Below are 57,135 nucleotides of genomic sequence, written 5' to 3' on the forward strand. Positions count from 1 at the left end.
CGACCACACCACGGGCGGCTTCGACGACCACACCACCGGTGGCGCCGACGACCACACCACGGGCGGGTCGGACGACCACAGCACCCTGGTGCCCAGGCTCGATGCCGCCGGAGAGTCCCGCTAGGGACGGCTGCTGCAGCAGCAGCGGTGCTGCAGCTCAGCTCGCGCCACCCAGGTCGGCCGAGAGCCAGTGCCGCGGCCGCATCCTGATCGCCACGACCGCTTCCGGGTCGGCCATGATCCTCTCGACGTGCGCCTCCACCGCCGACTCCGTCGGCAGGTAACGGGCAGCGATCTCCCTCGCCAGCTCTTTCGTCGCCGTTTCGACCGACACGAGCTCGCCCTCGACGGAGACATACCGGTACGTCGGAGACGTCTGGTCCACCAAAAGCGTGAATCGCCCGGCATCGGCAATGAGCTGTGTCTTACGGGAGGCGCGGCCGGTGACGAGAACGACCTCACCGCCCGGACGGTAGACGTACCAGACGGGCACGTTCACCGGGCCGCGCCCTTCCTCGCCGGAATCGATGGCAAGCGCCGCAACGTGCGGGCCGACCAGGAATTTCTCACGCTCTTCGACGGAAAGCGGCATCCATCCACCTCGTTCACGGTCGTGCGGAATCGGGGGTCCGGGAGAGCCCTGCCGGGTTTTCCGGATCGCATCTTGGTCTTCCGGATCGCATCTTGGTCTCCCGGCCCACTCGGCGCCGCTGACCGCGCCGCTGTTCCCCCGTTATTCGGCCGTCATTCCGCCTGCTTGCCGCAATCCGCGCTTGACCACCTTGCCGGAGGCGTTGCGCGGCAGCACGGGAACGAACTCCACCTCCCGCGGCACCTTGTACGCGGCCATCTCGTGCCGCGCCCAGGCGATCAGCTCCTCGGCCGACACGGGCGGCCCACCGCCCCTGCGGACCACGAAGGCCTTGCCGACCTCGCCGAGCCGCTTGTCCGGCACGCCGACGACCGCGACCTCGGCGACGCCCGGGTGCCCGGCCAGCGTCCGCTCCACCTCCGCCGGATAGACGTTGAAGCCGCCGGCCACGAACATGTCCTTGATCCGGTCGGTGATCCGCAGATTGCCGTCGCCGTCCAGCACCCCGATGTCGCCGGTGTGCAGCCAGCCGTCCACGTCGACGGTCTCCGCCGTGGCGCGCGGGTCCTCGAAGTAGCCCTTCATCACCTGGTACCCGCGCACGAGGACCTCGCCCGGCCGCCCCGGCGGCAACGCCTTCCCGCCGGCCCCCACGACCTTGACCTCGGTGTCCGGCAGGGCCCGCCCGGAGGTGCCCGCGACGACCTCGGCGCGGTCGTCGCGGCGGCACATGGTGACGACGCCGGTGGCCTCGCTCATCCCGTAGGCCGTCAGCACCGTGGGGATGCCGGCCTCGTCCCGCAGCCGCTCGACCAGCCGCGGATCGACGTCCGCCGCTCCCGTCACCACCAGCCGCAGCGAGGACACCCCACCGGCGGTACAGGCCGGGTGGTCCAGCAGCGCCTGGAGGAGGGTCGGCGGACCGGGCAGCACCGTGATGCGCTCCGCCGTGAGGTGGGCCAGCACCGCGTCCACGGCGAAGACGGCCTGCGGCACCATCACCGCGCCGCGCATCAGGCAGGCGAGGACGCCGGCCTTGTAGCCGAAGGTGTGCGAGAACGGGTTCACGATCAGATAGCGGTCCCCTCTCCGCAGCCCGGCCAGATCGCTCCAGGCCGCGAAGGTGCGCAGGCTCTGGGCGTGCGTGACCACCACGCCCTTGGGCTCGCCCGTGGTGCCGGAGGTGAAGACGATGTCCGACGGCGCGTCGGGGCCGACGGCGTTCGCCCGCGCCCGTACGGCCCAGGCCGGCACCGCATCGCCCGCCGCGAGGAACTCCTGCCACGTCCGGAAGCCGGACGGCGCGTCCTCGGCCAGCACCACGACCTCCCCCAGGTGCGGCAGCCCGGGCAGGGGGACGGCCGGGCGACGGTCGCGGCCTTTGCCGTGCCTTCCGCCGGTGCCGCCGGTGCCGGAGGTGCCGCCGGCACCTCCGCCGACGCCTGCCGCGCGGCGTAGGGCGGCGACGTAGGAGGTGCCGAGGAACGTGCCGGTGACGAAGAGCAGCTTCGCCCGGGTGCGCGCGAGCACCTGCACCGCCTCGGCGCCCCTGAGCCGGGTGTTGACCGGGACGAGGACGGCGCCGGCCGTGACGGCCCCCAGGGCGGAGACGATCCAGTCGAGCGTATTCGGCGCCCAGACGGCCACGCGGTCACCGGCCTCGACGCCCGCCGCGAGGCAACCGGCGGCGGCCCGCTCGATCCGGGTGGCGAGCTGCTCGTAGCCGATCCTGGTCCGGCCCTCGACCACCGCCTCGCGGTCGCCGTAGCGCGCCGCGGCCGTTCGGACCAGCCGGGGTATGGACATGAACTCCAGGTCTCCGCGCATCGCGTGCCCTTCCCGCCGCCCCGGCCCGCCCACTGCTGACTGTTCGTCAGATTAGCGATAGCCTTCCGCGCTGTCAGCAGCGGTAGCAGGGGGAGCAAGCGGAGCACGAACCGGAGCACGAACGCGACGGAGGGGACGATGGCCGCGAGACGTACGACACCGGCAGCACCGACGGCGCACGCGACCACCACGACCACCACGGCGCCGACGGCGCCCCTGACGCCCACTGCGCCCAATCCGTCCACGGCATCCACCGTGTCGACGGCGTCCACGGCATCCACGGCATCCATGGCGCTCAAAGACGCCACCGCGATCGTCGGCATAGGACAGACCCCCTTCGCCCGCCGGCTCGATGCTTCAGAAAAGACCCTGGCCTGCCGCGCGATCCTCGCCGCGCTCGACGACGCGGGCATCCCTCCTTCCCAGGTCGACGCCTTGGCCTCCTACACCATGGAGGAGACCGACGAGGTCGAGGTCGCCAAGGCGATCGGCGCGGGCGACGTGACCTTCTTCGCCAGGACCGGCTTCGGCGGCGGCGCCTCCTGCGCGACCGTCGCCCACCTCGCCACGGCGATCGCCACCGGGCAGGCGTCCGTCGGCGTGGCCTGGCGCTCCCGCAAGCGCGGCTCCGGCCCCCGCCCCTGGACCGACACCCGCAGGCAGCTGCCCACCCCGGCGCAGTGGACCCGCCCGTACGGCCTCCTGCGCCCGGTCGACGAGATCGCCATGCTCGCCCGCCGCTACATGCACGAGTACGGCGCCACCCGCGACCACTTCTTCAACGTCGCCCTCGCCTGCCGCAACCACGCCGGCCGGAACCCCGCCGCGATCATGCACGGGCGCCCGCTGACCCGCGAGACCTATATGACCTCCCGCTGGATCAGCGAGCCGCTCTGCCTCTTCGACAACTGCCTGGAGACGGACGGCGCCCTCGCCTGCGTCGTCGTCTCCGCCGACCGCGCCCGCGACTGCCGCCGCTCCCCCGTCTACGTGCACGCCGCCGCCCAGGGGCTGCCGGCCCAGCACCACGGCATGGTCAACTACTGGAACGACGACCCGCTCACCGGCCCCTCCTGGACCGCCGCCCGGCAGCTGTGGAAGACGGCCGACTTCGGCCCGGACGACGTCGACGTCGCCCAGATCTACGACGCCTTCACCCCGCTCATTCCGCTCTCCCTCGAAGGCTACGGCTTCTGCGGACGCGGCGAGGGCGCCGCCTTCACCGAGGACGGCGCCCTCGAACTCGGCGGCAGGCTCCCGGTGAACACCGGCGGCGGCGGGCTCAGCGAGGCCTACGTCCACGGCTTCAACCTCATCACCGAAGGCGTCCGCCAGCTGCGCGGCACCTCGACCGCGCAGGTGCCCGGCGCCGCGACCTGCCTGGTCACGGCGGGTGAGGGCGTGCCCACTTCGGCTCTGCTGCTGAGGAGTTGACCTCATGTCCTCCATGATGAGGGGCACCACTGACAACGGCCTGCTGGCGCCCGAGCCCGACGACGACGGCGCGCCCTTCTGGGAGTTCGCGGCCCGCGGCGAGCTGCGCATGCAGGCCTGCGGCCGCTGCGGTGAGCTGCGGTTCCCGCCCCGCCCGTGCTGCCCGCGCTGCGGCGCCTTCGACAGCGAGTGGCGGCGCATGACCGGCCGCGGCAGCATCTGGTCGTACGTCCTGCCCCACCCGCCGCTCCTGCCCGCCTACGCGGCGCGGGCACCGTACAACGTCGTGGTCGTGGAACTGGCCGACGCCCCGCACCTCCGCATCCCCGGCAACCTCGTGGCGGCGCCCGATGCGGACATCGACTCCGTCGACCCCGCCCTCCTGTGCATCGGCGCACCCGTGCGCGTGACCTTCGCACGGCTCGCCGGCGGCGTCGTCGTGCCGCGGTGGCTGCTGGAGACGTCATGAGCGGCGACGGCGCGAGCAGCGAGGCGGAGGACGACGCACGACGCCCACCGGGGACGGCACAGGCGCGCGGAGAGGCCGGCGCCGGCGTCCGTACGGAGGTGCGCGCGGACGGCGTCGCCCTCGTCACCCTCGACCGGCCCGCACGCCACAACGCCATCGACCTTGCGACCGCCGCCGAACTCACCGCCGTCTGGCGCCGGTTCCGCTTCGACGACGACGTCCGGGCCGTCGTACTGACCGGCGCCGGGGACCGGGCCTTCTGCACCGGCATCGACCGCTCCGCCACCGTCCCCCAGCCGGGCTCGCCCTACTCCCTGGACGACCCGCTGCGCAGCGTCGGCCCCAAGTCGTGCGACCTGTGGAAGCCGGTCGTGGCGGCGGTCGGTGGAATGGCGTGCGGCGGGGCGTTCTACCTGCTCGGCGAGGCGGAGTTCATCGTGGCCGCCGAGAACGCCACGTTCTTCGACCCGCACACGACCTACGGCATGGTCAGCGCCTACGAGGCGATCCACATGGCGCAGCGCATGCCCTTCGGCGAGGCCGCCCGCCTGGCCCTGATGGGCACCGCCGAGCGGCTCACCGCGCGGCGGGCGTACGAGATCGGCCTGGTCTCCGAGCTGACCGCACCCGGCGGCGCCGTCGACGCCGCCCTGCGCGCCGCCGCCGTCATCGCCGCCTGCCCGCCGGAAGCGGTGCAGGGCACGGTGCGGGCCCTGTGGGCGGCGAAGGAGGCCACGCTGGAGCGTGCGCTCTCGCTGGCCCCGCACCTGATCTCCCTCGGCAACCTGCCGCCGGAGCAGCAGGCACGGCTCTTCGCCTCACGTGAGCGGGGGCACCGCCTGCGCTGAATCGCCTGCGCTGAATCGCCTGCACTGAACGGCCTGCACTGAACCGCCACCGCGGGAATCGCCACTGCAGGAATCGCCGCCGCGCGAGGGGTGCCCGAGATCCTCACCGCCGTGAGGACATGCCCGTCCCCTTCGCCGCGTCCAGCGCATACACGCAGCGGTCCTTGCTGCACGCGTACACCACGCCGCCCGCCACCACCGGCGAGCCCGTGATCTCCCCGCCCGTGGCGAGCTTCCAGCGCAGCTGCCCGCCCGCCGCGTCCACCGTGTACAGACAGTGGTCGGCGGAGCCGAAGTGGATGCGGCCGTCGGCGACGACGGGAGCGCCCACCACGTCGCCGCCTGCGGCGAACCGCCACTTGGGCGTGCCGGTGACCGCGTCCAGGGTGTAGAGCGCCCCGCCGCTGCCCAGGTGGATGGAGCCGGCCGACACCAGCACCGGCTCCGTGGACTGCCGGGCCTCCGTGGCGATGCGCCAGCGGTCACGGCCGGTGGCCGCGTCCAGGGCGTAGACGGTGCCCAGGTAGTCGGCGATGTAGACGCCGCCTCCGGTGACCGCGGGGCCGGGGGCGAACGCCGGCGGGCTGAGGAAGACGGCGGGCGCCTCGAAGCGCCAGCGCACGTCGCCGCGCGCCACGTCGATGGCGAGCACGCGCGTACCGGCGGCGACGTACACCACGCCGTCCGGGCCCGTCAGGAGCCGGACGGGCACGCCGCCGCAGGAGGCGGTGTCGCCCACGGGGTACGACCAGCGCTCGGCGCCGGTGCGGGCCTCGAGGGCGCGCAGCCGGGCGTCGGCCCAGACGTAGACGGTGCCGTCGTGGACGAGGGGGCCGCAGTCGGGCGTCTCGAAGTCGGTCTGGGCGCCGCCCATCTCCCACAGGAGCTCGCCGTTGGCGGCTTCCCAGGCCTGGACGCCGCCGCCGCGGGTGCCCGTGACGACCGTGCCGCGGTCGGCCCGCAGGGAGTAGACCCAGCCGTCGGTGGCGAGCCGCCAGCGCTCGGAGCCGTCGGAGGCGTCGAGGGCGTAGAGGGTGGGGCCGTCTGAGGCGTGGATGCGGCCGTCGGTGACGGCCATCGCCCAGGCCACGTCCCGGGTCTTGAACTGCCGCCGTCCGGTGGCCACATCGAGGGCGTGCACCTCGAACGACGTGACGTACAGCAGCTCGCCGGCCACCGTGGGCGTGCCCCAGACGTCGTTGGACATGCGGAACCGCCAGGGCCGCCAACGCCCCTGGTCGCCGGGCGCATTGGTGGCGCCGTCGGCCGCGGCGCCGGTCGTCTGGGCGGGGACGGACGTGGGGGCGGCCCCGCCGCCGGCCACACCTGCGGGCGGGCGCACCCAGCCCGTGGCGGGCCCGGTGCCCGCCGGGGAGCGGGTGTCGCGGCCGTCGGCGACGCGCGGGCCCGGGCCGATGGGGACCTGCGCCCCCGCCAGCCGTACGGCTCCGTCGTGCGCGGGCGCCGGCACCGCCCCGCTCGGCGCCCCCGGCCGCTACGCCGCGGCGCCCGCGCGGGAGTCGTGGGGCGTGCTCAGGACGCCGCGCGGGTCGTGCCCGACGGGCGCCGGGGAACGGCCCGTGCCGGCCGCGCCGCGCCCCTCCCCCCCCCCGGGCGCCCCCCGGCCCCGCCACGGGCTGGGTGCGCCCGCCCGCAGGTGTGGCCGGCGGCGGGGCCCGGCGACTGGTCGTAGGAGGGCGCGGGGGTGGGCGGCTGCGCGGGGCGCGGCGGGACGGCGGCCCGGGCGCGCCCGCGGCTGCCCGCGCCGGCAGCCGCCGGACGCTGGCCCGCGCGCCGCTGCTCGATGAGCGAGACGGCGTTGTCCGGCAGCCAGGCCGAGGCCGTGCCGCTGTCGTCGCCCCCGCCGGAGGCGAAGAGGTGCGGGGCCAGCTCGGACTGCAGGTCGGCCGGGCTGGGCCGGTGCTCGGCGGCCATCTGCATGCAGGAGTCGATCAGGGGCCGCAGCTCGTCGGGCAGGCCGCTCAGGTCGGGGCCCTCGCGGAGCAGCATGAAGACCGTCTCCACCGGATTCGCGCCGTGGAAGGGGGCGTGGCCGGTGGCCGCGAAGACGAGGGTGGAGCCGAGGGAGAAGATGTCGCTGGAGCCGGTGACGCTGCGGGAGTCGCGCGCCTGCTCGGGCGACATGTAGGCGGGGGTACCGACGGCGACGTTGGTCATCGTCAGCCGGGTGTTGGAGACGCCGGAGGCGATGCCGAAGTCGATGACGCGCGGGCCGTCCTCCACGACGAGGACGTTGGAGGGCTTCAGGTCGCGGTGGACGAGGCCCGCGCCGTGGATGGACTGCAGCGCCTCGGCGATGCCGGCCGCGAGCCAGCGCACGGCCTGGGCGGGCAGGGGACCGCACTCGTTGACGATCTCCTCGAGGGAGGGTGCGGGCACGTACGCGGTGGCCAGCCAGGGCACGGCGGCGCGCGGGTCGGCGTCGACGACGGCGGCGGTGTAGAAGCCGCTGACCGCGCGGGCCGCCTCGACCTCGCGCGTGAAGCGGACCCGGAAGAGCTGGTCCTCGGCGAGCTCCGTGCGCACCGTCTTGATCGCCACCCGCCGGCCGGACGCCGAGCGGGCGAGATAGACCAGCCCCATGCCACCGGCGCCGAGTCGGCCGAGCACCTCGAACGGGCCGATCCGTCTCGGGTCGTGCTGCGTAAGCTGCTCCACCACTGACCTGCCACCTCCCCGTCGGGGCTTGAAGGGTTTCAGCCCCGTGCAGCGTCTCACCGCGAATTATCCCGGGGTACGCATGCTGATTCTTCCTGGCGAACGACGCGGTGGCGAACCCGGGTCGCGCTTCACCCTCTCTCCACCACATGCGGAACGCCTCGCCCCGCGCCTCCTACCCCCGCTTCCCGTCCGCGATCCGCCGCCGCCCCCGGGAGCTTCCGCCATGGCCCGCGGGGTGTGTCACGACTGCCACGTTAGCGGGGGACCGCGGTCTCCCGCGGGACCTGTGGACAACCGTGCGAAGGGTCTCCGGAGGGCGTTGTCCACAGCCTGTTGATAAGAGGATTCACCGGTACGGGCCAATCCCGTGCGATCTCCCCGCGGTCCCCCGCAACCCCTCTGAGCTGGCCTTACACCCCACTCCACACCCCTGCCCCCATTTGCATGCGGCCGAATCGCGCTCCGATCACCCCTCGGTAAGCTGACGGCATGACAGGACAAGTACGCACCGTCGACGGCCGCGTGGCCGGACGACGCGGCCAGGCGACGCGGCAGAAGCTGCTCGACTGCCTCAGCGAAATGCTCAGCTCCTCTCCCTACCGAGACGTCAAGGTCATCGACGTCGCCCGCAAGGCCGGCACCTCGCCCGCGACCTTCTACCAGTACTTCCCGGACGTCGAGGGCGCGGTCCTCGAGATCGCCGAGGAGATGGCCAAGGAGGGCGCGAGCCTGACCGACCTGGTCGCCGGCCGCTCCTGGGTCGGCAAGTCCGGCTGGCAGGCCGCCGAAGAGCTCGTCGACGGCTTCCTCGGGTTCTGGCGCAAGCACGACGCCATCCTGCGGGTGGTCGACCTCGGGGCGGCCGAGGGCGACAAGCGGTTCTACAAGATCCGCATGAAGATCCTCAACGCCGTCACCAACTCCCTCACCGACTCCGTCAAGGAGCTCCAGTCCAAGGGCAAGGTGGACAAGGACGTGAACCCCGCGGCCGTCGCCGGGTCGCTCGTCGCCATGCTCGCCGCGGTGGCCTCGCACCAGAAGGGCTTCCAGAGCTGGGGCGTCAAGCAGGCCGAGCTCAAGCCCAACCTCGCCCTCCTCGTACACCTGGGCATCACGGGCAAGAAGCCGACGAGGTAGCGCTTCCGGCACCTCGCACGTCTGCACGTCCTGTCATCGCAGCGGCGGGCCCCCTCCGGCCGGGCCCGGAGGGGGCCCGCCGCAGTGATTTCCCCTCTGTTCCTCTCTCTGCCCCTCACTCCCCGCCGTCCGGACGCGGCTCCAGCCGGAACAGCCGGATCTCCCGCTCCACGCGCGCCTGGTACCGCGCGTACGGCGGCCAGAACGCCACCACCGCCTCCCAGGCGGCCTCCCGCTCCGCACCCCGCAGCAGCCGGGCCCGCACCGGCACGTCCCGCCCCCTCCAGCTGATCTCCGCCTCCGGGTGCGCCAGCAGATTCGCGGTCCAGGCAGGGTGACCGGGGCGGCCGAAGTTGCTCCCCACCAGAACCCACGCAGCCGGCGGCTTCCCCTTGGGCCCCTCCGCCATGCAGGCGAGCGGCGTACGCCGCGCCTGTCCCGTCCGCGCGCCGGTCGACGTGAGCACCAGACCGGGCAGCAGGCGGGCGCTGAGCAGCGTCCGGCCGCCCGTCAGGCGGTGCACCGCACGGTCCAGGGCCGGCACGCAGTGCGGCGCGATCCGCGCGAACGTACGGGTCGAGGAGAGCCTCTGCACCACGCGCTCCAGACGCTCCTGGCGCTGCCTGCGCCGTGCAGCAGTGCCGTTCACGGAGCCACCGCTTCCCGCTCCGGGCGCCCGGCAAACAGCCCGGCGACCTCCGCCGCCCGGGCGCGCAGCCGCCCCGGGGGCCCGAAGAGCAGGCCGTCCGAAGCAGCCCGTTTGAAGTACAGCTGCACGTCGTGCTCCCACGTCACCCCAATGCCGCCGTGCAGCTGGACGGCCTCCGCAGTCACCGTCCGCAGCGTCTCCAGGGCCTGCGCGAGGGCGACACCGGCGTCTCCGGCCGTGCTCGCGTCTTCTGCCGACCCTGTGGCTCCTGCCGACCCCGCGTCCGCTGCCGGCCCTGCGTCCGCTGCTGACCCCACGCCTCCTGCCGTCCGTACGTCCTCTGCCGCCCCCGTGTCTCCTGTTGTCTCCATGCCTCCTGCCGTCCCTACGTCCGTGGCGAGGCCGTCGCCCGCTGCGGCCGACCCGGACCCGGCCCCCGCCGCCCACGCCGCGTAGTACGCCGCCGAGCGCGCGGCCTGCACGGACACGTACAGGTCGGCCAGGCGGTGCTTGACGGCCTGGAAGGAGCCGATGGGCCGCCCGAACTGCTCACGCGTCCGCACGTGTTCGACCGTCAGCTCCAGCGCCCGGTCCGCCGCGCCGACGGCCTCCGCGGCCAGCATCGCCGCAACGCTCCCGCCCAGCCGGGCCAGCGCGGCCGGGACCTCGTCGTCCGCGCGGCCGAGGAGATCGGCCTCCGCGTCCCGCAGCTCGATCCGGGCCTGCGGACGGGTCTCGTCCAGCGCGGTCAGCCGCGTGCGGCGCACCCCGCGCACCACGTCCGGCCGCAGGACGAACAGCAGCGTGCGGCCGCGGACGTACCCGCCCGTGCGGGCGGCGACCAGCAGCACTCCCGCGCTGTGCCCGTCGAGGACCTGCGCCGCGTCGCCGTACAGGCGCCAGCCCCGTCCGTCCCCGCCCGGCCGCGCCTGTACGCCGCCCGCCCTGCCGCCCCCGGCCCAGTCGCCGCCGCCCGGCCCGGTCAGGCCGAGCGCCTCGGGCAGCGGGGTACGGGGCAGCGCGAGCGTGCCCGTCAGCTCGCCGGAGGCGATGCGCGGCAGCAGCTCCGTCCGCTGCGTGTGGGTGCCCAGCGCGGCGACCAAGGGGGCCACGAGGCCCGCCGTGGCCAGCAGCGGGGACGGCAGCAGTACGCGGCCCGTCTCCTCGCAGGCCAGGGCGAGCTCCGTGGGGCCGCATCCCACGCCTCCGTAGCGTCGCCCGACGGCGAGCCCGGGCAGCCCGAGCTGCTCGGCGAGCTGCCGCCACAGCGGCTCGTCGTAGCCGGCCCGGGTGCGGACCGCGGCCCGGATCCCGTCCGGCCCGCAGCGCTTGAGCAGCAGTTCGCGCAGGGTGCGCCGGATCTCGCCCTGCTCCTCGGTGAATGCGGCATCCATGGGACACGCCCTCCCGGATCTGACGGGCCGTCATCTTAAATCGGGCAACCCGACTTTCCCACCCCCTATCTGATGTAGCGTCAGTTCATGGCCTCCGTCCGCCGCGCACGCAAGGTCGCCGTCGTCGGCATCTCCCTCTCGGACTGCGGGCGGGTCGACTCCGCCACCCCCTACGACCTCCACGCACAAGCGGCCCGGCGCGCCCTGGCCGACTCCGGGCTCGGCCGGTCCGCCGTCGACGGACTCGCCTCCGCCGGCCTGGGCACCCTGGCCCCCATGGAGATCGCCGACCACCTGGGCCTGCGCCCCACCTGGGTGGACTCGACCTCGGTCGGCGGCGCCACCTGGGAGGTCATGGCGGCCCACGCGGCCGACGCCATCGCCGCCGGACACGCGAACGCCGTCCTCCTCGTCTACGGCTCCACCGCCCGCGCCGACCTCAAGGCGGGCCGCCGGACCGCCGGCCTCTCCTACGGCACCCGGGGCCCGCTGCAGTTCGAAGCCCCCTACGGGCACACCCTCATCGCCAAGTACGCCATGGCCGCACGCCGCCACATGCACGAGTACGGCACCACGCCGGAACAGCTCGCCGGCATCGCCGTCCAGGCGCGCGCCAACGCCCGCCACAACCCCCACGCCATGTACCGCGATCCGATCACCGTGGACGACGTCCTCGGCGGTCCCGTGATCGCCGACCCGTTCACCAAGCTCCAGTGCTGCATCCGGTCGGACGGCGGCTGCGCCGTACTGCTGGCGGCCGAGGAGTACGCCGCGGACGCCGCCCGGCCGCCCGTATGGGTGCTGGGGGCCGGCACGGCGGTGTCCCACACGGCGATGTCGGAGTGGGAGGACTTCACCGTCTCCCCCGCCGCACGCTCCGGGCGGCTGGCCTTCGAGCGCGCGGGCGTCACCCCCGCGGAGGTGGACGTGGCCGAGCTGTACGACGCCTTCACCTATATGACGCTCGTGACGCTGGAGGACCTCGGCTTCTGCGCCAAGGGCGAGGGCGGCGCCTTCACGGAGCAGGGCATGCTGACGGTGGGCGGCGGGCTGCCGGTCAATACGGACGGCGGCGGCCTCTCCGCCTGCCACCCCGGGATGCGGGGCCTGTTCCTCCTGGTCGAGGCCGTGCGGCAGCTGCGCGGCGAGGCCGAGGAGGGCCGCCAGGTGCGCAGGCGGGACGGCGAGCTTCCGAGGATCGCCGTCGCATCGGGCACGGGCGGCTGGTTCTGCTCGGCGGGGACCGTGGTCCTGGCCCGCGACTGACCGGGCCGCACGGGCCCGAGCCGCACGAGGCGGGCCGAACGGGGCAGGCCTTACGAGGCGGGCCATGCGAGGCAGCGCCGTACGAGACAGGACCGCACGAGACAGGACCGCAGGGAGCAGGGCCGTGCGGGACGCGCCCGTGTTGGATGGACCCATGAGCGACGAACCGGACCGCACCCGCCGGCAGCACTTCCACGATCTCCTCCGTTCCCTGCCCGTCTGGGACACCGAGCTGCCGCACTTCGACCCGGCCTCCGCCCCCGCCGACCCCCTGCCTCTCTTCCAGCAGTGGCTGATCGAGGCCGCCGAGGCCGGGACGCCGGAGCCGCACACGATGACGCTCGCCACGGCCGACGCGACCGGCCGGCCCTCCGTACGGACGCTGATGCTCCACGACGCCGACGAGCACGGCTGGCACTTCGCCACGCACCGCACGAGCCGCAAGGGCCGGGAGCTGGCCGAACGGCCGGAGGCGGCCCTGGGCTTCTACTGGGCGGCGGTCGGCCGCCAGGTCCGCATCCAGGGGACGGTGACGGCCGCGGGCGCCGCGGAGAGCCGGGCGGACCTGGCCCGGCGCTCCACGGGCGCACTGGCGGCGGCACTGGTGGGCCGGCAGAGCGAAGTGCTGGCGTCGTACGAGGAGCTGGAGCGGGCCTCGGACGCGGCCTGGGAGCGGGCCCGCCGTGAGCCCGACGCTCCCGTCGGCAGCTGGACCCTGTACGTCCTGGAGGCGCAGGAAGTCGAGTTCTTCCAGGGGGACGCCCGGCGCCGGCACGTACGCCTCAACTACCGCCGCCGTCCCCCTGCGGAAGGCGGCTGGACGACCGAGCTCCTCTGGCCCTGACCGCTTCCGGACCGGCGTCGGGGAGAGGGCCGAACACCGGTATGCACAGGGGCGGTTCGCCTGGAGGCCGCGCCCCCTCCAGCTCCCGGAACCGGACCGTCAGTGCCATGCCGATCCGCAGCTCGCCCTCCTCGCACCCGACGACTTCCGTCATCATTCGCGGCCCTTCGGCGAGGTCCACCACGGCCGCCGCGTAGGGCACCCGCCCGCCGAAGGGCGGGAGGTCGTTCACGTGGACGACCGACCAGGTGTAGAGGGCGGCCCAGCCGCTCGCCTCCTCCCAGACCACGTCCTCGCTCCAGCAGCGCGGGCAGAACTCCCTGGGGTAGTGGTGGGCCAGCCCGCAGCCGGCCGCGCGGCAGCGGCGTACGAGCAGTCGGCCCCGGCCCGCCGCTTCCCAGTAGGGGCGGGTGAAGGCGTCCGCTTCCGGGATGTCGAAACGCGGTGCCGGCGGGCCGGCGGAACGCGGCGCCGGTGACGCCTGCGGACGATTCGCGTGCAATTCACCGACCCCCTTGTATTCCGCGCCCGTTTCCCCGGGAGTTTTCCCGTCCCCGCCCTCCGTTTGTTTGCCCGCAGCGCCATTCCTGACAGTACGTCAGCTAGGTAGCCTGACTATACGTCAGCTTGTCGGCCATTGAGCAGGAGTGGACGAGACACGATGCTTGGATCGACTCACGGCACCCTCACCACCAGCTCCCGTCCGGCCCGCGTGGTGGCCTGCGGCGAGCGTCCGGGCCCCGCCGTCCACGGCACGGCCGACGGCACCGAGGACACCGACGTCAGCGGCAGGCCGCTGCGCTCGGACATACCCGACCTGGACCGGCTCTTCCGCCCCGAGACCGTCGCCGTCATCGGCGCCTCGGACGCCGAGGGCCGCCCCAACACCGGCATCACCCGGCAGCTGATCGCCTGGTCCGAACGGGTCGGCGCGCGCCTGCACCCCGTACACCCCACCCGTACGTCCGTCTTCGGCCTCCCCTGCCATCCGTCCGTCCGCGACCTGCCCGAACGCGTCGACCTCGCCGTCCTCCTCGTGGGCGACCCGCTCCCCGTCCTGGAGGAGCTGGACGGCTCGAAGGCCGCCTTCGCCGTGGCCTTCGCCGCCGGATTCGCCGAGACCGGCCCCGCGGGCGCCGCCGCCCAGGCCGCCCTCGCGGATGCCGCCCGGCGCTCCGGGGTCCGCCTCCTCGGCCCGAACACCAATCTCAACGCCTTCGAGCGCTTCCGCGACGACCTCGACGGGCCCGCCATCGCCCTGATCACCCAGTCGGGCCACCAGGGCCGCCCGGTCTTCGCCCTCCAGGAGCTCGGCATCCGGCTCTCGCACTGGGCGCCCACCGGCAACGAGGCGGACCTGGAGTGCGCGGACTTCATCTCCTACTTCGCCACCCGGCCCGAGGTCGGGGCGATCGCCGCGTATGTGGAAGGCCTCAAGGACGGCCGCGCCTTCCTGCTCGCCGCGGACCGGGCCGCCCGGCACAAGGTGCCCGTCGTCGCCGTCAAGGTCGGCCGGACGGAGGCCGGCGCCCGCACCGCCGCCTCCCACACCGGCAAGCTGACCGGCGCGGACGACGTGGTGGACGCGGCCATGCGGCAGTTCGGCGTGATCCGCGTCGACAGCCTGGACGAGCTGCAGGACACCGCGGCGCTGCTGGCCCGCGCCCGCCCGCCGCGGGCCACCGGCGTCGCCGTCTATTCGATATCCGGCGGCACCGGCGCCCACTTCGCCGACCTGGCCACGGCCGCCGGCCTTGCGCTCCCCGCCCTCTCCGCCGCGAAGCAGGCCGAGCTCCACCAGTGGATCCCGGAGTACCTGAACGTGGCCAACCCCGTGGACTGCGGCGGCCACCCCGTCGGCGACCGGCGCGGGCGCAAGATCATCGACGCGCTGCTGGACGACCCCTCGATCGGCGTGCTCATCTGCCCCGTCCCGGGCCCCTTCCCGCCCATGAGCGACAAGCTCGTGCGCGACCTCGCCGACGCGGCCGAGCAGACGGACAAGCTGGTCTGCGTGGTCTGGGGCTCCCCCGTCGGCACCGAGGACGCCTATCGCACCACCCTTCTCGGCTCCTCGCGCGTGGCCACCTTCCGCACCTTCTCCAACTGCGTCACCGCCGTGCGCGCCTACCTCGGCCACCACCGCTTCACCGCGGCCTACCGCTCCCCCTTCGACACCGCGCCCCGCACCCCGTCCCCCTCGGCACGCAAGGCGCAGGAGCTCATGCGCCCGGGCGAGCAGCTCAGCGAGCACGCGGCCAAGCAACTGCTGCGCGCGTACGGCATACGCGTACCCCGCGAGCAGCTGGTGACCAGCGCGGCGGCGGCCGTACGGGCGGCCGGGCTCGTGGGCTACCCGGTGGTGATGAAGGCCTCGGGGCCGCAGCTCGCGCACAAGACCGAGCTGGGCCTGGTCAAGATCGGTCTGACCTCGGCCAGCCAGGTCCGCGACGCCTACCGCGAGCTCACCGACATCGCGCGCTACGAAGGGCTGCCGCTGGACGGAGTCCTCGTCTGCCAACTCGTCGGCCGTGGCGTCGAGATGGTGGTCGGCATCTCGCCCGACAGTCTCTTCGGACCGACGGTGACCGTCGGCCTGGGCGGGGCGCTGGTGGAGGTCCTGCACGACACGGCGGTGGCCGTGCCGCCTTTCGGTGAGGACCACGCGCGCGCCATGCTCGAAGGGCTGCGCGGACGCGCCCTGCTGGACGGCGTCCGGGGGGCGCCCCCGGCCGACGTGGACGCGCTCGTGGAGACCGTCCTGCGTGTCCAGCGCATGTCTCTGGAGCTGGGCGGGGCACTCGCCGAACTCGACATCAACCCCCTGGTGGTGCTCGAGCGCGGTCAGGGCGCCGTGGCCCTGGACGCGCTCGCCTTCTGCCACTGAACAGCGCGCGGCAGCGCGTGGAAGCAGGAGAACCCCCATGTCCCTCTCCCCCCGTGACAAGCCGCTCGACCGCGGCGGTCCCGATGACTCAGTGATACTCCACACCACTGACAACGGGGTCTCGTGGATCACGCTCAACCGCCCCGAGGTCATGAACGCCATAGCCCCCGAGCAGCGGGAACTCCTGATTTCCCAGCTGCTCGGGGCCTCGGCCGACCCGGCCGTCAGGGCCGTCGTCATCACGGCCACGGGCGCGGCGTTCTGCGCCGGCGCCGACCTGCGCGCCACCGCGTCCAGCGCCATGGACCCGGCCGTCCCGGGCGTATCGGCGGCCTCCGTCGCCTCGGGCCGGCTGCCCGGTGACGTGGCGCGGACGATCCGCCGGGGCGCCCAGCGGCTGATCGCCGCCGTACTGGACTGCGAGAAGCCCGTGATCGCCGCCGTGAACGGGACCGCGGCTGGGCTGGGCGCGCACCTCGCGCTGGCCTGCGACCTCGTGCTCGCAGCCGAATCCGCCACCTTCGTGGAGGTGTTCGTGCGCCGCGGCCTCGTCCCCGACGGCGGCGGCACGTACCTGCTGCCGCGGCTGGTGGGGCCGCAGCGGGCGAAGGAGCTGATGTTCTTCGGCGACGCGCTCACCGCCGCCGAGGCGGAGCGGATGGGGCTGGTCAACCGCGTCGTGGCCGGGGCGGGGCTGACGGCCACGGCGCGGTCGTGGGCCGAACGGCTGGCCACGGGCCCGACGCGGGCCCTCGCTCTCACGAAGCAGCTGGTCAACGCCTCGCTGGACGGCGACCGCGCGGCGTCGTTCGCCGCGGAGGCCGCCGCCCAGGAGATCAACATGACGACGGAGGACGCACGGGAGGGCGTCAAGAGCTTCCTCGAACACCGCAGCCCCGCCTACCGGGGGCATTAGCGGGCCCGGGAACCTTCTAAACTGACGGACCATCAGATTCAATGGCCTTCATGATGGGACACGCAGGCATGGCCGCCCTCGCCGTCCGCTATCTGCGCCCCGCCGGCACACCGGCCCCCGCGGCGCCGCCGCCCGACCCGATGCCCCGGCCGGAGCTGCGGGCCGTCCGGGCGGACGAGCAGCCTCCGCCCGCTCCCCGGGAACTGCGCCGCGTCCTGGGCCGGTTCGCCGGCGGCGTCACCGTGATCACTGCGCCCGGCGCCGACGGCGAGCCGCCCGCCGGCTTCGCGTGCCAGTCGTTCGCCTCGCTGTCCCTCGATCCGCCGCTCGTGGTCTTCATGGTCGGCCGCACGTCCACCACGTGGCCGCGCATCGCCCGCGCCGGGGTCTTCTGCGTCAACGTCCTCGGCGCCGGGCAGAGCGCGCTCTGCAGGGCCTTCGCGGTGAGCGGCGCGCAGGCTGCGGACAAGTTCACGGGCGTACGGCACGCTCCTTCGCCCGCGACCGGGTCACCCCTGCTCGCCGACGTGCTCGCGTGGGTCGACTGCACGGTGCACGCCGTGCACACGGGAGGGGACCACCTCATCGTCGTGGGGCGCGTCGAGGCGCTGGGGGCGGACGAGGCCGCGGCCGCGGCCCAAGAGGGGCCCCTGATCTTCTACGGGAGCACGTTCGGAACGTTCACTGCGCTCGACCTGTGACCGCCGGGCCCCCGGCGCGGCGGTCACTTCTTGTGCTCGACGACCTTCGTCAGCACGTACCGCTTGCCGGAGCCCGGCTTGCCGATCTCGTGGAAGAGCCGGGGCTCCTTGCCGGTGCCGCTGACGCTCCAGTTGCGCCTGAGCTCGCACGATCCGATGCGCAGCGCCAGGCCCTGGACCTTCCCGTTGCCCTTGACCGGCTTCCACGTGCCCGAGCCGTCGCAGTCCTTCGGCCTGTCCTTGCCGGTACCGTCCCACACGTAGTTGTCGAGGCCGTCGGCCACGGCCGTGCCGTCGGCGGCGAGCTTGACCGTACCGTCGCGGCCGTCGGTCCAGACGCCGGCGAGCTGCACCGAGTCGAGCCTGGGCGGCTGATAGACCTCGACCGCTCCGGTCCCGTAGGCGGCGGCCCCGACGGCCCCCACGGCGAGCCATGCGATGACGCCGTCGCGCGCGACCCGGCGGGCCATGCGCACGGACCGGCCTTCCCGGATGCGCCGTCCGGCGACTCCGGCGACCAGGGTGGCGGGCAGGAGGGCGGCCGTGAGAGAGGCCCACCACAGGAGGTACTTCAGCGGGGCCGCCGGGGAGAGGCTGCCGAGGGCCGACACCCCGCCGAACACGGCCACCGCGGCGGCCGACACGAAGGGCACCGCGGCCGCGTTCCACAGCGGGCCGTCGCGACGGCCCATGCGGCGGGTGACCATACGGGCGAGCGCCAGTGCGGGCATCACGGCGACGGCCGTGACGAACCCGCTGGCGAGGACGCCGAGCAGGGCGACGGCGAACACGAGCCCGGCGATCACCAGGAGGCCGTGCGGCAGGCCTTCGTGCTCGCGCGAGAGCATCACGAGGATGCCGATGGTCCCGGCGACGGCGGCCTCTGCGCACAGCGCGGCCATCGACGCGCAGAACGCCGCGCCGAACCCGTCCGGGTGCATCACGCGCTTCTGTGCCCCAGGGGTCTCCTCGGACCCGGCCCCCGCCTCCGCGTCGACCGGTGCCTCATCCGGTGTCGCGTCCGGTATCGCGTCCGGCTCGATCTGCTGTGTCATCGCTGCCCCTCTCCCCAGGGAGAGATCCCCCCAGGGGCCGAGAGGTTGCTTTTGCCGACCGATTGATCCCTGCTTGACCGCATATAGGCGCTTACACCGGATCCGCCGCGATCCGCCCGGTCGCACGCGGCCGCCTGCGGATGACCAGGGCCATGAGGGCCGCCACGGCGCACAGCGCGCCCGAGGCGTACCAGACGACGTCGTACGACCCGAAGGCGTCACGGGCCACACCGCCCAGGAAGGCCACCACTGCGGCGCCGACCTGGTGGGAGGCGAGGACCCAGCCGAAGACGATCGCGCTGTCCTCGCCGTAGTGCTCGCGGCACAGGGCGATGGTGGGCGGCACGGTGGCGACCCAGTCGAGGCCGTAGAAGACGATGAAGAAGACCATCGGCGGGTGGACGGAGGGCGCCAGCAGCATCGGCAGGAACATCAGGGACAGGCCCCGCAGCCCGTAGTAGACGGCCAGCAGCCTGCGCGCCTCGAACCGGTCGGTGAACCATCCGGAGGCGACGGTCCCGACGACGTCGAAGACGCCGATCACGGCGAGCAGCCCCGCGGCGGCCGTCATCGGCATGCCGTGGTCGTGTGCGGCGGGCACGAAGTGCGTCTTCACCAGACCGTTCGTGGAGGCGCCGCAGATCGCGAAGGTCCCCGCCAGCAGCCAGAACGGCCCCGTGCGGGCCGCGTCGAGCAGCGCCTTGACCGCACGCCGCGCCGCACCGGGCGCGGGGGCCGGCTTCGGTACGGGGACGTCGCTGCCGTACGGGGCGAGGCCGACGTCCGCCGGGTGGTCGCGCAGCAGCAGCCACACGAACGGCACGACGACGAGTGCGGCGACGGAGACGGTCACTGCCGCGGGCCGCCAGTCGTGGTGCTCGACGATCCAGGAGAGCAGCGGAAGGAAGACCAGCTGCCCGGAGGCTCCGGCGGCGGTGAGGATTCCGGTGACCAGTCCCCGCCGGGCCGTGAACCACCGGTTGGTGACGGTGGCCGCGAAGGCCAGGGCCATCGAACCGCTGCCGAGGCCGACGAGCACGCCCCAGCACAGCACGAGCTGCCATGCGGTGGTCATGAAGACCGTCAGCCCGGCACCGGCGGCGATCACGGTCAGGGCGCAGGCGACGACCTTGCGGATGCCGAACCGGTCCATCAGGGCGGCGGCGAACGGCGCCGTGAGGCCGTACAGGGCGAGGTTGACGGAAGCGGCGAAGCCGATCGTTCCGCGCGACCACCCGAACTCGCCGTGCAGCGGCTCGATCAGCAGGCCGGGCAGGGAGGCGAAGCCGGCCGCGCCGATGATCGTCACGAAGGTGACGGCGGCCACGGACCAGGCGCGGTGAAGGCGCGGGCGACGCCGGCCGGGGCTTGCGGCGGAGCCCGGGGGCACGGAGGGGTCCGGGCGCCCGGAGGGGCTCTCCGGTGGGGTGGGAAGTCCGGTTGCGTGGGTCACGTCATCAGCATCAGGAGGCGCTTCCCTCCGGACGAGTGGCCGAAAGGACAGCATCCGCTAGGATCGGGCCACACGATCCGGCCGGATGCCGTCACGCCGGACCGAGCAGCACGGAAACCTTCCGGGGGGCGAACGGAAATGACACAGAAGACGGCGAGGATCACTCGCTCCGACCAGCACCCCGACGCTCCGCCGCACCGCGTGGCCGTGCTCGCCCTGGCCGGCGTGATCCCGTTCGAACTGGCCATCCCGTACCGGATCTTCGGCAAGGCCAGGACGTCCTCCGGGGACCCGCTGTACGAGGTGGTGACCTGCGCCCTGGAGGCCGGGCCGGTGCAGACCGACGCCGATTTCTCGATCAACGTCGAGCTCGGCCCGGAAGCCCTGGCCGAGGCCGACACGATCGTCGTCCCGGCCTCCTACGAGTTCGGGCTGCCGTACGACGAGGGCCGCCTCGACGACGACCTGTCCAGCGCCTTCGCCGGCATACGGCCCGGCACGCGCATGGTGTCGATCTGCACCGGCTCGTACATCCTCGCGGCCGCAGGTCTCCTCGACGGCCGGCCCGCGACCACGCACTGGTCCAGCACGGAGCGCTTCCAGCGGATGTTCCCGTCCGTCCGGGTGGACGCCGACGTGCTCTTCGTCGACGACGGCGATGTGCTGACGTCGGCCGGCGTGGCCTCCGGCATCGACCTGTGCCTGCACATCGTGCGCCGCGACCACGGCACGGCCGTGGCGAACGAGGTGGCCCGCCGCAGCGTCGTCCCGCCGCACCGCGACGGCGGCCAGGCGCAGTACATCCAGCGGCCGGTTCCCGAACCCCAGCACGCGACGACCACTGCGGCCCGCGCCTGGGCGCTGGGACGGCTGGACCGGCCCATCCAGCTGCGGGACATGGCCGAGCAGGAGGCGATGAGCGTCCGGACGTTCACGCGTCGCTTCCGTGAGGAGGTCGGCATCAGCCCGGGCCAGTGGCTGACGCAGCAGCGCGTCGAGCGGGCGCGGCACCTGCTGGAGGACAGCGACCTCTCCGTCGACCAGGTCGCGCGGGACGCCGGGTTCGGCACGGCCGCGTCGATGCGGCAGCACCTGCAGGCGGCGCTCGGGGTGTCCCCGACCGCCTACCGGCGGACGTTCCGTGCGGTGACCCGGGCCGCCCGGCGCTGAGTGCGTCCGGGAGGCGTCGTCCGGCGTGGGGCCGTGCTCAGTGGCGGAAGGTGAGGACGGCGCGGGAGACGCGGCCGTTCAGGGTGTCGTCCGCGGCCTGCGCGAAGTCCTCGACGGGGTAGGTCCTGGTGACGAGTTCGTCCAGGAGGAGGCGTCCCTCCTGGTAGAGCCGGGCATAGAGGGCGATGTCGTGCTGCGGGCGCGAGGAGCCGTAGCGGCAGCCCAGGATCGCTTTGTCGAGGTAGAGGGACGAGACGCGGAAGGACGCCTCGGCCCCGGCCGGCGGCACGCCGAGCAGCACCGCCTGGCCGTGCCGGTCGAGCAAGTCGATCGCCTGCCGGACGAGTCCGGTGTCGCCGACGCACTCGAAGGCGTGGTCGGCGCCCGTCGGCAGGATCGCGCGGACGGCGGCCGAAGTGTCGGGGACCGCGCCGGCGTCGACGAAGTGGGTGGCTCCGAACTGCCGGGCCGCCGCTTCCTTGCGCGGGTTGGCGTCGACGGCAACGACGGCCGAGGCCCCGGCGATCCGGGCGCCCTGGAGGACGTTGAGCCCGATCCCGCCGGCACCGATGACGACGACCGATGCGCCGGGGGCGACCCGGGCGCGGTTGAGGACGGCGCCGACGCCGGTGAGGACGCCGCAGCCGATCAGCGCCGCCGAGGTCAGCGGTATGCCGGTGGGAATCCTGACCGCCTGGACGGCTTTGACGACGGTGCGTTCCGCAAAGGCGGAGCAGGACGCGAAGTGGAAAAGTCGCTCACCCCGGCGGGTGAACGGCCGGGCCGGTTTCCCGATCGACTCGCGGCACATGGTGGGCCGGCCCCGGTCGCACTCGCCGCAGGCGCCGCAGGCGGCGAGCGTGGACAGGGCCACGTGATCACCGGGCACGACGTGGGCGACGCCGGGCCCCACGGCCTCGACCACGCCCGCGCCCTCGTGCCCGAGCACCACGGGCAGCGGGTACGGGATGGTGCCGTCGGTCACGGAGAGGTCGCTGTGGCACAGGCCGGCGGCCGCGACGGCGACGAGGACCTCACCGGGGCCCGGTGCGCGGACTTCCAGATCGTCGGCGACCAGGGGGTGCTTTCCGTCGAAGATGACGCCTCGCATGGCTGCGGTCCTCTCGGAAGGGGTGCGGCGCGGGCTCAGGACGCCCAGACGACCGACTGGAGTTCGCTGTACGCGTGCAGGCCGAACGAGCCGCCGTCCCTGCCGACGCCGCTCTCCTTGAATCCGCCGAAGGGCGTCTCGGGGTGCCGCTGGGCGGTGTTGACGCCGACGTTCCCGCTGCGCAGGCGCGCGGCGAGCGCCCAGGCGCGGGCGGAGTCGGCGCCGAAGACGTAGTCGTGGAGGCCGTAGGAGGTGCTGTTGGCGATGCGGACGGCTTCGTCGTCGTCCTCGAAGGGCAGCGCGACGACAACGGGGCCGAACAACTCCTCGCGCGCGACCGGGCTTTCGGGGGCCACGCCGGTGATGAGGGTCGGGGCGACGTAGAAACCCGGCTTGACGTCGGGGCGGGCGCCGCCGACGACGATCCGGGCGCCTTCCGCACGGGCGGCGGCGATGTACGCCTCGACCCGGTCGCGCTGGGCGGCGGAGATCAACGGACCGACGACCGTGGAGTTTTCCACAGGGTCCCCGATCTTCAGTGCGCGGGCGTAACGTTCGAGACCGGCGACGACCTTCTCGTACAGCGACCGCTGCACGAGCACCCGGGTCGGCGCCGTGCAGATCTGTCCGCTGTGGAAGGACCAGACCGAACCGACCGCCCCGATCGCCGACGTGAGCACCGCGTCGTCGGCATCCCCCAGGACGATGGCCGCGCCCTTGCCGCCCAGCTCCAGCAGGGTGCGCTTCATCGACCTCCCCGCGGCCTCGGCGATCTGTTTTCCGACCGCGGTGGATCCGGTGAAGCTGATCATGTCGACGCCGGGGTGGGACACGAGCGCTCGGCCGGCGCCCGGTCCCGAGCCGGTGACGATGTTGAAGACCCCGTCCGGGAGGCCGGCCTCCCGGAGGATCGGGCCCAGGCGGAGGCAGCAGAGGGGATCCTGCGGCGCCGGCTTGGCGACGACCGTGTTTCCCATGGCCAGGGCGGGCGCGAGCTTGCCCGCGAGGTTGACGACCGGGAAGTTGTAGGAGGTGATGCAGGCGACGACGCCCACGGGGCGACGGACCGCGGCGGCGCCCATCAGGCCGCCGGGAGCGAGCGGGCTGCCCTGGACCGGGTGCGGCGCGAGCGGGATGACCGCCGGCTCCACCGCCCCGCGGGCGTAGCGGCGGAAGCGGTCTGCCGCCGGGGGCAGTTGCATGGCCGAGGTGACGCGCGCCGTCGCGCCCGTCTCGGCCTGGAGCAGGGGCAGGAGCTCCGCTCCGTGTTCGGTGATCAGTTCTGCTGTCCGGTCCAGTACGGCCGCGCGCTCGCGCGGATCCGTACGGGACCAGCCGTCCTGCGCGGCCTGTGCGGCGGTCACGGCGGCGGCGACCTCGGCGGGGGTCGCCTCCGGTGCCGCCCCGACGACCTGCTCGGTCGCCGGATTGACAACTGGATAGTGACCTTTTTCGGGTGTGCGCCACCTACCGCCGATCCAGTTCCCGTACGTCCTCATGGCCGGGGCTCCTTCGGCAGGCCGAGCACGCGCTCGGCGATGACGGTGCGCTGCACCTCGGCCGAGCCTCCGTAGATCGTGTCGGCCCTGGAGAAGAGGAACAGCCGCTGCAGCACGTCGAGTTCGTAGGGCCGCTCTTCGCTCCAGTCGTACGGCCCGAGGGCCGCACCCGCACCTCGCACGTCCATGGCCAGCTCTCCGAGGCGCTGGTGCCAGCTGCTCCAGAGCAGCTTTGCGACGCTGGGGGCGCCGGGGGCGCCCGTGCTCCCAAGGGTCCGCAGGGCCGTCCACCGCATGGTCCTCAGGTCGGCCCACTGCCGTACGATCCGGTCGCGCACCGCCGGTTCCGCTGCGGCTCCCGTCTCCCGGGCGAGGCGGACGATGCGGGCGAGCTCGGCGGCGAAGCCGATCTGCTGCGCGAGGGTGGCCACCCCGCGCTCCCGGCCGAGGAGGTCCATGGCGACCTGCCAGCCGTTGCCCTCCCCGCCCAGCACGTGGTCGGCGCGGGCCTCGGCGCCGTCGAAGAACACCTCGTTGAAGTGGGCCTCGCCGGTCAGCTGCCGGATCGGGCGGACCTCGATGCGGCCGGGCTGGTCCATCGGCACGAGCAGAAGGGAGAGTCCGTGGTGCCGGTGGGAGCCTGCGGTGGTGCGGGCGAGCAGGAAGCACCAGTCGGCCTGGTGGGCGTAGGAGGTCCACAGCTTCTGGCCGGTGATGCGATAGGTGCGGCCGCCGGCGTCCCTGGCGGCGGCGGTGCGGACGGCGGCGAGGTCGGAGCCTGCGCCGGGTTCGCTGTAGCCCTGGCACCAGATCTCCTCGCCGCGGGCGATGGCGGGGAGGAAGCGGGTGCGCTGTGCGGGGTCGCCGTGGGCGAGGAGGGTGGGGGCGAGGAGGTGCTCGCCCATGTGGCCGAGGCGGGCGGGCGCCCCGGCGCGAGAGTACTCCTCGGCCCAGACGACCTGCCCGGTCAGGGGCGCGGTGCGGTTGCCGTAGCTCCCGGCCGCGGGATCCCAGCCGAGGCCGATCCAGCCGTCGGCGCCCAGTTCGCGTTCCCAGGCGCGGCCCGCAGCGGGGGGCGGTTCCCCGGCGAGGTGTTCGGCGAGCCAGGCGCGCGCCTCTTGCCGGAGGGCCCGGTCCTCCGGCCCGAAGGAGAAGTCCATGGGTGGCTCCCCGTCACGCGTTGGGGCGGGCTTTGGCGGCGGCCGCTTCGGTCATCGCCTCCAGGCGGGCGAGCATCGGCATGGGGTCGGTGCCGACGGTACGAGGGAGGAGGCCGGCGATCCGCTCCGGCGTCCAGGGTCCTTCCGCGCAGACGGAGCGCAGTTCGCGGGGCTGGGCCCACACCGCGATCCTGGGCCCGGCCACGGTGTAGACCTGCCCGGTGACGCCCTGCTCGCGGGCCTGTTCGCCGAGCAGGTAGACGACGAGTGCCGCCACGTCCTCGGGGTCGCCGATCTCCTCGAGCTCCATCGGCACGCCGGCGGACATCCGCGTCCGGGCCACTGGGGCGACGCAGTTGGCCGTGATCCCGTATTTGTGCAGGCCGAGGGCGGCGCTGCGGACGAGGGAGATGATGCCGCCCTTGGCTGCGGAGTAGTTGGCCTGGGCGACGCTGCCCTGGTGGTTGCCGCTGGTGAAGCCGATGAGGGTGCCGTGCTTCTGGCGGCGCATGACTGCGGAGGCGGCGCGGAAGACCGTGAAGGTGCCCTTGAGGTGGGTGGCGATGACGGGGTCCCACTCCTCCTCGGTCATGTTGAACAGCATCCGCTCGCGCAGGATCCCGGCCGCGCAGACGACGCCGTCGAGCCGCCCGTAGCAGGCGAGGGCGGTGTCCACGATCCGCTGTCCGCCGGACATGGCCGACACGTCGTCCGCGACGGCGACGGCCTCGCCCCCGGCCGCCTCGATCTCCTTGACCACTCCGGCGGCGACCTCGCTCGTGGGCTCGTTCCCCTCGACGGAGACGCCGTAGTCGTTGACCACGACCTTTGCCCCCTCGGCCCCGCAGGCGAGGGCGACGGCGCGGCCGATGCCGCGGCCCGCGCCGGTGACGGCGACCGCCTTTCCGGCCAAGAAGCTCCCCATGGCGCACGCCCCTTCCCGCTCTATCTGACGGACCGTTAGATTTTTGGGCAGAGCCCGCGAAGGCACAAGCCCCGCACAGGGACCGATCCGGGGAGGAAGCCCATGCCGCTGCCGCCGGAGTTCCACGAGATCGCCAAGCGGGTCAACAACTGGGGGCGTTGGGGCGAGAGGGACGAGATAGGCACCCTCAACCTGATCACGGACGCCGTCGTCCGCGAAGCCGCGGCCACCGTGCTCACCGGCCGGAGAGTGGCCCTGGCCGTACCCCTGCGGCAGCGCGGAATCCAGACCGGGCTGATTCCCGGCAGGGTCAATCCCCTGCACACGATGCTCTCCATCAACCAGCAGTACGCCCCGGAATCAGTGGCCACGAGCGACGACGCCGTCACCATGGGCCTCCAGGCAGGCACCCACTGGGACGCACTGCCGCACGTCTCCCACGGCGGCAGGATCTACAACGGCCGGCCGGCGGACTCGGTGACCGCACACACGCGCGCCGCCTACAGCGGCATCGAGAAGGCCCGGCACGTCGTCTCGCGCGGAGTGCTGCTCGACGTGGCGCGCGCCCGGGGCGTGGAGCACCTGGAGCCGGGCCACGCGGTCACCCCGGAGGACCTGGAAGCGGCCGAGGCCATGGGCGCGGTCGCCGTGGGCCCGGGGGACATCGCGCTCGTCCGCACCGGTCACATGCAGCACTATCTGGGGGGCGACCGGCGGGCGTACGGGCATTCGTCGCCCGGACTGTCGATCCGGGCGCCCGAGTGGTTCCACGCCCGGGACGTGGCGGCCGTCGCCGACGACACCCTCTGCTTCGAGGTGTTCCCGCCGGAGATCGAGGGCCTCTGGCTGCCGGTGCACGCGCTCCACCTCGTGGAGATGGGGATGCTGCAGGGACAGAACTGGAATCTGGAGGAGCTCTCCGCGGCATGCGCGGAGGAGCAGCGCTACGCGTTCCTGCTGACCGCGACACCCGAGCCCTTCGAGGGCGGGGTGGGGGCGCCTGTGGCGCCGGTCGCCGTGCTCTGAGCCGGGGCGGCCGGACAGGCCGGCAGGGCAGGGCTCCAAGGGACGTGGGCAGGCGGCGACGTGCCGATGCGCACCCCGAGCACGGCACCGCACGTCGCCGCAAGCTCCGGCGCTGAAGCCCTGAACTGCGCCGGACCGCGACCCGTACTCGCCAAGGCAGCCCGGTGACCGTGGGCCTCTCGACGTCCCCTCGCAACGAATCGCTGCATCCAAGGGTGATCACGTGGACACTTCACGTCAACACCTGGTCTGGACTTTGTCGATTAAGCCCGATTTATGACGGCGCGCGGTGCATCGAAAGCGCCGACCCACGAGGGGCCCGTGCGGTCGACCTCGCACCAGATGCGCTTGCCGCTGCCCTCGGCCTGCCAGCCCCAGCGGTCGGCGAGACCGTCGACCAGCTCCAGGCCGCGGCCGCCGGTGTCCTCGCCGCCCGCGCACCTGCGGCGGGGCGGGCGGGCGCTGATGTCGGCGACCTCGACGCGGACGGTGCCCCCGTAGGCTCCGGCGCCGGCGGCACCGGCGCCCGGGAAGAGCATCCGCAGCACAGCCGGGCAGCCGGTGTGGACCACGGCGTTGGTGACCAGCTCGGAGATCAGCAGGATCAGCGTCTCGGCGAGCGGCTCATCGACGCCTATCCCCGACCCGGCCAGCCGCGACCTCGCCCACCTGCGGGCCCGCCCCACCTCCGCGGGGTCGGCCCGGACCTCCATCTGCATCTGAAGCACCTGCACCGCTCACACCATCCGTACCGGCGGACACAACGCCTCGCGTCTCCGAGGGATCACGGAACGTGATCTCCTTCCGAGACAGCATGGTTGACGCACAGTCACCCCAACAAGCGCTTCGGGCATATTCCGGCGCAAAGGAGTATGGCTACTGCATACTGTGCGACGCGTGCTGCGGAGACTCGAACACCGAGGGCCTTTCGGACCCGTTCCGGGACGAGCGTCAGACATGTGCACGCCCGGCGACGCCACATGGGCAACTTCCGCCCCGTCGCGCTTCTGAACCTCTCGCATTCAAGGGAGAGTACCCGAGCCCGGACCCGACTCCACCCTGTGACGAGTAACGTCCGGGACACAGCCTGATATCGACATGCTGCGAGCGGTTCGACATGACATGCCCGGCATTTCACCCATGACGATTACGCCGTGACATTCTCTGCGTCCAGAACATCCGTTGCATCATTCGCCGGATGGCGCCCCGGGATGTGTGAAGCGTCGCGGATCAGGGTATTCGCAAGCAATTCCTCGGAATCGGCGGAGGACTGCCATTGACGGAGCCTCAGCCAGGCGCGTTTGAGGTGCAGATGAACGTCGGATTCCCAGGTGAACCCCAGGCCACCGTGCACTTGCAGACAGTCACGAGCATTGCGCACGGCTGCACTGTCAGCGAGCAGTTTGGCGGCGGCGATTTCAGCTGGTTCGTCGGGCTCCACCGAGAGTGACGCCGCATAGACCGCGGCACGCGCGAGCTCGGCGCGCACGAGCATCTCGGCGCAGAGGTGCTGCACCGCCTGGAAGCCGCCGACCGGGCGGCCGAACTGGGCACGTTGCCGGGCGTGGGAGACCGCCAGCTCGACGGTCCGGAAGGCGCTGCCGAGTTGCTGCGCGGCGGTCAGCAGGGCCGCCTCCCGCCGCATCCGGGCCGCATCGGCGGGCAGGCCGGGCACGCCGCCGTCCGGTGCCCGGGGCAGCTGCCGTACGAGGTGGAGGGGTGTCGTCGGGTCCACGCACCGGACGGGGCGCGCCCGCAGGGCCCGCGGGGCTCCCCCGGCGCCCGTGTGCAGGAGCCGGGCGGCCGGGCCGTCGAGCAGCAGGACGGCCTCGGCGGAGGCGAGGTGCTCGGCCGCCCCGGGACCGTCCAGGGCCGTGACCACGCAGTTGCCCTCGGCGGCCCCCTCGACGAGGCCCGCGGCCAGGTGCGTGGCGACGAGCGGCCCCGGCAGCAGGGCACGTCCGGCCTCCTCGAAGAGGAGCACCGCCTCGGGCATCCCGAGCCCCACGCCGCCGTCCTTCTCCGCCAGCCGCAGGGAGAAGAACCCGGCCTCCCCGAGGGCCCGCCACAGCGCACGGTCGGGCGCCCGGGGGCCGGCCGGTGGAGGGGAGTCGGCCAGGGCGCGCAGCCGCTCGCGGGGGTGGCGGGCGGCGAGGAGGCTCCGCATCCCCGCCTGCAGGGCCCGCTGGTCGTCGGTGAGGCGGAAGTCCATGGTCATCGCCCCTTGGGGAGGCCGAGGATGCGCTCGGCGATGATGTTGCGCTGGATCTGGGAGGTGCCCGCGGCGATCGTGTAGGAGAGCGAGGACAGGCGCTGCGCCGTCCACTCCTGGCGGGCGTCCAGGGACTCCGGTCCGAGCACGTCGGCGGCGGCCTCGTAGAGCTCCTGGCGGGCCTGGGAGTAGCGCAGCTTGAAGACGGAGCCGCCTGCGCCCGGGACTCCGTCGCCGCCGGTGCGCGCGGCATGGGCGGCTTCGCTGACGTTCCACTGGACGAGCCGCCACAGCGCCGTGAACTCGGCGTGCAGGCGGCCGAGACGGCGTCGCAGTACTGCGTCGTCCCAGCGGCCGTTGGCGCGGGCGGTGCGGGCGAGCCGGGCGAGGGTGCGGCGGCAGGCGACGACCTCGCCCGCGAAGGCGGTGCCGCGCTCGTAGGAGAGGGTGACCATGCTGACGCGCCAGCCGTCGTTCTCGGGGCCGACGCGGTGGGTCGCCGGCACCCGCACCTCGTCGAGGAACACCTCGGCGAACTCCGTGGTCCCCGCGAGGGTGCGCAGCGGTCGCACGGTGACGCCGGGGGCGTTCATCGGCAGGGCGATCCAGGAGATGCCGCGGTGCCGGGGGGCGGCGGGGTCGGTGCGGACGAGGAGTTCGCACCAGTCGGCCACCTCGGCGTGGGAGGTCCAGATCTTGCTGCCGGTGATGACGTAGGAGTCGCCGTCGCGGACGGCCCGGGTGCGCAAGGAGGCCAGGTCGGAGCCGGCGTCGGGTTCCGAGAAGCCCTGGCACCAGATCTCCTCGCCGCGCAGGATCGGGGGCAGCCAGCGGGCGCGCTGGGCCGTGGTGCCCTCGGCGGCGATGGTGGGGCCCGCGTGCAGGAGCCCGACGAAGTTGGCGCCGACGTAGGGGGCTCCGGCCCGCTCGGTCTCCTCGATGAAGATCAGGTGCTGGGTGGGGGTGGCGCCCCGGCCGCCGGCGTCGGCGGGCCAGTGCAGGCCTGCGTAGCCGGCGTCGTGGAGGGCGCGCTGCCAGGCGCAGTCGTAGGCGCGGCGTGCGGGCCAGTCGTCGGCGGGCGGCTCGGGGGGAAGCCCGGGCAGGGTGTCGTGGAGCCAGGCGCGCAGCCGCCGGCGGAAGTCCTCCTCTTCCCCGGTGAGGGTGAGGTCCATCGCGCGTCACCCGCCCAGGGGGTCGAGGTCCAGGCCGAGCATGCGGATGGCGTTGCCGCGCATCAGCTTGCGGACGGTCTCGTCGTCCAGTCCCCGCACGTGCTCGAGGGCGACCTGCCTGGTGTGGGGGAAGGTCGAGTCGACGTGGGGGTAGTCGGTCTCGAAGGTGGCGTTGTCGCGGCCGACGACGTCGAGCGAGGCGACGCCGTGCTTGTCGCGGAAGAAGCAGCAGAAGATCTGGCGGTAGTAGTACGTGGAGGGCGGCTCGGGGACGATGTCGCGCACGCCGCCCCAGGCGCGGTGTTCCTCCCAGACGTCGTCGGCGCGCTCCAGGGCGTAGGGGATCCATCCCATCTGGCCCTCGCTGTAGGCGAGTTTGAGGCGGGGGTGGCGCACGAGGACGCCGCTGAAGAGGAAGTCGGCCATAGAGGCCATGGCGTTGTTGAAGGAGAGGGTCGCCTGGACGGCGGGCGGCGCGTCCGGGGATGCGGCGGGCATCTGCGAGGAGGAGCCGATGTGCATGTTGACGACGGTGCCGGTGTCCTGGCAGGCGGCGAAGAAGGGGTCCCAGTAGCCGGTGTGGATGCTGGGGAGGCCGAGGTGGGTGGGGAGCTCGCTGAAGGTCACGGCCCGCACGCCGCGGGCGGCGTTGCGGTGGATCTCGGCGACGGCGAGGTCCACGTCCCACAGCGGGATGAGGCACAGGGGGATGAGCCGCCCGCCGCTGTCGCCGCACCATTCCTCGACCATCCAGTCGTTGTAGGCGCGTACGCACGCGAGGGCGACCTCCTTGTCGTGCGCCTCGGCGAAGGTCTGGCCGCAGAAGCGCGGGAAGGTCGGGAAGCAGAGGGACGCCTCGACGTGGTTGAGGTCCATGTCCTTGAGCCGTTCCGCGGGGTCCCAGCAGCCGGGGCGCATCTCGGCGCGGGTGATGCCCTCCAGGGTCATCTCGTCGCGGTCGAAGCCGACGGCGGCGATGTTGCGCTTGTAGGGGAAGCGGAGGTCCTCGTAGATCCACCAGTCGGCGGGCGGCCCGTCGGGGTCCATGGAGATGACGTACTTGCCGCCGGTGTACTCGAGCCGGCCGATGCCGGTGGTCAGGGGGCGGGGGCCGCGGTCGCGGTAGCGGGCGGGCAGCCAGCGCTCGAAGAGGTGGGCGGGCTCGATGACGTGGTCGTCGACGCTGACGATGCGGGGCAGTTCCATCGGGGGCACTCCCGTTATCTGACGGTCAGTCAGTTTCGAGGCTAGCCCCGGCCCCCTGGACCGACAAGCCGTGACGGCCTACGCTTCGCGGCACTTCTCTGACGTTCAGTCAGTTCCCGTGGAGGGTCCGCCATGATCCGCGCCGCCGACGACCTGTCCGCCTCCCGCACCCTGTGGGAGCTGCTCGACCGCCGCGCGGAGCTGACCCCCGGCGCACCGGCCCTCATCCAGGCCGACGAGCCGGACGGCACCGGGCCCGGGGCGGGCGACCGCACGACGACCTTCGGCGAGCTGCGGACACGCGCCGAACGCACCGCCGCCGGGTTGTATGCGCTCGGGGTGCGCCCCGGCAGCCGGGTGGCCTGGCAGCTGCCCACCCGCATCGAGACCGTCGTCCTGTCCTTCGCGCTGGCCCGCCTCGGCGCCGTGCAGACGCCCCTCATCCCCTCCTACCGCGACCACGAGGTCGGTCACGCGCTACGGGCCACCGAGGCCGGGTTCTTCGCGGTCCCCGGCATATGGCGGGGCTTCGACCACTCCGTCATGGCGTGCCGGCTCGCCCTCGCACTCCCCGCACCGCCGCTCGTCCTCACCGCCCACGGCAGCCTGCCCGAAGGGGACCCCGCAGCGCTCCCGCCCCCGCCCGCCGACGGCACCGCCGTGCGCTGGATCTACTGGACCTCCGGCACCACCTCCGCCCCGAAGGGCGTCCTGCACACCGACCGCGGGCTCATCACCGCCGGCGCCTGCCTGGCCGACGCGCTGCGGCTCACCCCGCAGGACGTCGGGTCCATGGCCTTCCCCTACGCACACGTAGCAGGACCCGACTACACCGTGATGCTCCTCCTGCGCGGCTTCCCCGCCCTCCTCGTGGAGCACTTCTCCCTGCCCGGCTCGCTCGACGCCTACCGTCGCAACGGCGTCACCGTCGCGGGCGGATCGACCGCCTTCTACTCGATGTTCCTCGCCGAACAGCGCAAACAGCCCGGGCGCAGGATCATCCCCACCCTCCGGCTCCTGGCGGGCGGCGGCGCACCCAGGCCGCCGGAGCTCTACGACGAGGTGGTCCGCGAGCTGGGGTGCCGGCTGGCCCACGGCTACGGCATGACCGAAGCCCCGATGATCACCATGGGGGACCCGGAGGACACTGCGGAACACCTCGCCCGCACGGAAGGCCGGCCGCCCGCGGGCATGGAGATCCGCGTGACCGATGCGCACGGCAAGCCCGTGCCGGCCGGCACCGAAGGCGGGATACGGCTGCGCGGCGAAGCCGTCTGCCGGGGCTACCTCGACCCCACCCAGACCACCGAGGCCTTCGACGCCGACGGCTTCCTCATCACCGGCGACCTCGGCTTCCTCACCGCCGAAGGCCACCTCGTCCTCACCGGCCGCGCCAAGGACGTCATCATCCGCAAAGGCGAGAACATCTCCGCCCAGGAGGTCGAACAACTCCTGCGGCGCCACCCGGCAGTCGACGACGCCGCAGTGATCGGACTGCCCGACCCCGTACGCGGTGAACGCGTCTGCGCCGTCGTCCAGCAGACCCCCGGAGCCGCGCCGCTCACCCTCGGCGAGCTGGCCTCCCACCTCACGGACGCCGGGCTGTCCGTGCACAAGATCCCGGAGCAGCTGGAGCTGGTCGCCCTGCTCCCCCGCGACAACACCCTGCGCAAGGTGCTCAAGTACAAGCTGCGGGAACGCTTCGGAGCGTGCAGCGGGCCCGGTCAGTCCGCCCGGTAGGCGGCCGCCGCCTGCTCGAAGAAGCGATCCACCGCGCGCTGCTCGTTGACCGGCCCGATCACCTGCAGCAGGTGATAGCGACCACCCAGGATCGTGGCGGAGTTGCGCACGTAGACCTGGCGGCCGCTGCTGTCCGTCCAGTTGAACGTGCCCTCCGCCGACGCCGTCCGGCCGACGTCGATACGGCGCAGCCCGGAGGCCCCGGCCCACGAAGAGGAGCGGTACTCCGCCAGCTCGGGCTCCTTCTCCTGCTGGTACGCCATCGGGTCGCTGCCGAACTCCGCCACCTTGTCCCGGCCGGGCACCACGATGAGGCGGTAGTCCCCGCCGGCGTAGACGACCTGCCCGCGGTCGTTCTCCCCCCGGCGCTGCCAGTCCTTGGCCACGGCCACGGTGAACCCCTTGGGGTCCTGACGCAGGGCGAAGCCCTCGGCGGGGCCGCCGGAGTCGGCGCTCCGCGCCTCCGGCGATGCCGACGTGACCGGCGCCGCCGACGTCGCCGGCGGGCTGCTCCCGCCCGACTTGCCCGCGGTGGCCGGCGCGTGGGGCGCGGCGCTGTGCGCACCCGCCGTGCCCGTGAGGTCCGCGGGCGCCCGGCCCGCCTGGCCCGCGCTCTCCTCGGCGCGCGGCATGAACAGCATCGCGTACAGCACCGCACCCAGGAGGAGGAGCAGGACCAAGCCCAGCAGCAGCCGGCCAAGGCCGTACGCCGAGCGGGCGGGGCGCCCGCGCTGCTCCTGCAGGTGACCGGTGCGGGGTTCCGCGGGGCGGGCGGCGGGGGTGTTGTCCTTGGCCGTCTTCTTGTGGCGGCCGTGCGCGGCCGGGGCGGTGTCCACGGCCGTGATGGAACGGCTGCCGCGCCTGCGGCGCACGACCTCGCCCTTGCGCCGGACGACCGGGAGCCGGTGCCGGCCGTCCGCCGGGGGCTCCGGCTCGGCGGGCGGCACCATGAGCGTGCGGCCGCCCGGATCCGGTTCCGGTGCCGAGCGGATCAGGGAGCGCAGCCAGCCGCGGAGCTCCTCGAACTCCGGGCGCTCGGCCGGGTCCTTGCGCATCAGCGACTCGACCACGGGGCGCAGGGCGCCGCACTCCTCGGCGAACGCGGGCGGCTCCGCGCACACGATCCGGACCAGCTCGGCCGCGCTGTCCTCCGGGTAGGGGGCGTGCCCCTGCACGACGCGGAAGAGCAGGGCCCCGAGCGCCCACAAGTCGGCCGCGGGGCCGACCGGGGGCGCCAGCTGCCAGCTCTCCTGGACGGGCCACGCCTGCTCCGGGGCCCACCGCTCGGTGACGGCCCCGACGACGACCATCCGGGCCTGCCGGGCACGCTCGGCGGCGAGGGGGCTCCCGGGCTGCTGCCCGGGAGCCCCCCAGGCAGGCGAGGCATCGGGGGCGTTGGCGGCAGGGCGGGGTGGTGGAGGTTCGGGGGCGGGTGCGGGTGCGGGTGCAGCAGCGTTGCCTTCGACGGGGTCGGCAGGCGCGCGCGGCGGGGTGACGGCGGGGCGAGGAGGGGGCGGGCCGGGCGTCAGTCCGGGAAGGCTGGGCCAGGAGGCGGCCGTCCCGGGGAGCTTCACCTCGGGGACGTCCGGACGGGCGGCGTTCGTCCCATCTGCGGGGCCTCCGGGCCGGTTCCTGCCGGGGGGTGCGCCGTGGAGGGGGCCGGCGCCCCGGGGCGCGGGCACCGGGGCGGAGCCGCTGGCGGCGCTGCCGCCGCCCCACGTGGACGAGCCCGTCGGCGTCGCGGGCGACGCGTTCCTCCCGGCCGCGCGGGCGGCCGCAGCGCGGGCGGCCCCTTCGCGATAGGCCGCAATGGCCGCGGAACGCACTTGCCGCGGCCCACCGTCCCGTCCGGCCTGCCCGGAGCCTTGCGCGCCGGGCCGGGAGGGGTTCCGCCCGCCCGGGCCACCCGGCTGCCCGGCGCCCTGCCGACCCATGTGTCCAGCGCCTTGCCCACCCGGATACCCGGGACCAGGAGGCTGCCCACCGGGGCGACCGCCGCCCTGGCCCCCGGCCGAGCCCACACCCGGCCCACCGGCACAACCAGCACCCTGCCCACCCGGCAGCCCGGCACCCCGCCCCGGCCCCGGCAACCCCGCGCCCGGCACGCCGGAATACCCCGGTCCCCACCCACTGGGACGACCCGCGCTCTGCCCGCCCGAACGTCCAGTGGCCTGGTCACCCACCGACCCGGGGCCCTGGCCCCCCGCCTGCCCGGCGCCCCGCGGACCCAGCAGTCCCGCGCTCTGCCCGCCCGGATAGCCGGTGTCCTGCCCGCCCGGCTGCTCAGCACTCCGCCCGCCCGGGCGACCGAAGCCCTGCCCATCCGGCCCCGGGTGCCCGGGGCTCCGGCCGGTCGTCGGCGGTCCCGCTCCCGGCCCGCCCGTCGTCAGAGGGCGGAAACCCTCCGGTGGCCAGGGGCTGACCGGTGCTCCCGGGCCGCCCGGCGGCAGGAATCCGCCCACGGCGCCCTGGTCCCGGTACGGCGACTGCGCGGGCCTCGGGCCCGGCTCGCCTGAGCCCGACGCGCCAACGCCCGGCCCGTATCCGCCGGGCGCGCCTCCACCCGGAGCACCTCCACCCGGCCCGTTGTATCCGCCGGGTCCGCCTCCGGCCCCGCGCCCGGCCGCCCCTGGGGCTCCGCCGTCTCCCGGCCTCCTCGGCCCCGCCCGGCCCGCCGAGCCACCGCGATCCCGCGGCATCGGCATTCCGCCCTGGCCCCGGCCGTCGAGGCCCTCGGGTGCAGTCTGGCCGTCCGGGACGGGGTTGTAGCCGCAGAGGGCCTCCTCGGCGGCGCCGACGGCCAGGCCGGTGAGGATGGCGCGGCCGTCGTCGCAGATGAGGACCGTGCGCGTGGTGATGTTGCGGTGGGTCCAACCGTGGGCGTGCAGGGCGCGCAACGCGGTGAGGACGTCGGCGGCGACCTCGGCGGCACGGTGGGGCGAGAGGGTTCGCTCGGCGAGCAGCGCGGCGAGCGGGCGGGCGGGCAGCAGCTCGCTGACGACCCACAGGCTGCCGCCCTCGGCGAAGACGTGGAAGACCTGGTCGAGCCGCGGGTGGTCGGGGACCTGCGCGGCGGCCGCGGCGGCAGCCAGGGCCCGCCTCACCGCCGGATCACTACCGGCACCGGCGGCTCCGGGGGCACCGGAGGCACCGGGCGTACGGCCCGCGCCGCGGACAGCACCCGGGGCACCGTCCAGCACCTCGGCGTCCACGACCTCCGGCAGCGGGATCTGCCGGACGAGGACCTCCTGCCCGCTCAAGGTGTCGAAGGCGCGGGTCTCGACGAGCTCGAAGACGTCGGACGGCGGCAGGGGCAGGCGATACCGGTCGGCCAGGATCCGCCCTGCGTAGTCGTCCACGACGCCTCCCCAAGCGCGCGATCCGCACCTCGCCCGAATGCCCGGACAACCGCCAACAGCGGTCAATTTGCCGCCTATTGCAGCTGCGTACCGTCCACGACACCTCACGATACGTGCCGAACCCGCCCCTTCGGGCGCGTACGGCTCAGTACGTGGCTCCGGGGATGGACCGGGGTGTCGTCCGTCGCGCCACACCCGTCAGAAAGGTCGGCTCCAGCCTCCCGGGCCACTGGCGTCCGGACTCCTGAATGCCTAGGCGCCTAGGTGCACAGGCGCGAGCCCGGCCCGTCCGGGCCGCCCCCGCCCGCATCGCCGCCCGCATCGCCGTCAGCGTCGCCGGGGTCAGTCCTCCGGCGAGAACGTCCTGAACGCCGCGTCCCGCAGCGACCGGCACTCGGAGTCGCCCCACTTGGCCTGCTCGCAGGTGATCATGATGGCGTAGCCGCGCTCGTCGTCCACCTTGAAGCCGCGGTTGAGGACCTGGACGCGCTTGCCGTTCTGGTCGCGCTCGAAGGACCAGTCCGCGATGGTCGGGTAGTCGTGCCCCTCCCAGCCGCGGATCTCCTGGACGGACAGCCCCTTGTAGTTCGGCATGCTGTGCCGGGCGCCGGCATCGGCTTCGCGCCACTCCTTGGCGGCGTCCGACTTCGGGTCGGAGCCGAAGTCGACCTGGACGCGCGGGAAGCCGCCGGACGCGCTGTAGATGGCGCCCGAGTGCTCACCGGCGGTGCCGGTCTGCTTCCAGCCCTCCGGTACGGCGATCGTGAAATGGAATTCGTCGTTCTCGATCCGCTTGAACCCGGCGACGTCCGTGCCCTGACCGCCCGAGACGGGGACGGAGGCGGAAGCGGACTTGGCCTTGACGTCCTTGCCCCCCTTGCCCTGGCCGTCTCCCTTGCCCTGGGCGTCCGCCTTGCCCTGGCCGTCGGCCCTGCCCGAGGCCCCGGCCGAAGGCGTCTGCTTGGTCGCGGACTTGCCTTCCTTGCCGCCCTCGTCGTCACCGCCGCTCAGCGCGAAGGCGAGGACCGTGCCGAGCACGGCCAACACGACGACGACCGCCGCGACGACCAGCGTCCGCCGCGGCACGGTCTCCAGGATGGGCTTGCGCACGGCGCCGCCCTGCCGCGTGCCGAGCAGGCTGCCGCCCGTACTCCCCCGCCCGCCGGGGGCGTCACCGGAGAACTGACGGGTGGTGGAGTCGGCGCCCGCGGCGCGCGGTGTGCCGTACACCGGGGGCGCGGCGCGCGGCGGCCCCTGCGGCGAAGGCGCGTGCGCGGCCTCGGCCACGGGCTCGCCCGCCCGCTTCACGGAGGGCTTGGCATACGGCCGGGCGGGCACGGCCGTCTCCGGTATCGGCGGGACGGCGATGGCCTGCGTGGCGTCCAGGTCCGGCGCGGCCGGCTTCGGCTTGGGGGGCAGGCGCTCGTCGGGGGCGTTGACGGCGTCGGTGAGCAGCGCGCGGGCGCCCGCCTCGTCGAGCCGCTTCTCCGGGTCCTTGGCGAGCAGCCCGTACATGACCTCGGCCAGCGGGCCGGCGTTCTTCGGCGGGCCGAGCGGCTCGGTCATCACGGCGGTGAGGGTGGCTATGGCCGAGCCCTTGTCGTACGGCGGGACGCCCTCGACCGCCGCGTAGAGCAGGCCGCCCAGCGACCAGAGGTCCGCGGGCGGGCCGGGCTTGTGGCCGCGGGCGCGCTCGGGGGAGATGTACGAGGGGGCGCCGACGAGCATGCCGGTGGAGGTGACGGAGGGGTCGCCCTCGACCTGCGCGATGCCGAAGTCGGTGAGGACGACGCGGCCGTCGTCCGAGATGAGCACGTTGGACGGCTTCACGTCGCGGTGCAGGATGCCCTGGCGGTGCGCCGCGCCCAGCACGTCGAGGACGGCGAGGCCGACCTCGGCCGCCCGACGCCACTTCAGCGGCCCGTCCTCGCGGATGGCATCGGCGAGCGAGCGGCCCTCGATGAGCTCCATGACGATCCAGGGGCGGTCGTCCTCGTGCACGACGTCGTAGACGGTGACCGCGCCCGCACTGCGGATCCGGGCGATGGCCTTCGCCTCGCGCAGCGTGCGCGTGATGAGGCGTCGCTTCTCGTCCTCGTCAATGTTGGCCGGGAACCGCAGTTCCTTCACGGCGACCGTACGGCCCAGGGTCTCGTCACTGGCACGCCAGACCGTGCCCATGCCGCCGCGGCCGAGGACGTCCCCGAGGCGGTACCGCCCGGCCAGGAGGCGCCCTGCCGTGCCCTGCGTCTGCTCCGCCTCCGACATGCGTCCCCTCTGGCAATCAGCTCTGCGACCAACCGACCCTGGCAGAGCCACCATTGTCTCTCATCCGCGGACCGGCGGAAGGCCAGGGTCCGCGGGCCGGCGGACAATACGGGCGCACCGCCGCCCTTCGCCCTCCGCGCGACGCGCGCCGGCCGCCGCCGCACCGGCCCGGCCCACCTGCGCCGCGAGGGCCCGGCGGCGCCCGGCACGACGACGGCGACGAGTGCCGCACGGATCCGTTGCCTTTACAGGACCCGGTTTCGGACAGGACGGTTCCCGGCGCGTCGGAGCTGTCACATGACGCTCATCGGAGCTCACCAGACACAACTGCCCCAACGGGGCATCAGAGGCATCGGATCGACGGCGACGGCGACGGCTCAGCGGCATCGGATCAGAGGTGCCGGCCCAGCGGTGCCGGCCCAGAGGTACCGGCCCAGAGGCATCAGATCGGCTGGACGTCCGGCGCCCCCAGCCGCGCCGCATCCGCCGTCAGGTCGTCGGGCTGCAGCTGCGATTCGCGCTCGGCCTCCACCCGCTTCTCGTAGCGCTCGACCTCCTTCTCCACCTGCGACCGGTCCCAGCCCAGCACCGGTGCCATCAGCTCGGCGGCCTCGCGGGCGCTGCGCGTGCCGCGGTCGAAGGTCTCGATGGAGATGCGCGTCCGGCGCGTGAGGACGTCGTCGAGGTGCCGCGCGCCCTCGTGCGAGGCGGCGTAGACGACCTCGGCCCGGAGGTAGTCGTCGGCGCCGGTGAGCGGGTCGCCCAGCGAGGGGTCGGCGGCGACGAGCTCCAGCACTTCGTCCACCATCGAGCCGTACCGGTTCAGCAGGTGCTCCACGCGCGCCACGTGCAGGCCGGTGTTCTGGGCGATCCGCGCGCGCCCGTTCCACAGCGCCTTGTAGCCCTCCGCCCCCACGAGCGGCACGTCCTCCGTGACGCACTCGGCCACGCGCCGGTCGAGCGCGTGCACCGCCTCGTCCACGGCGTCCTTGGCCATCACGCGGTACGTGGTGTACTTCCCGCCCGCCACGACCACCAGCCCCGGCACGGGGTGGGCCACGGTGTGCTCGCGCGAGAGCTTGCTGGTCGCGTCCGACTCTCCGGCCAGCAGGGGACGCAGCCCCGCGTACACCCCCTGTACGTCGTCCCGCGTCAGCGGCACAGCCAGGACCGAGTTGACGTGCTCCAGCAGGTAGTCGATGTCCGCGCTCGACGCGGCGGGGTGGGCCTTGTCCAGGTCCCAGTCGGTGTCGGTCGTGCCGATGATCCAGTGCCTGCCCCAGGGGATCACGAAGAGCACGCTCTTCTCGGTGCGCAGGATCAGCCCGGTGGTGGAGTGGATGCGGTCCTTCGGCACCACCAGGTGGATGCCCTTCGAGGCCCTGACGTGGAACTGGCCGCGCTCGGCGATGAGCTTCTGGGTGTCGTCCGTCCACACCCCCGTGGCGTTGACGATCTGCCGGGCCCGGACCTCGAACTCCCCGCCCTGCTCCAGGTCGCGCACCGTGGCGCCGACCACCCGCTCGCCCTCGCGCAGGAAGCCGGTCACCCGCGCCCGGTTGGCGACGTGGGCCCCGTAGGCCGCCGCCGTGCGCACGATGGTGGTGACGTAGCGGGCGTCGTCCATCTGGGCGTCGTAGTACTGCAGCGCGCCCACCAGCACGTCCTTCTTCAGGCAGGGCGCGACGCGCAGGGCCCGCTTGCGGGTGAGGTGGCGGTGGGTGGGCAGGCCGCGGCCGTGCCCGGAGGAGACCGACATCGCGTCGTAGAGTGCGACGCCCGAGCCCGCGTAGAGGCGCTCCCACCCGCGGTGCTGCAGCGGATAGAGGAAGGGCACGGGCTTGACCAGGTGCGGGGCGAGCCGCTCCAGCAGCAGGCCGCGCTCCTTGAGGGCCTCTCTGACGAGGGCGAAGTCGAGCATCTCCAGGTAGCGCAGGCCGCCGTGGATGAGCTTGCTGGACCGGCTGGAAGTGCCCGCCGCCCAGTCGCGCGCCTCGACGAGGCCGGTCGTGAGCCCGCGTGTGGCCGCGTCGAGCGCCGTGCCCGCGCCGACGACCCCGCCGCCGACGACCAGGACGTCCAGTTCCCGCTCCGCCATCCGGGCGAGTGCCGCACCGCGCTCGTCCGGCCCGAGTGTCGCTGTCCTCACCGCTGCCTCCGTTTCGGCCGCCGGTTGCTCCGCTGGTCCCTGCGCTTCCGTGCTTCCGCGCTTCTGTACTTCCGTGCTTCCGCACTTCCCTGCTCCCGCGCTTCCGTACTCCCGTTGCTCCCGTACTCCCGTGCTTCCGTCCTTCCCTCTCGATGCTGCCCCAGATCGGTCGGTTTGGCCGCGCCGGCGGCGCAGGGGAGCGAGCCGCGCCGCGTTGATCCCGAATAACAGTCATATATCCGCTTAACCTGATGTAACTCGTTCGCGTGCCGAACCCCCCGGCTCCCCGGGAAGGACCGCCTCGTCATGCCCGCAGATCTCGCCGTCATCGGACTCGGCCACCTCGGACTCCCCCTCGCCCAGGCCGCGACCGCCGCCGGCATCGACACCATCGGCTACGACCCCGACCCGCACACCGTCGCCGAGCTGCGCGCCGGCCGGCTCCCCCCGGAGTGCGCCGACGGCTCCCTCACCGCCGCCGAGGTCCGCCGGATGCTCGCCGCCGGCTTCCGCCCCACCACCGCCGACGCCGAGCTCGGCAAGGTGCGTACCGCCGTGATCTGCGCCCCCACGCGGCTCGGCGAGGACAGGGCCCTCGACCTCTCCGCCATCGGCGCCGCCGCCCGGGCCCTCGCGGTGCGGCTGCGCCCGCACACCACTGTTCTCCTGGAGTCGCCCGTCTACCCCGGCGCCACGGAGGAATACCTGCGCCCCCTGCTCGAATCCGGCTCCGGGCTGCGCGCCGGCCACGACTTCCACCTGGCCTACTCCCCCACCCGGGTGGACCCGGGCACCAAGCGCCACGGCTACGCCGGCATCCCCAAGGTCATCGGCGGCCTCACCCCGGCGTGCACGGAGGCCGCCGCCGCCTTCTACGGGCGGGTCTGCGAGAAGGTCGTCCGCGCGCGCGGGCCGCGCGAGGCCGAGGCCGTCCGCGTCCTCGAGACCAACTACCGCTACGTCAACATCGCGCTCGTCAACGAGATGGCCGTCTTCTGCCACGACATCGGCGTCGACCTGTGGGACGTCGTGCGCTGCGCCGAGACCAAGCCCTTCGGCTTCCAGGCCTTCCGCCCCGGGCCCGGGGTCGGCGGCCCCGGCGTGCCCATCGACCCCAACTACCTCTCCTACAAGGGCCGCAGTCTCGGCTACCCGCTGCGGATGGTGGAGGTCGCCCAGGAGGTCAACGGGCGCATGCCGCGCTACGTCACCCAGCGGTGCGCCACGCTCCTCAACGAACACGGCAAGTCCGCGCGCGGGGCCCGCGTGCTGCTGCTGGGCGTCAGCTACAAGGCCGACGTCTCCGACCAGCAGGGATCGCCCGCCCGCGAGATCGCCTCACGGCTGATGGAGCTGGGGGCACAGCTCAGCTTCCACGACCCGCACGTGGCGCAGTGGCGGGTGATGGGGCGGCCGGTGCCGCGGGCCGACAGCGTGTACGAGGCTGCGGCCGCGGCCGACGTCACGGTACTGCTGCAGCATCACCGGACCTACGACCTGCAAGGCCTTGCGGTGAAGGCACAGCTGCTGCTGGACACGCGCGGAGCCACGCCCGCCGGCGCGGGGCATCGGCTCTAGGGGTGCCGCCCCCGCGCCGTCAGGTGAAGCGCCTGACGGCGCTGTCCTCAAACGCCGGACGGGCGGCAACTGCGTGAGGCGGCACTTCTGCCGGAGTCGCCGACGGCCTCTTACAGCCGCCCCAGCCCCAGCGCCCTGTTCGGCGCGTCCAGGACCGTCCTCAGGGCCGCGAAGTCCTCCACGCAGCGGCCCGTGCCGACCGCCACGCAGTCCAGCGGGTCGTCGGCGATGATGACCGGGATGTCGAGCTCCTTGCTCAGCCGGACGTCGAGGCCGCGCAGCAGCGCGCCGCCGCCCGTGAGGACGATGCCGCGGTCCATGATGTCGCCGGAGAGCTCCGGCGGGGTCTCGTCGAGGGTCTGGCGGACCGCCATGACGATGGCGTCGACGGGCTCCGACAGCGCGTGGCGGATCTCGTCGGCCGTCAGCTCGCGTGTCTTGGGCAGGCCGCTGACCTGGTCGCGGCCGCGGATGGTGCAGCGCTCCGGCGGCTTGAGGCCCTGGGTCTCCTCCGGGTCGCCGCCGACCTCCTCCAGGCCGGTGTCCTTCTCCAGCTGCTTGGCGAGGGCGGCCAGCCCGGCCGCGGACCAGTAGCCGGTCGGCGCGGCGGAGCCGATGTTCATCTTGATCTCCTCCGCGGTGCGTTCGCCGATCGCGAGGGAGTACTCCTTCTTCACGTACGAGATGATCGCCGCGTCCATCGCGTCGCCGGCCGTGCGCACGGAGCGGGCGGTGACGATGCCGCCCAGGGAGATGACGGCGACCTCGGTCGTGCCGCCGCCGATGTCGACGACCATGCAGCCGGTCGGCTCGCTGACGGGCAGGCCCGCGCCGATCGCCGCGGCCATGGGCTCCTCGACGAGGTGCACCTGACGGGCCCCGGCGCGCGAGGCGGCCTCGATGACGGCGCGCCGCTCGACGCCGGTGATGCCGGAGGGCACGCAGACCACGACGCGGGGACGGGCGAAGAAGCGGTTGCCCATGACCTTCTTGATGAAGTGCCGCATCATGCGCTCGGCCACCTCGAAGTCGGCTATGACGCCGTCGCGCAGCGGGCGGACCGCGACGATGTTCGAGGGGGTGCGGCCGATGGTCTCCTTGGCCTCGGAGCCGACCGAGAGCACGCTGCCGTCGTCGGCGTTCACGGCGACGACTGACGGTTCGTTGAGCACCACTCCCTTCCCGCGCACGTACACCAGCGTGTTCGCCGTGCCGAGGTCGATCCCCATGTCCCTGCCGCTGAACGACTTGCTTTGCGCCATAAGTTGCCATTATTCCTTACGGTCGAACTTTTATACGGAGTTCACAGCCGTGTGCTCGCTGTGGGTAACGACGGCGTCGTAGCACGCTGATACCTTTTGGCCCTTACTCAACACCGAGCGCATTCGGGGGACATCGCAGATGAGCCAGCCCTGGCAGCAGCCGCAGCAACCGCAGCAGCCACCGCAGCACAACCCGTACGGCCAGCCGCCGCCCCAGCCGTACCCGCCACAGCACCAGCCACACCCTCCCCAGCAGCCGCCCTTCGGCTACGGGCAGCAGCCTCCGCCGCCGTACGGCCCTCCCGGCGGCTTCCCGCCGCCGCCCCCGCCCGTCCGCCGGGGCAACCCCGGCCTCGCCGTGGTGCTCGGCCTCGTGGCCATGCTCGTCGGCGCCGCTGTCTACGGCGGGATCCTCAAGGCCTCCGACGGCGGCCAGATCGGCTACCTCGCCGTCGGTACGGGCGCCCTCATCGGCGCCGCCCTGGGCAAGGTCGGCGGCCGCAACCCCGCCCTGCCGGTGGTCGGCGTGCTCCTCGGACTGCTCGGCGTCTACCTGGGCCAGATCTTCGGCATCGCCCTGGAGCTGAGCGACGTCTTCCGCGTCCCGGTCACCGAGATCCTCTTCGAGCACTTCGACTCGCTGTCCGAGGCCTGGCAGGAGTACCTGGAGCCGATCGACGCGCTCTTCTTCATACTCGGCGGCGCGGGCGCCTTCCAGACCGCCCGCAAGCTGGGCGGCTGACGCCCGCAGCCACTCACGGCACAACGCCGAAGGGCCCGGACCGCGACGGCGGTCCGGGCCCTTCGGGCGTCAGCTGCTGTGCGTCAGCGCTTGTCGTGCTGCGACGGCGCGACCGTCACCTCGACCCGCTGGAACTCCTTGAGGTCGCTGTAGCCCGTGGTGGCCATGGCACGGCGCAGGGCGCCGAACATGTTCATCGAGCCGTCCGGGGTGTGCGAGGGACCGGTCAGGATCTCCTCGGTGGAGCCGACCGTGCCCAGGTTCATCCGCTTGCCGCGCGGCACGTCCTCGTGGACGGCCTCCATGCCCCAGTGGAAGCCGCGGCCCGGCGCGTCGGTGGCGCGGGCGAGCGGGGAGCCCATCATCACGGCGTCGGCACCGCAGGCGATGGCCTTGGGCAGGTCGCCGGACCAGCCCACGCCGCCGTCGGCGATGACGTGCACGTAGCGGCCGCCGGACTCGTCCATGTAGTCGCGGCGGGCGGCGGCAACGTCGGCCACGGCGGTCGCCATCGGGACCTGGATGCCCAGGACGTTGCGGGTGGTGTGCGCGGCGCCGCCACCGAAGCCGACGAGGACACCGGCCGCGCCCGTGCGCATCAGGTGCAGGGCGGCGGTGTACGTGGCGCAGCCGCCGACGATGACCGGCACGTCGAGCTCGTAGATGAACTGCTTGAGGTTCAGCGGCTCGGCGGCGCCGGAGACGTGCTCGGCGGAGACCGTGGTGCCGCGGATCACGAAGATGTCCACGCCGGCGTCGACGACGGCCTTCGAGAACTGCGCGGTGCGCTGCGGGGAGAGCGCGGCGGCGGTCACGACACCGGAGTCGCGGACCTCCTTGATGCGCTGGCCGATCAGCTCTTCCTTGATCGGCTCGGCGTAGATCTCCTGGAGGCGCTTGGTCGCGGCGGTCTCGTCCAGCTCGGCGATCTCGGCGAGCAGCGGCTCCGGGTCCTCGTGGCGGGTCCACAGGCCCTCGAGGTTGAGGACGCCCAGGCCGCCCAGCTCGCCGATGCGGATGGCGGTCTCGGGCGAGACGACCGAGTCCATCGGGGCGGCCAGGAACGGCAGCTCGAAGCGGTAGGCGTCGATCTGCCAGGCGATCGAGACCTCCTTCGGGTCGCGGGTACGGCGACTCGGGACGACGGCGATGTCGTCGAATGCGTACGCCCGGCGGCCGCGCTTGCCGCGCCCGATCTCGATCTCAGTCACGTGTGTGGCCTTTCCTTCTACGTCCTGCCGCATCCAGTATCCCCGACGCGGCGGAGCCCGCGGCCTGAGCGGTCGCGGGCTCCGTAAAAATGCTTTAAACGCGTACTACTACCGGCGGGAGTAGTACCGACTACCGGCGCGAGTAGTTCGGCGCCTCCACCGTCATCTGGATGTCGTGCGGGTGGCTCTCCTTGAGGCCCGCCGACGTGATGCGGACGAAGGTGCCCTTGTCCTTGAGCTCCTGGATGTTGGCGGAGCCGACGTAGCCCATGGAGGCGCGCAGGCCGCCGATGAGCTGGTGGGCCACCGAGCCCAGCGGGCCGCGGTAGGGCACCTGGCCCTCGATGCCCTCGGGGACGAGCTTGTCCTCGGAGAGGACGTTGTCCTGGAAGTAGCGGTCCTTGGAGAAGGAGCGGGCCTGGCCGCGCGACTGCATGGCGCCCAGGGAGCCCATGCCCCGGTAGGACTTGAACTGCTTGCCGTTGATGAAGACCATCTCGCCCGGCGACTCCTCGCAGCCCGCGAGCAGCGAGCCGAGCATCACCGCGTCGGCACCGGCGGCGATCGCCTTGGCGATGTCGCCCGAGTACTGCAGACCGCCGTCGCCGATCATCGGCACGCCCGCGGCGTGGCACGCCTGCGCGGCCTCGTAGATCGCGGTGACCTGCGGGACGCCGATGCCGGCGACGACACGGGTGGTGCAGATCGAGCCCGGGCCGACGCCGACCTTGACGCCGTCGACACCGGCGTCGATGAGCGCCTGGGCGCCGTCGCGGGTGGCAACGTTGCCGCCGACGACGTCGACGCTGATGTTGGACTTGACCTTGGCGATCATGTCGAGAATGCCACGGCTGTGGCCGTGGGCGCTGTCGACGACCAGGAAGTCGGCACCGGCCTCGACGAGGGCCTGGGCGCGCTCGTAGGCCTCGTCGCCCACGCCCACCGCGGCACCGACGATCAGGCGGCCCTCGGCGTCCTTGGCGGCGTTCGGGTACTGCTCGGCCTTGACGAAGTCCTTGACCGTGATGAGGCCCTTGAGCACGCCGGAGTCGTCGACCAGCGGCAGCTTCTCGATCTTGTGGCGGCGGAGCAGCTCGATGGCGTCCTCGCCGGAGATCCCGACCTTGCCCGTGACCAGCGGCATCGGCGTCATGACCTCGCGCACCTGGCGGCTGCGGTCGAGCTCGAAGGCCATGTCGCGGTTGGTGACGATGCCGAGGAGCTTGCCGGCCGGGTCGGTGACCGGCACGCCGCTGATGCGGAAGCGCGCACAGAGCGCGTCCGCGTCGGCGAGGGTGGCGTCCGGGCGGACCGTGATCGGGTCGGTGACCATGCCGGACTCGGAGCGCTTGACCAGGTCGACCTGGTTGGCCTGGTCCTCGATGGAGAGATTGCGGTGCAGGACGCCCACGCCGCCCTGGCGGGCCATGGCGATGGCCATGCGCGCCTCGGTGACCTTGTCCATCGCCGCCGACATCAGCGGGATGTTCACCCGGACGTTGCGCGAGACCCGGGAGGAGGTGTCGACGGCGTTCGGCAGGACCTCCGAAGCGCCCGGCAGCAGCAGGACGTCGTCGTAAGTCAGACCGAGCATCGCGAATTTCCCGGGCATTCCGTCGACGTTGTCAGTCATGACACCTTCCCAAATGGTCTTGCCCCAGCGCGGACTCCCATGCTAACGGCCGCCACACGTGTCCCATTCCACGACGGCTGAGGATCGCGTCACTTGGAGATTCGTACGAAGACGGGCCGCGGGGGCCCTCGGGTCTCCTGCCCGGCCGGCCCTACTGCTCGGCCAGCGCGCGCAGCCTGCTGAGCGCCCGGTGCTGCGCGACCCGCACCGCACCCGGCGACATGCCCAGCATCTGCCCCGTCTCCTCGGCGGTCATGCCGATGGCGACGCGCAGCAGGACCAGCTCGCGCTGGTTCTCCGGAAGGCTTGCGAGGAGCTTCTTGGCCCACTCCGCATCGCTGCTGAGCAGGGCCCGCTCCTCCGGCCCGAGCGAATCGTCCGGCTGCTCGGGCATCTCGTCGGAGGGCACGGCCGTGCTGCCGGGGTGGCGCATGGCGGCCCGCTGGAGATCGGCGACCTTGTGCGCGGCGATGGCCACGACGAAGGCCTCGAAGGGGCGCCCGGTGTCGCGGTAGCGGGGCAGGGCGCAGAGCACGGCGAGACAGACCTCCTGTGCGAGGTCGTCCACGAAGTGGCGGGCATCACCCGGCAGCCGCGACAGCCGGGTGCGGCAGTAGCGCAGTGCGAGAGGGTGCACGAGGGCCAGCAGATCGTGGGTGGCCCGCCGGTCACCCTCGACGGCGCGGGCTACGAGGGCGCCGATCTCTCCCGGGGCAGCCGCCGCCGGGGACCCCTTCGTATCGTCTTCGCGCATCGGTCCATGGTGCCTTGAAGTCGGACTTTCCGTGGCACCGAGTCCGTGACCCTGTGCGCAGTCCCGCCCGTGGTCCCGTCCGTAGTCCTGTACCGATGCGTTGTGAGCGGGTGCGCCGGCAGTCATTTCCCGCGCCCTCCCATCACGCCCGACCGAGCCGTCCCCGAGGAACTCCATACTCCAAGGATGCGGCAGCGCGCGGGAAACGTGCAGCGGGACGGGCAGCCCCGGCACCCCGCCCCGCCCGCTCGGGGACGGGCGGGGTACGTCGCTCCCCCGCTGCGCTGCACGTCAGGCGCCTAGCGGACCAGGCCCCAGCGGAATCCGAGCGCCACGGCGTGCGCCCGGTCCGATGCGCCCAGCTTCTTGAACAGGCGCCTGGCGTGGGTCTTGACGGTGTCCTCCGAGAGGAAGAGCTCCCGCCCGATCTCCGCGTTCGAGCGGCCGTGGCTCATGCCTTCGAGCACCTGGATCTCGCGCGCGGTGAGGGTGGGTGCGGCGCCCATCTCGGCCGAGCGCAGCCGGCGCGGGGCGAGCCGCCAGGTCGGGTCGGCGAGGGCCTGTGTCACGGTGGCCCGCAGCTCGGCGCGCGAGGCGTCCTTGTGCAGATAGCCCCGCGCTCCGGCGGCGACCGCGAGCGCGACACCGTCGAGGTCCTCGGCGACGGTGAGCATGATGATGCGGGCCCCGGGGTCCGCGGACAGCAGCCGGCGCACGGTCTCGACTCCACCGAGACCGGGCATGCGTACGTCCATCAGAATCAGATCCGAACGATCGGCTCCCCAGCGGCGGAGGACTTCCTCGCCGTTGGCTGCCGTCGTCACACGCTCGACACCGGGCACGGTCGCCACCGCGCGGCGGAGCGCCTCACGGGCAAGCGGGGAATCGTCGCAGACGAGGACGGATGTCATGACCGTCCTCCGCAGCTGATGCGCGTCACCTTGAGCCTCCAGGCTGGTACTGATCGTCACCTGTGCGATCGACGACTCTGGCGCCGGGTCGGACACCTGCCCGACTGCTTCATCCGTCAACCGCCTCCGCCCTCTCAACGACGGTCACCCGAAAGAGTTACGGGGTCGGTCGAGCACGTTCGGCACTCTACGTGAGGGCGCGGACACGGAGCAGGGCGCATTGGGGGCGCCCGGCACACCACCCCTGCCACACCCCCGCCCCGCCCGCGTCACAGCCGGGATATGCCCCATTTGCCCATGCGGAGCAGTTTTTCTTCCCATTTGCTGGTGTCTATGACTAGATTCGCAATCAGTCATATTTACATCCGCCCGGCAGACCGTTCGCTTCGAGGGGATAGCAATGGCAGATTTCTCCCGGCTTCCCGGTCCCAACGCCGACCTGTGGGACTGGCAGCTCCTGGCTGCCTGCCGCGGGGTCGACAGCTCGCTGTTCTTCCACCCGGAGGGTGAGCGCGGCGCCGCCCGCAGTGCGCGCGAGACCTCCGCGAAAGAGGTGTGCATGCGCTGCCCGGTGCGCGCCGAATGCGCGGCGCACGCGCTGGCCGTGCGGGAGCCCTACGGCGTGTGGGGCGGCCTCACCGAGGACGAGCGCGAGGAGCTGATGGGCCGCGCGCGACACAGAGCCATCGCCGCGGCCGGCTCATAAGGAGCCGAAACCGCGGCCCGCCCGCAAGCCCGCGCCGGGGCGCCGCCCGCCCGGCGCACAGAACTGACACCCCGGGCGCCGGGCCCCTCTCAGCGCCCGGCCGTCCCCGCCAGCTTGTCCAGCATCGCGTCCACCGCCGGCACCCGCGCCAGGTCCGGCAGGGTCAGGGCCACGATCTCGCGGTGCACCGCGGGCTCCACCGGAACCACCCGCGCGCCCTTGGGACGCACGGACTCCAGCGCCAGCTCCGGCATCACCGCGACGCCCAGCCCCGCGCCGACCAGGCCGAACACCGCCGGATAGTCGTCGGTCGCGAAGTCGATGCGGGGGGTGAACCCGGCGCTCTCGCAGACCTCCACCAGATGCCGCCGGCAGCGCGGGCAGCCCGCGATCCACGGCTCCTCGGCCAGGTCGGTGATGCCGATGCGCTCCGCCCCGGCCAGCCGGTGCCCCTCCGGGACCACGCCGATGAGCCGGTCGGTCAGCAGCGGGCGGACGACGAGGTCCTCCCACTCCGCGCCGGCGGCCGGATCCGACCCCCGGACGTCCGGGTAGCGGAAGGCCAGCGCGATCTCGCACTCGCCGTCGCGCAGCATCTCCACCGAGCGCGGAGGCTCGGCCTCCACCAGGGAGATCTCGGTGCCCGGGTGCGCCGCCCGCATCTGCGCGAGCGCGCCGGGCACGAGCGTCGAGCTGCCGCTGGGGAAGGACACGAGCCGCACCCGGCCCGCGCGCAGCCCGGCGATGGCCGCGATCTCCTCCTCGGCGGCGGTCAGCCCGGCCAGGATCCCGGAGGCGTGCCGGACGAGGGCCGTGCCGGCCTGGGTGAGGCGCATCTCGCGGCCCGTGCGCACCAGCAGGGGCGTGCCCGTGGACTGCTCCAGCGCCTTCATCTGCTGGCTGACGGCGGGCTGGGTGCAGCCCAGCTCGCGCGCCGCGGCGGAGAAGGAACCGGTCAGGGCCACCGCGCGCAGCACCCTCAGATGACGAGCCTCGATCATGCTGCGAGCATAAGGCAACCTTGGGGAAGTCGCGACTTACCCCCTGGTCACTTTGAGTTGCAGCGAGTAATCTCGGTCCATGCACCTCCTCTCCGTGAATGTGGGCCGCGCCGGTACGGCGGACCTCCCGGGCGCGCCCGGCTTCGAGGCCGGCATGGCCACCGGAATCGACAAGCGCCCCGTCGAGGGGCCGGTCGCCGTGGCCGCCCCGGGCCCCAAGGGCATAGGCGGCAGCGGCCTCGCGGGCGACGAGATCGTCAGCCTGCGCCACCACGGCGGGGACGACCAGGCGGTGTACGCGTTCGCGCGCGAAGATCTCGACCGCTGGGAGCAGGAGCTCGGCCGCCCCCTGCCCAACGGCTCCTTCGGCGAGAACCTCACCACCACCGGCCTCGACGTCAACGGCGCGCTGATAGGCGAGCGCTGGCGCATCGGCGCCGATCTGGTGCTCGAAGTCAGCGCTCCCCGCATCCCCTGCCGGACGTTCGCCACGTGGCTCGGCGAGGCGGGCTGGATCAAGCGGTTCACCCAGGAGGCAGCCCCCGGCGCCTACCTTCGGGTGATAGAGCCGGGCGAGATCCGCGCGGGCGACCCCGTCACCGTCGTCCACCGCCCCGCCCACCACGTCACGGTCTCCTTCCTCTTCCGCGCCGGCACCGTCGAGCGGGCCCTCCTCCCCGACGTTCTGGCAGCCGGGGACGCCCTTACGGCCGGTACGCGCGAGAAGGCGCTGGCGTATCAGGCGAGCCTCTGAGGCCTCCGGAGCGGCTCCGGCGGCGGGCCGGGCGGGCGGCGCCGCGCCGCTGACCGGGCGTCCGGGGCGGCACGGCCGCCACCCCGTGACCGTCAATCAGCGCCCGACCCGCCGTCAAAACGCCGTACGAGATCGGCAAGCGCCGCCGCCGGGCTCTAACGTGCCGGTATGACGACTGTATTGATCACTGGAGCGACGGCCGGGATCGGCGCCGCGTTCGCGCGCCGCCTGGCGGGCGACGGACACGACCTCGTACTCGTGGCCCGTGACGAGGAGCGGCTCGGCCGCCATGCGACCGAGCTCCACGACCGGCACGGCGTGGAGGTGGAGGTCCTGCCCGCGGACCTCGCCGAGGAGGAGGGCATCGAGGCGGTCGAGGCGCGACTGCGCGACCGCGAGCGCCCGGTGCACCTGCTGGTCAACAACGCCGGGTTCGGCAACAAGGGCGGCTATCTGGAGGTGCCCCTCGCCGACGAGCTCAAGATGCTCAAGGTGCACTGCGAGGCGGTGCTGCGGCTGACGTCCGCGGCGGCCGAGGGGATGCGGGAGCGCAAGCGCGGTGCGGTGATCAATGTGGCGTCGATCGCCGCGTTCGTCCCGCGCGGCACGTACGGCGCGAGCAAGTCCTGGGTCGTGCAGTTCACCCAGGGCGCCGCGCGCGACCTGGCCGGGAACGGGGTGCGGCTGATGGCGCTGTGCCCCGGTTTCGTACGGACCGAGTTCCACCAGCGCGCCGGGATGGGCACGGACAACGTGCCCGGCTGGCTCTGGCTGGACGCCGACAAGGTGGTGACGGCCGCGCTGCGGGACCTGTCGCAGGGCAAGACGCTGTCGGTGCCCGACCCGCGGTACAAGGCCATGACGGGCCTGATGAAGCTGGCGCCGCGCAGGGTGGTGTCGCGGGCGTCGTCGACGACGGGCCGCAAGTACGGGCCGAAGTAGCGCGCCTTCTCCGCTGCAGCGGAGAATCCCGCCCTCCCGGGTGATCCATTCAGGACTAACCTGGATATATCACCCGGGAGGCGCCATGACTTTCGTACAGATCATCGACTGCAAGACGAGCCGGTACGACGACATGAACCGGCTGATGGACGACTGGCTCGCCGCGACCGAGGGGAAGCGCACCGCCACGCACTCGATCGTGGGCAAGGACCGCGCGCAGGGCGACCACTATGTGGAGATCGTGGAGTTCCCCTCCTACGAGGACGCGATGCGCAACTCGAAGCTCCCCGAGACCGACCGGATCTTCGCCGAGATGGTCGCGCTCTGCGACGGGATGCCGACCTTCACCGACCTGGACGTGGTCCGCGACGAGCAGCTCAACAAGGCCGCGGCCCGCCGCTTCTTCGACGAGGTGGCGCGGGACGGGAATCTCGGCCTGATCGAGGAGCTCTTCGCCGCCGACCACCGCGACCACGACATGGGCAAGGCCGAACCCGACATGACCGGCCGGGACGTCATCCGCTCCGACGTCGAAGGCTGGCGGGAGGCGTTCGACTTCGCCTTCACCCTCCACTCCCAGATCGCCGACGGCGACGAGGTCGCCACGCGCTGGACCTGGCGGGGCACGCACCAGGGCGACTTCATGGGCCACCAGCCCACCGGGCAGGAAGTGCTCATGACAGGCACCACCGTCTTCCGCTTCCAGGACGGGAAGATCGCCGAGAGCTGGTGGTTCTACGACCTGATGCGGCTGATGGGGCAGCTGGAGGCGGGGCCGGTGTGAACCGCGGGCACCCGTGAGCGGCCGGACGAACGGCCGGACGGCCGGACGGCCGGACGAACGGCCGGAGCCCGGCACCCACCAGGGGTGCCGGGCTCCGACTGCGGCCGCTGTGCGGCGTGAGGTCAGCGCCTCAGAGGCGGTGCCTCAGGGGCAGTGCCTCGGCGTCAGTGCGAGTGACCGTGGCCGTGACCGGCCTCGGGCTCCTCGTCGGCCGGCTTCTCGACGACCAGGGTCTCGGTCGTGAGCAGCAGCGACGCGATGGACGCGGCGTTCTCCAGGGCGGAGCGGGTGACCTTGACCGGGTCGATGACGCCGGCCTTCACCAGGTCGCCGTACTCGCCGGTCGCGGCGTTGAAGCCCTGGCCCTTGTCGAGCTCCGCCACCTTGGAGGTGATGACGTAGCCCTCGAGGCCGGCGTTCTCGGCGATCCAGCGCAGCGGCTCGACGGCGGCGCGGCGGACGACGGCGACACCGGTGGCCTCGTCGCCCTCCTTGCCCAGGTTGCCCTCGAGCACCTTGACGGCGTGGACGAGCGCGGAGCCACCACCGGAGACGATGCCCTCCTCGACCGCGGCGCGGGTCGCGGAGATGGCGTCCTCCAGACGGTGCTTCTTCTCCTTGAGCTCGACCTCGGTGGCCGCACCCACGCGGATGACGCAGACGCCACCGGCGAGCTTGGCGAGGCGCTCCTGGAGCTTCTCGCGGTCCCAGTCGGAGTCCGTGGCCTCGATCTCGGCCTTGATCTGGGCAACGCGGCCCTGGACGTCCTCGGAGTTGCCGCCACCGTCGACGATCGTGGTGTCGTCCTTGGTGATGGTCACGCGGCGGGCGGAGCCCAGCACGTCCAGGCCGACCTGGTCGAGCTTGAGGCCGACCTCCTCGGCGACGACGGTGCCGCCGGTCAGGGTGGCCATGTCGCCCAGCATCGCCTTGCGGCGGTCGCCGAAGCCCGGGGCCTTGACGGCCACGGCGTTGAAGGTGCCACGGATCTTGTTGACGACGAGGGTGGAGAGGGCCTCGCCCTCGACGTCCTCGGCGATGATCAGCAGCGGCTTGGAGGAGCCACCCTGGATGATCTTCTCCAGCAGGGGCAGCAGGTCCTGGATGGAGGAGATCTTGCCCTGGTGGATGAGGATGTACGGGTCCTCGAGGACGGCCTCCATGCGCTCCTGGTCGGTGACCATGTAGGGCGACAGGTAACCCTTGTCGAAGGCCATGCCCTCGGTGAAGTCCAGCTCCAGACCGAAGGTGTTCGACTCCTCGACGGTGATGACACCGTCCTTGCCGACCTTGTCCATCGCCTCGGCGATGAGCTCGCCGACCTGCTTGTCCTGGGCGGACAGGGCGGCGACGGCGGCGATGTCGGCCTTGTCCTCGATCGGACGGGCGGTCGCGAGCAGCTCGTCGGAGACGGCCTTGACCGCGGCGTCGATGCCCTTCTTCAGGGCGGCCGGGGAGGCGCCGGCGGCGACGTTGCGCAGACCCTCGCGGACCAGCGCCTGGGCCAGGACGGTCGCGGTGGTGGTGCCGTCACCCGCGATGTCGTTGGTCTTGGTCGCCACCTCCTTGACGAGCTGGGCGCCGAGGTTCTCGTACGGGTCCTCGATCTCGACCTCGCGGGCGATGGTGACGCCGTCGTTGGTGATGGTCGGGGCGCCGAACTTCTTGTCGATGACGACGTTGCGGCCCTTGGGGCCGATCGTCACCTTGACCGTGTCCGCCAGCTTGTTGACGCCGCGCTCGAGGGCGCGACGGGCGTCCTCGTCGAACTTCAGGATCTTCGCCATGGTTGCTTCAAGTCCTCTCAAACGAACCGCGCCCCGGACCCCGGCGGCACATACACACGGGAACCAGGGCGCAGATCACATCAAACGGGGTGAATTACTTCTCGATGATCGCGAGCACGTCGCGAGCCGAGAGAACGAGGTACTCCTCGCCGTTGTACTTCACCTCGGTGCCGCCGTACTTGCTGTAGAGCACGACGTCGCCGACGTTCACGTCGAGCGGAAGACGGTTGCCCTCCTCGAAGCGGCCCGGGCCCACGGCCAGGACGACGCCCTCCTGGGGCTTCTCCTTGGCGGTGTCCGGAATAACCAGGCCAGAGGCCGTGGTCTGCTCGGCGTCGAGCGGCTGGACCACGATGCGGTCCTCGAGCGGCTTGATGGCAACCTTGGAGCTGGCGGTCGTCACGATCCGACCTCCCCCTTCGGAGATTCACGGGGTTATCTGTCTGAGGTGGCGACCAGGAGGATCCGTCGTCGCGGGTGCCGGATTTCCCGTCGCTGCGTTTGGCACTCCCGGGTGGAGAGTGCCAACGGAGCCGAGACTATGACGCGGTTAGCACTCGGTCAAGCGGAGTGCCAATTCGCCGTGCGGCGAGCTTGCAGTTCACCCCTGGGGGTAAGCACCCGGCCGGTCGGGGCGGCGCGCCCCGGCGTTCCGGCGCGGAGATGGATCTGCCCGCGGGCCGCGGGTCGTAATCCTCCGGATTCCCATGCGGCGCGTACGGCGCTCCGTGCGCACGGTGCTCTGTGCGCACGGAGCTCCGTGCACACGGCCCTACACGTAATCCTCCAGGCGCGCCACGGTGAACCCCTGCCGCTCGATGCTGCGCAGCATGTTGGCGACCATCTGCGTCATGGTCGTGCCCTTGAGCTCCGAGGGGCCGCGGAAGTGGGCGAGGACGATGTCGCCGGAGCGCAGCTTGCCGCCGTCCGCGTAGCGCATGTCGTTGATCTGCATCGTCGCCTCCCACAGCAGCAGCGCCTTCACCCCGCAGCTGCCGGCCGCGGCGAGGGTGGCGTCGTTGTAGTTGCCGTAGGGCGGCCGGAACAGCGGCGGCTTGCTGCCGTACCGCCTCTCCAGGACGTCCTGCTGGCCGCAGACCTCGCGGCGCTGCGCGTCGGCCGAGAGGGTGCGGAGGTTGGGGTGGGAGAGGGTGTGGTTGTGGATGCCGTTGCGGTTCCCCTCGCCCCGCAGCTGCTCGAAGTAGCCGTAGCCGCCGCCCGCGCGGGCGATGTCGTCGGTGAGGAACATCGTGAAGGGCAGCTTCAGGTCCCTGGCCATCTTCACGAACTCCGGGTCCTTCTCCGCCCCGTCGTCGAAGGTCAGGAAGACGACCTTGTCGTCGGTCGGAACGCGCCGGATCACCTTGGGCGTGGCACCGGTCCTCATCGCATCCGTCAGCCTGGTGGCCGGCGGGGCGGGCGGCGCGGCGAGCGGCTTGTCCAGGCCCCAGCGGCGGTAGGCGGCGGCGTCCGGGACGGCGGAGGCCGAGGGCGAGGACGCCGCGTCCGTACGCGGAGCGGGGGACGCGGACGCCTCCCCCTTGCCGCCGCCGGAGGAGGAGCCGGAACAGCCGCTGAGGAGCAGGGCCAGCATCACCGCGCCCGTGGCGGCGGCGCGGACGGATGTGCGGGCGGACACGCGGGCCGGCATGCGGGCGCGTACAGGGCCGGATATTGGGGAGCTCACACCTCCGATTGTTGTGCATGTGTTCGAGCCGGGCAGAAGGGCGGCCTGTCGGAGGGCCGGGGAGCAGGGCTGGGCAAGAATGGCCGGGTGCCAGCACAGAACGAACCGAACAAGCCGAGCAAGCCGAACGACCGGGACGAGCCGGACGCGTCGGCGGCCGCCGTCGCCGCCTTCACCGCCCTCCTCACGGACGAGGGCCGCAGCCTGCTCGCCGGGCTGCGCGACCACGACC

47 protein-coding genes and 1 pseudogene (2 of these 48 running past the window's edge) are annotated in these 57,135 nt (G+C 72.9%); 20 read left to right on the forward strand and 28 right to left on the reverse strand.

Annotated features, from left to right (window positions below; translation table 11 throughout):
- Window positions 1–124, forward strand: partial view of a hypothetical protein gene (locus AS857_RS32675; RefSeq protein WP_058046750.1) — the 3' portion only. The gene continues 185 nt to the left of window position 1, outside the view; the window shows 124 of its 309 coding nt (coding positions 186–309); the start codon falls outside the window, past its left edge; its stop codon occupies window positions 122–124.
- A gap of 33 nt (window positions 125–157) precedes the next feature.
- On the opposite strand, the gene AS857_RS32680 is transcribed toward AS857_RS32675, so the two are convergent.
- Both AS857_RS32680 and AS857_RS32685 read right to left on the reverse strand, forming a co-directional pair.
- Window positions 158–592 carry a pyridoxamine 5'-phosphate oxidase family protein gene (locus AS857_RS32680; protein WP_058046751.1) on the reverse strand — a complete coding sequence of 145 codons (435 nt, stop codon included), beginning with the start codon at window positions 590–592 and terminating at the stop codon, window positions 158–160.
- A gap of 141 nt (window positions 593–733) precedes the next feature.
- Entirely contained in the window at window positions 734–2,419 is a 1,686-nt protein-coding gene (locus AS857_RS32685; RefSeq protein ID WP_058046752.1) for an AMP-binding protein, read from the reverse strand.
- Window positions 2,420–2,707: 288 nt separating this feature from the next.
- On the opposite strand from AS857_RS32685, the gene AS857_RS32690 reads away from it, so the two are divergent.
- From AS857_RS32690 to AS857_RS32700, 3 genes are read left to right on the forward strand one after another with little or no spacing between them, the layout of a single operon-like run.
- Entirely contained in the window at window positions 2,708–3,853 is a 1,146-nt protein-coding gene (locus AS857_RS32690) for a lipid-transfer protein (RefSeq protein ID WP_058046753.1), read from the forward strand.
- A 4-nt stretch (window positions 3,854–3,857) separates the two neighbouring features.
- Window positions 3,858–4,322 carry a Zn-ribbon domain-containing OB-fold protein gene (locus AS857_RS32695; RefSeq protein ID WP_107105694.1) on the forward strand — a complete coding sequence of 155 codons (465 nt, stop codon included), beginning with the start codon at window positions 3,858–3,860 and terminating at the stop codon, window positions 4,320–4,322.
- A complete protein-coding gene (locus AS857_RS32700; protein ID WP_079110778.1) occupies window positions 4,319–5,170 on the forward strand; it encodes an enoyl-CoA hydratase/isomerase family protein in 852 nt (283 codons plus the stop codon). The genes AS857_RS32695 and AS857_RS32700 overlap by 4 nt, the downstream gene beginning before the upstream one ends.
- A gap of 103 nt (window positions 5,171–5,273) precedes the next feature.
- Here AS857_RS32700 and afsK read toward each other — a convergent pair.
- A pseudogene (gene afsK, locus AS857_RS32705) lies at window positions 5,274–7,852 on the reverse strand (protein serine/threonine kinase AfsK).
- Between the two features lie 489 nt (window positions 7,853–8,341).
- On the opposite strand from afsK, the gene AS857_RS32710 reads away from it, so the two are divergent.
- Window positions 8,342–8,989 carry a TetR family transcriptional regulator gene (locus AS857_RS32710; protein WP_058046754.1) on the forward strand — a complete coding sequence of 216 codons (648 nt, stop codon included), beginning with the start codon at window positions 8,342–8,344 and terminating at the stop codon, window positions 8,987–8,989.
- Window positions 8,990–9,104: 115 nt separating this feature from the next.
- Here the strand turns inward: AS857_RS32710 and AS857_RS32715 are convergent, their stop codons facing one another.
- Window positions 9,105–9,638 (reverse strand): nitroreductase family deazaflavin-dependent oxidoreductase, encoded by a 534-nt coding sequence (locus AS857_RS32715; RefSeq protein WP_245700589.1) that lies wholly within the window; start codon window positions 9,636–9,638, stop codon window positions 9,105–9,107.
- Window positions 9,635–11,032 (reverse strand): acyl-CoA dehydrogenase family protein, encoded by a 1,398-nt coding sequence (locus AS857_RS32720; protein WP_058046755.1) that lies wholly within the window; start codon window positions 11,030–11,032, stop codon window positions 9,635–9,637. Before AS857_RS32720 ends, AS857_RS32715 begins: the two co-directional genes overlap by 4 nt.
- 87 nt (window positions 11,033–11,119) lie before the next feature.
- Here AS857_RS32720 and AS857_RS32725 point away from each other — a divergent pair, with 87 nt between their 5' ends.
- Window positions 11,120–12,298, forward strand: coding sequence for a thiolase C-terminal domain-containing protein (locus tag AS857_RS32725; protein ID WP_058046756.1), 1,179 nt, complete (start codon window positions 11,120–11,122; stop codon window positions 12,296–12,298).
- Window positions 12,299–12,452: 154 nt separating this feature from the next.
- On the forward strand, window positions 12,453–13,142 hold the full coding sequence (locus tag AS857_RS32730) for a pyridoxine/pyridoxamine 5'-phosphate oxidase (RefSeq protein ID WP_058046757.1): 690 nt from the start codon (window positions 12,453–12,455) through the stop codon (window positions 13,140–13,142).
- Here AS857_RS32730 and AS857_RS38285 read toward each other — a convergent pair.
- The gene (locus AS857_RS38285; RefSeq protein WP_079110779.1) at window positions 13,081–13,644 is read right to left on the reverse strand and encodes a Zn-ribbon domain-containing OB-fold protein; all 564 of its coding nucleotides are present in this window, start codon (window positions 13,642–13,644) and stop codon (window positions 13,081–13,083) included. The genes AS857_RS32730 and AS857_RS38285 overlap by 62 nt on opposite strands.
- A 159-nt stretch (window positions 13,645–13,803) precedes the next feature.
- Here AS857_RS38285 and AS857_RS32735 point away from each other — a divergent pair, with 159 nt between their 5' ends.
- From AS857_RS32735 to AS857_RS32745, 3 genes are read left to right on the forward strand one after another with little or no spacing between them, the layout of a single operon-like run.
- Complete coding sequence (locus AS857_RS32735) at window positions 13,804–16,029, forward strand: acetate--CoA ligase family protein (protein ID WP_058046758.1); 2,226 nt, start codon at window positions 13,804–13,806, stop codon at window positions 16,027–16,029.
- A 37-nt stretch (window positions 16,030–16,066) separates the two neighbouring features.
- On the forward strand, window positions 16,067–16,945 hold the full coding sequence (locus tag AS857_RS32740) for an enoyl-CoA hydratase/isomerase family protein (RefSeq protein ID WP_058046759.1): 879 nt from the start codon (window positions 16,067–16,069) through the stop codon (window positions 16,943–16,945).
- Between the two features lie 41 nt (window positions 16,946–16,986).
- Window positions 16,987–17,646, forward strand: coding sequence for a flavin reductase family protein (locus AS857_RS32745; RefSeq protein ID WP_058046760.1), 660 nt, complete (start codon window positions 16,987–16,989; stop codon window positions 17,644–17,646).
- Between the two features lie 23 nt (window positions 17,647–17,669).
- Here AS857_RS32745 and AS857_RS32750 read toward each other — a convergent pair whose 3' ends face one another.
- Together AS857_RS32750 and AS857_RS32755 are read right to left on the reverse strand one after the other, a co-directional pair.
- Window positions 17,670–18,701, reverse strand: coding sequence for a hypothetical protein (locus AS857_RS32750; protein WP_058046761.1), 1,032 nt, complete (start codon window positions 18,699–18,701; stop codon window positions 17,670–17,672).
- 91 nt (window positions 18,702–18,792) lie between these two features.
- Complete coding sequence (locus AS857_RS32755; protein WP_058046762.1) at window positions 18,793–20,091, reverse strand: MFS transporter; 1,299 nt, start codon at window positions 20,089–20,091, stop codon at window positions 18,793–18,795.
- A 201-nt stretch (window positions 20,092–20,292) separates the two neighbouring features.
- On the opposite strand from AS857_RS32755, the gene AS857_RS32760 reads away from it, so the two are divergent.
- Entirely contained in the window at window positions 20,293–21,324 is a 1,032-nt protein-coding gene (locus AS857_RS32760) for a GlxA family transcriptional regulator (RefSeq protein WP_058046763.1), read from the forward strand.
- A gap of 37 nt (window positions 21,325–21,361) precedes the next feature.
- Here the strand turns inward: AS857_RS32760 and AS857_RS32765 are convergent, their stop codons facing one another.
- The 4 genes from AS857_RS32765 to AS857_RS32780 are packed head-to-tail and all read right to left on the reverse strand — an operon-like array spanning window position 21,362 to window position 26,019.
- Window positions 21,362–22,435 (reverse strand): Zn-dependent alcohol dehydrogenase, encoded by a 1,074-nt coding sequence (locus AS857_RS32765; RefSeq protein ID WP_058046764.1) that lies wholly within the window; start codon window positions 22,433–22,435, stop codon window positions 21,362–21,364.
- 35 nt (window positions 22,436–22,470) lie between these two features.
- On the reverse strand, window positions 22,471–23,934 hold the full coding sequence (locus AS857_RS32770) for an aldehyde dehydrogenase family protein (protein ID WP_058046765.1): 1,464 nt from the start codon (window positions 23,932–23,934) through the stop codon (window positions 22,471–22,473).
- Window positions 23,931–25,094 carry an acyl-CoA dehydrogenase family protein gene (locus tag AS857_RS32775; protein ID WP_058046766.1) on the reverse strand — a complete coding sequence of 388 codons (1,164 nt, stop codon included), beginning with the start codon at window positions 25,092–25,094 and terminating at the stop codon, window positions 23,931–23,933. The genes AS857_RS32770 and AS857_RS32775 overlap by 4 nt, the downstream gene beginning before the upstream one ends.
- A gap of 13 nt (window positions 25,095–25,107) precedes the next feature.
- Window positions 25,108–26,019: an SDR family NAD(P)-dependent oxidoreductase gene (locus AS857_RS32780; RefSeq protein WP_058046767.1), complete on the reverse strand. Its 912-nt coding sequence runs from the start codon at window positions 26,017–26,019 to the stop codon at window positions 25,108–25,110.
- Window positions 26,020–26,121: 102 nt separating this feature from the next.
- Here AS857_RS32780 and AS857_RS32785 point away from each other — a divergent pair, with 102 nt between their 5' ends.
- Window positions 26,122–27,045 carry a cyclase family protein gene (locus AS857_RS32785; protein ID WP_058046768.1) on the forward strand — a complete coding sequence of 308 codons (924 nt, stop codon included), beginning with the start codon at window positions 26,122–26,124 and terminating at the stop codon, window positions 27,043–27,045.
- A 263-nt stretch (window positions 27,046–27,308) separates the two neighbouring features.
- Here the strand turns inward: AS857_RS32785 and AS857_RS32790 are convergent, their stop codons facing one another.
- The 4 genes from AS857_RS32790 to AS857_RS32805 form a co-directional block, all read right to left on the reverse strand.
- A complete protein-coding gene (locus AS857_RS32790) occupies window positions 27,309–27,779 on the reverse strand; it encodes an ATP-binding protein (RefSeq protein ID WP_058046769.1) in 471 nt (156 codons plus the stop codon).
- 413 nt (window positions 27,780–28,192) lie between these two features.
- Window positions 28,193–29,257, reverse strand: coding sequence for an acyl-CoA dehydrogenase family protein (locus tag AS857_RS32795; RefSeq protein ID WP_107105695.1), 1,065 nt, complete (start codon window positions 29,255–29,257; stop codon window positions 28,193–28,195).
- Window positions 29,258–29,259: 2 nt separating this feature from the next.
- Window positions 29,260–30,429: an acyl-CoA dehydrogenase family protein gene (locus tag AS857_RS32800; RefSeq protein ID WP_058046770.1), complete on the reverse strand. Its 1,170-nt coding sequence runs from the start codon at window positions 30,427–30,429 to the stop codon at window positions 29,260–29,262.
- 6 nt (window positions 30,430–30,435) lie between these two features.
- Window positions 30,436–31,635 carry an amidohydrolase family protein gene (locus AS857_RS32805; protein ID WP_058046771.1) on the reverse strand — a complete coding sequence of 400 codons (1,200 nt, stop codon included), beginning with the start codon at window positions 31,633–31,635 and terminating at the stop codon, window positions 30,436–30,438.
- Between the two features lie 132 nt (window positions 31,636–31,767).
- Here AS857_RS32805 and AS857_RS32810 point away from each other — a divergent pair, with 132 nt between their 5' ends.
- Complete coding sequence (locus tag AS857_RS32810; protein WP_058046772.1) at window positions 31,768–33,375, forward strand: class I adenylate-forming enzyme family protein; 1,608 nt, start codon at window positions 31,768–31,770, stop codon at window positions 33,373–33,375.
- Here the strand turns inward: AS857_RS32810 and AS857_RS36910 are convergent.
- From AS857_RS36910 to AS857_RS32825, 3 genes are all read right to left on the reverse strand, one after another.
- A complete protein-coding gene (locus tag AS857_RS36910; protein WP_063804391.1) occupies window positions 33,360–36,734 on the reverse strand; it encodes a protein kinase in 3,375 nt (1,124 codons plus the stop codon). The genes AS857_RS32810 and AS857_RS36910 overlap by 16 nt on opposite strands.
- 342 nt (window positions 36,735–37,076) lie before the next feature.
- Window positions 37,077–39,002, reverse strand: a complete 1,926-nt coding sequence (locus tag AS857_RS32820; RefSeq protein ID WP_058046774.1) for a serine/threonine-protein kinase — start codon at window positions 39,000–39,002, stop codon at window positions 37,077–37,079.
- 442 nt (window positions 39,003–39,444) lie between these two features.
- Window positions 39,445–41,151 carry a glycerol-3-phosphate dehydrogenase/oxidase gene (locus AS857_RS32825; RefSeq protein ID WP_058046775.1) on the reverse strand — a complete coding sequence of 569 codons (1,707 nt, stop codon included), beginning with the start codon at window positions 41,149–41,151 and terminating at the stop codon, window positions 39,445–39,447.
- Between the two features lie 306 nt (window positions 41,152–41,457).
- Here AS857_RS32825 and AS857_RS32830 point away from each other — a divergent pair, with 306 nt between their 5' ends.
- Window positions 41,458–42,729, forward strand: a complete 1,272-nt coding sequence (locus AS857_RS32830; protein ID WP_058046776.1) for a nucleotide sugar dehydrogenase — start codon at window positions 41,458–41,460, stop codon at window positions 42,727–42,729.
- 110 nt (window positions 42,730–42,839) lie between these two features.
- Here the strand turns inward: AS857_RS32830 and AS857_RS32835 are convergent, their stop codons facing one another.
- Window positions 42,840–43,991 (reverse strand): rod shape-determining protein, encoded by a 1,152-nt coding sequence (locus tag AS857_RS32835; protein ID WP_058046777.1) that lies wholly within the window; start codon window positions 43,989–43,991, stop codon window positions 42,840–42,842.
- A gap of 139 nt (window positions 43,992–44,130) precedes the next feature.
- On the opposite strand from AS857_RS32835, the gene AS857_RS39695 reads away from it, so the two are divergent.
- Complete coding sequence (locus AS857_RS39695) at window positions 44,131–44,733, forward strand: hypothetical protein (protein ID WP_058046778.1); 603 nt, start codon at window positions 44,131–44,133, stop codon at window positions 44,731–44,733.
- 83 nt (window positions 44,734–44,816) lie between these two features.
- Here AS857_RS39695 and AS857_RS32845 read toward each other — a convergent pair whose 3' ends face one another.
- The 4 genes from AS857_RS32845 to AS857_RS32860 all read right to left on the reverse strand — a co-directional run bounded on the left by AS857_RS32845 (window position 44,817) and on the right by AS857_RS32860 (window position 49,242).
- Window positions 44,817–45,944, reverse strand: a complete 1,128-nt coding sequence (locus tag AS857_RS32845; RefSeq protein ID WP_058046779.1) for a GuaB3 family IMP dehydrogenase-related protein — start codon at window positions 45,942–45,944, stop codon at window positions 44,817–44,819.
- 130 nt (window positions 45,945–46,074) lie between these two features.
- Window positions 46,075–47,577 carry an IMP dehydrogenase gene (gene guaB, locus AS857_RS32850; RefSeq protein WP_058046780.1) on the reverse strand — a complete coding sequence of 501 codons (1,503 nt, stop codon included), beginning with the start codon at window positions 47,575–47,577 and terminating at the stop codon, window positions 46,075–46,077.
- A gap of 151 nt (window positions 47,578–47,728) precedes the next feature.
- Window positions 47,729–48,331, reverse strand: a complete 603-nt coding sequence (locus tag AS857_RS32855) for a sigma-70 family RNA polymerase sigma factor (RefSeq protein WP_058046781.1) — start codon at window positions 48,329–48,331, stop codon at window positions 47,729–47,731.
- 299 nt (window positions 48,332–48,630) lie between these two features.
- Complete coding sequence (locus AS857_RS32860) at window positions 48,631–49,242, reverse strand: response regulator transcription factor (RefSeq protein ID WP_003948568.1); 612 nt, start codon at window positions 49,240–49,242, stop codon at window positions 48,631–48,633.
- A 400-nt stretch (window positions 49,243–49,642) separates the two neighbouring features.
- On the opposite strand from AS857_RS32860, the gene AS857_RS32865 reads away from it, so the two are divergent.
- Window positions 49,643–49,948 (forward strand): WhiB family transcriptional regulator, encoded by a 306-nt coding sequence (locus tag AS857_RS32865; protein WP_030368345.1) that lies wholly within the window; start codon window positions 49,643–49,645, stop codon window positions 49,946–49,948.
- Window positions 49,949–50,037: 89 nt separating this feature from the next.
- On the opposite strand, the gene AS857_RS32870 is transcribed toward AS857_RS32865, so the two are convergent.
- Window positions 50,038–50,949 carry a LysR family transcriptional regulator gene (locus AS857_RS32870; protein ID WP_058046782.1) on the reverse strand — a complete coding sequence of 304 codons (912 nt, stop codon included), beginning with the start codon at window positions 50,947–50,949 and terminating at the stop codon, window positions 50,038–50,040.
- Window positions 50,950–51,028: 79 nt separating this feature from the next.
- Here AS857_RS32870 and AS857_RS32875 point away from each other — a divergent pair, with 79 nt between their 5' ends.
- The 3 genes from AS857_RS32875 (at window position 51,029) to AS857_RS32885 (ending at window position 53,429) form a co-directional block, all read left to right on the forward strand.
- A complete protein-coding gene (locus AS857_RS32875) occupies window positions 51,029–51,703 on the forward strand; it encodes an MOSC domain-containing protein (RefSeq protein ID WP_058046783.1) in 675 nt (224 codons plus the stop codon).
- A gap of 168 nt (window positions 51,704–51,871) precedes the next feature.
- Window positions 51,872–52,645, forward strand: a complete 774-nt coding sequence (locus tag AS857_RS32880) for an SDR family NAD(P)-dependent oxidoreductase (RefSeq protein WP_058046784.1) — start codon at window positions 51,872–51,874, stop codon at window positions 52,643–52,645.
- Window positions 52,646–52,730: 85 nt separating this feature from the next.
- The gene (locus AS857_RS32885) at window positions 52,731–53,429 is read left to right on the forward strand and encodes an ester cyclase (protein ID WP_058046785.1); all 699 of its coding nucleotides are present in this window, start codon (window positions 52,731–52,733) and stop codon (window positions 53,427–53,429) included.
- Between the two features lie 164 nt (window positions 53,430–53,593).
- Here the strand turns inward: AS857_RS32885 and groL are convergent, their stop codons facing one another.
- The 3 genes from groL to AS857_RS32900 form a co-directional block, all read right to left on the reverse strand.
- On the reverse strand, window positions 53,594–55,216 hold the full coding sequence (gene groL, locus AS857_RS32890; protein WP_058046786.1) for a chaperonin GroEL: 1,623 nt from the start codon (window positions 55,214–55,216) through the stop codon (window positions 53,594–53,596).
- Window positions 55,217–55,310: 94 nt separating this feature from the next.
- Entirely contained in the window at window positions 55,311–55,619 is a 309-nt protein-coding gene (gene groES, locus AS857_RS32895) for a co-chaperone GroES (RefSeq protein ID WP_058046787.1), read from the reverse strand.
- Window positions 55,620–55,988: 369 nt separating this feature from the next.
- Entirely contained in the window at window positions 55,989–56,855 is an 867-nt protein-coding gene (locus AS857_RS32900; RefSeq protein WP_245700594.1) for a polysaccharide deacetylase family protein, read from the reverse strand.
- Window positions 56,856–57,107: 252 nt separating this feature from the next.
- Between AS857_RS32900 and AS857_RS32905 the strand changes: the two genes are divergently transcribed.
- Window positions 57,108–57,135, forward strand: the 5' portion of a protein-coding gene (locus AS857_RS32905) for a class I SAM-dependent methyltransferase (protein ID WP_058047221.1). Its footprint extends 1,100 nt past the window's final position; 28 of the gene's 1,128 nt are visible here — the first part of the coding sequence; it begins with the start codon at window positions 57,108–57,110; its stop codon lies beyond the right edge, outside the window.

The sequence above is a fragment of the Streptomyces roseifaciens genome (assembly GCF_001445655.1).
GTDB classification, from domain to species: domain Bacteria; phylum Actinomycetota; class Actinomycetes; order Streptomycetales; family Streptomycetaceae; genus Streptomyces; species Streptomyces aureoversilis.

Coding starts and splice junctions, on each gene's coding strand:
- AS857_RS32680 (WP_058046751.1), bottom strand. CDS start 592: ATGCCGCTTTCCGTCGAAGAGCGTGAGAAATTCCTGGTCGGCCCGCAC.
- AS857_RS32685 (WP_058046752.1), bottom strand. CDS start 2,419: ATGCGCGGAGACCTGGAGTTCATGTCCATACCCCGGCTGGTCCGAACG.
- AS857_RS32690 (WP_058046753.1), top strand. CDS start 2,708: ATGGCGCTCAAAGACGCCACCGCGATCGTCGGCATAGGACAGACCCCC.
- AS857_RS32695 (WP_107105694.1), top strand. CDS start 3,858: ATGTCCTCCATGATGAGGGGCACCACTGACAACGGCCTGCTGGCGCCC.
- AS857_RS32700 (WP_079110778.1), top strand. CDS start 4,319: ATGAGCGGCGACGGCGCGAGCAGCGAGGCGGAGGACGACGCACGACGC.
- AS857_RS32710 (WP_058046754.1), top strand. CDS start 8,342: ATGACAGGACAAGTACGCACCGTCGACGGCCGCGTGGCCGGACGACGC.
- AS857_RS32720 (WP_058046755.1), bottom strand. CDS start 11,032: ATGGATGCCGCATTCACCGAGGAGCAGGGCGAGATCCGGCGCACCCTG.
- AS857_RS32725 (WP_058046756.1), top strand. CDS start 11,120: ATGGCCTCCGTCCGCCGCGCACGCAAGGTCGCCGTCGTCGGCATCTCC.
- AS857_RS32730 (WP_058046757.1), top strand. CDS start 12,453: ATGAGCGACGAACCGGACCGCACCCGCCGGCAGCACTTCCACGATCTC.
- AS857_RS32735 (WP_058046758.1), top strand. CDS start 13,804: ATGCTTGGATCGACTCACGGCACCCTCACCACCAGCTCCCGTCCGGCC.
- AS857_RS32740 (WP_058046759.1), top strand. CDS start 16,067: ATGTCCCTCTCCCCCCGTGACAAGCCGCTCGACCGCGGCGGTCCCGAT.
- AS857_RS32745 (WP_058046760.1), top strand. CDS start 16,987: ATGGCCTTCATGATGGGACACGCAGGCATGGCCGCCCTCGCCGTCCGC.
- AS857_RS32750 (WP_058046761.1), bottom strand. CDS start 18,701: ATGACACAGCAGATCGAGCCGGACGCGATACCGGACGCGACACCGGAT.
- AS857_RS32760 (WP_058046763.1), top strand. CDS start 20,293: ATGACACAGAAGACGGCGAGGATCACTCGCTCCGACCAGCACCCCGAC.
- AS857_RS32765 (WP_058046764.1), bottom strand. CDS start 22,435: ATGCGAGGCGTCATCTTCGACGGAAAGCACCCCCTGGTCGCCGACGAT.
- AS857_RS32770 (WP_058046765.1), bottom strand. CDS start 23,934: ATGAGGACGTACGGGAACTGGATCGGCGGTAGGTGGCGCACACCCGAA.
- AS857_RS32775 (WP_058046766.1), bottom strand. CDS start 25,094: ATGGACTTCTCCTTCGGGCCGGAGGACCGGGCCCTCCGGCAAGAGGCG.
- AS857_RS32780 (WP_058046767.1), bottom strand. CDS start 26,019: ATGGGGAGCTTCTTGGCCGGAAAGGCGGTCGCCGTCACCGGCGCGGGC.
- AS857_RS32785 (WP_058046768.1), top strand. CDS start 26,122: ATGCCGCTGCCGCCGGAGTTCCACGAGATCGCCAAGCGGGTCAACAAC.
- AS857_RS32795 (WP_107105695.1), bottom strand. CDS start 29,257: ATGGACTTCCGCCTCACCGACGACCAGCGGGCCCTGCAGGCGGGGATG.
- AS857_RS32800 (WP_058046770.1), bottom strand. CDS start 30,429: ATGGACCTCACCCTCACCGGGGAAGAGGAGGACTTCCGCCGGCGGCTG.
- AS857_RS32805 (WP_058046771.1), bottom strand. CDS start 31,635: ATGGAACTGCCCCGCATCGTCAGCGTCGACGACCACGTCATCGAGCCC.
- AS857_RS32810 (WP_058046772.1), top strand. CDS start 31,768: ATGATCCGCGCCGCCGACGACCTGTCCGCCTCCCGCACCCTGTGGGAG.
- AS857_RS32820 (WP_058046774.1), bottom strand. CDS start 39,002: ATGTCGGAGGCGGAGCAGACGCAGGGCACGGCAGGGCGCCTCCTGGCC.
- AS857_RS32830 (WP_058046776.1), top strand. CDS start 41,458: ATGCCCGCAGATCTCGCCGTCATCGGACTCGGCCACCTCGGACTCCCC.
- AS857_RS32835 (WP_058046777.1), bottom strand. CDS start 43,991: ATGGCGCAAAGCAAGTCGTTCAGCGGCAGGGACATGGGGATCGACCTC.
- AS857_RS39695 (WP_058046778.1), top strand. CDS start 44,131: ATGAGCCAGCCCTGGCAGCAGCCGCAGCAACCGCAGCAGCCACCGCAG.
- guaB (WP_058046780.1), bottom strand. CDS start 47,577: ATGACTGACAACGTCGACGGAATGCCCGGGAAATTCGCGATGCTCGGT.
- AS857_RS32855 (WP_058046781.1), bottom strand. CDS start 48,331: ATGCGCGAAGACGATACGAAGGGGTCCCCGGCGGCGGCTGCCCCGGGA.
- AS857_RS32860 (WP_003948568.1), bottom strand. CDS start 49,242: ATGACATCCGTCCTCGTCTGCGACGATTCCCCGCTTGCCCGTGAGGCG.
- AS857_RS32865 (WP_030368345.1), top strand. CDS start 49,643: ATGGCAGATTTCTCCCGGCTTCCCGGTCCCAACGCCGACCTGTGGGAC.
- AS857_RS32870 (WP_058046782.1), bottom strand. CDS start 50,949: ATGATCGAGGCTCGTCATCTGAGGGTGCTGCGCGCGGTGGCCCTGACC.
- AS857_RS32875 (WP_058046783.1), top strand. CDS start 51,029: ATGCACCTCCTCTCCGTGAATGTGGGCCGCGCCGGTACGGCGGACCTC.
- AS857_RS32880 (WP_058046784.1), top strand. CDS start 51,872: ATGACGACTGTATTGATCACTGGAGCGACGGCCGGGATCGGCGCCGCG.
- AS857_RS32885 (WP_058046785.1), top strand. CDS start 52,731: ATGACTTTCGTACAGATCATCGACTGCAAGACGAGCCGGTACGACGAC.
- groL (WP_058046786.1), bottom strand. CDS start 55,216: ATGGCGAAGATCCTGAAGTTCGACGAGGACGCCCGTCGCGCCCTCGAG.